This window comes from Halolactibacillus halophilus, assembly GCF_900115605.1.
GTDB classification, from domain to species: Bacteria; Bacillota; Bacilli; order Bacillales; family Amphibacillaceae; genus Halolactibacillus; species Halolactibacillus halophilus.
The window spans coordinates 1-56,881 of the sequence record NZ_FOXC01000015.1 but is presented as its reverse complement, the minus strand read 5'-3'; the positions used below and the strand labels follow the sequence as shown (position 1 = coordinate 56,881).

48 protein-coding genes are annotated in these 56,881 nt (G+C 37.8%); 9 read left to right on the top strand and 39 right to left on the bottom strand.

Features of this window, described 5'->3' with window-relative positions; genetic code table 11:
* The first annotated feature begins 458 nt into the window (after positions 1 to 458).
* A complete protein-coding gene (locus BM098_RS07015) occupies positions 459 to 1,619 on the top strand; it encodes a M20 metallopeptidase family protein (protein WP_089831804.1) in 1,161 nt (386 codons plus the stop codon).
* A 121-nt stretch (positions 1,620 to 1,740) separates the two neighbouring features.
* On the opposite strand, the gene BM098_RS07010 is transcribed toward BM098_RS07015, so the two are convergent.
* Both BM098_RS07010 and BM098_RS07005 read right to left on the bottom strand, forming a co-directional pair.
* On the bottom strand, positions 1,741 to 2,958 hold the full coding sequence (locus BM098_RS07010; protein ID WP_089831802.1) for an ABC transporter permease: 1,218 nt from the start codon (positions 2,956 to 2,958) through the stop codon (positions 1,741 to 1,743).
* Positions 2,951 to 3,700, bottom strand: a complete 750-nt coding sequence (locus BM098_RS07005; RefSeq protein WP_089831800.1) for an ABC transporter ATP-binding protein — start codon at positions 3,698 to 3,700, stop codon at positions 2,951 to 2,953. The genes BM098_RS07010 and BM098_RS07005 overlap by 8 nt, the downstream gene beginning before the upstream one ends.
* A 90-nt stretch (positions 3,701 to 3,790) precedes the next feature.
* Between BM098_RS07005 and BM098_RS07000 the strand changes: the two genes are divergently transcribed.
* The 3 genes from BM098_RS07000 to BM098_RS06990 all read left to right on the top strand — a co-directional run bounded on the left by BM098_RS07000 (position 3,791) and on the right by BM098_RS06990 (position 5,351).
* Entirely contained in the window at positions 3,791 to 4,219 is a 429-nt protein-coding gene (locus tag BM098_RS07000; protein WP_089831798.1) for an HIT family protein, read from the top strand.
* 106 nt (positions 4,220 to 4,325) lie between these two features.
* Positions 4,326 to 4,844 (top strand): tryptophan transporter, encoded by a 519-nt coding sequence (locus BM098_RS06995; protein ID WP_089831796.1) that lies wholly within the window; start codon positions 4,326 to 4,328, stop codon positions 4,842 to 4,844.
* A gap of 150 nt (positions 4,845 to 4,994) precedes the next feature.
* Entirely contained in the window at positions 4,995 to 5,351 is a 357-nt protein-coding gene (locus tag BM098_RS06990) for a YtxH domain-containing protein (protein WP_089831794.1), read from the top strand.
* Between the two features lie 196 nt (positions 5,352 to 5,547).
* Here BM098_RS06990 and BM098_RS06985 read toward each other — a convergent pair whose 3' ends face one another.
* The 3 genes from BM098_RS06985 to BM098_RS06975 all read right to left on the bottom strand — a co-directional run bounded on the left by BM098_RS06985 (position 5,548) and on the right by BM098_RS06975 (position 8,640).
* On the bottom strand, positions 5,548 to 6,462 hold the full coding sequence (locus BM098_RS06985) for a glycine betaine ABC transporter substrate-binding protein (protein WP_089831792.1): 915 nt from the start codon (positions 6,460 to 6,462) through the stop codon (positions 5,548 to 5,550).
* Between the two features lie 149 nt (positions 6,463 to 6,611).
* Positions 6,612 to 7,451: an ABC transporter permease gene (locus BM098_RS06980; RefSeq protein ID WP_089831790.1), complete on the bottom strand. Its 840-nt coding sequence runs from the start codon at positions 7,449 to 7,451 to the stop codon at positions 6,612 to 6,614.
* On the bottom strand, positions 7,444 to 8,640 hold the full coding sequence (locus tag BM098_RS06975) for a quaternary amine ABC transporter ATP-binding protein (protein WP_089831788.1): 1,197 nt from the start codon (positions 8,638 to 8,640) through the stop codon (positions 7,444 to 7,446). The genes BM098_RS06980 and BM098_RS06975 overlap by 8 nt, the downstream gene beginning before the upstream one ends.
* Before the next feature lie 344 nt (positions 8,641 to 8,984).
* On the opposite strand from BM098_RS06975, the gene BM098_RS06970 reads away from it, so the two are divergent.
* The 3 genes from BM098_RS06970 to BM098_RS06960 all read left to right on the top strand — a co-directional run bounded on the left by BM098_RS06970 (position 8,985) and on the right by BM098_RS06960 (position 12,125).
* On the top strand, positions 8,985 to 9,479 hold the full coding sequence (locus BM098_RS06970; protein WP_089831786.1) for a GbsR/MarR family transcriptional regulator: 495 nt from the start codon (positions 8,985 to 8,987) through the stop codon (positions 9,477 to 9,479).
* A 258-nt stretch (positions 9,480 to 9,737) separates the two neighbouring features.
* Positions 9,738 to 10,694, top strand: coding sequence for a peptidylprolyl isomerase (locus tag BM098_RS06965; protein WP_089831785.1), 957 nt, complete (start codon positions 9,738 to 9,740; stop codon positions 10,692 to 10,694).
* 192 nt (positions 10,695 to 10,886) lie between these two features.
* Positions 10,887 to 12,125, top strand: coding sequence for an HD domain-containing protein (locus tag BM098_RS06960; protein WP_234987435.1), 1,239 nt, complete (start codon positions 10,887 to 10,889; stop codon positions 12,123 to 12,125).
* 55 nt (positions 12,126 to 12,180) lie between these two features.
* On the opposite strand, the gene BM098_RS06955 is transcribed toward BM098_RS06960, so the two are convergent.
* From BM098_RS06955 to BM098_RS06945, 3 genes are all read right to left on the bottom strand, one after another.
* Complete coding sequence (locus BM098_RS06955) at positions 12,181 to 12,738, bottom strand: GbsR/MarR family transcriptional regulator (RefSeq protein ID WP_089831783.1); 558 nt, start codon at positions 12,736 to 12,738, stop codon at positions 12,181 to 12,183.
* 68 nt (positions 12,739 to 12,806) lie between these two features.
* Positions 12,807 to 15,662 carry an ATP-binding protein gene (locus BM098_RS06950; RefSeq protein ID WP_159430133.1) on the bottom strand — a complete coding sequence of 952 codons (2,856 nt, stop codon included), beginning with the start codon at positions 15,660 to 15,662 and terminating at the stop codon, positions 12,807 to 12,809.
* Positions 15,652 to 16,863 (bottom strand): metallophosphoesterase family protein, encoded by a 1,212-nt coding sequence (locus BM098_RS06945; protein ID WP_089831780.1) that lies wholly within the window; start codon positions 16,861 to 16,863, stop codon positions 15,652 to 15,654. Before BM098_RS06945 ends, BM098_RS06950 begins: the two co-directional genes overlap by 11 nt.
* A 334-nt stretch (positions 16,864 to 17,197) precedes the next feature.
* Here BM098_RS06945 and BM098_RS06940 point away from each other — a divergent pair, with 334 nt between their 5' ends.
* Positions 17,198 to 17,668, top strand: a complete 471-nt coding sequence (locus tag BM098_RS06940; protein ID WP_089831778.1) for a hypothetical protein — start codon at positions 17,198 to 17,200, stop codon at positions 17,666 to 17,668.
* Positions 17,669 to 17,973: 305 nt separating this feature from the next.
* Here BM098_RS06940 and BM098_RS06935 read toward each other — a convergent pair whose 3' ends face one another.
* The 21 genes from BM098_RS06935 to BM098_RS06835 all read right to left on the bottom strand — a co-directional run bounded on the left by BM098_RS06935 (position 17,974) and on the right by BM098_RS06835 (position 40,778).
* Positions 17,974 to 19,239, bottom strand: a complete 1,266-nt coding sequence (locus BM098_RS06935) for an ABC transporter permease (protein ID WP_089831776.1) — start codon at positions 19,237 to 19,239, stop codon at positions 17,974 to 17,976.
* Positions 19,232 to 20,134, bottom strand: coding sequence for an ABC transporter ATP-binding protein (locus tag BM098_RS06930; protein ID WP_089831774.1), 903 nt, complete (start codon positions 20,132 to 20,134; stop codon positions 19,232 to 19,234). Before BM098_RS06930 ends, BM098_RS06935 begins: the two co-directional genes overlap by 8 nt.
* 88 nt (positions 20,135 to 20,222) lie before the next feature.
* Positions 20,223 to 20,459, bottom strand: a complete 237-nt coding sequence (locus BM098_RS06925) for an HPr family phosphocarrier protein (RefSeq protein WP_089831773.1) — start codon at positions 20,457 to 20,459, stop codon at positions 20,223 to 20,225.
* 76 nt (positions 20,460 to 20,535) lie between these two features.
* On the bottom strand, positions 20,536 to 21,498 hold the full coding sequence (gene whiA / locus BM098_RS06920; protein WP_089831771.1) for a DNA-binding protein WhiA: 963 nt from the start codon (positions 21,496 to 21,498) through the stop codon (positions 20,536 to 20,538).
* Between the two features lie 7 nt (positions 21,499 to 21,505).
* Entirely contained in the window at positions 21,506 to 22,483 is a 978-nt protein-coding gene (locus tag BM098_RS06915) for a gluconeogenesis factor YvcK family protein (protein WP_089831769.1), read from the bottom strand.
* A 2-nt stretch (positions 22,484 to 22,485) separates the two neighbouring features.
* Positions 22,486 to 23,367, bottom strand: a complete 882-nt coding sequence (gene rapZ / locus BM098_RS06910; protein ID WP_089831767.1) for an RNase adapter RapZ — start codon at positions 23,365 to 23,367, stop codon at positions 22,486 to 22,488.
* Between the two features lie 13 nt (positions 23,368 to 23,380).
* Entirely contained in the window at positions 23,381 to 23,839 is a 459-nt protein-coding gene (locus BM098_RS06905) for an 8-oxo-dGTP diphosphatase (RefSeq protein ID WP_089831766.1), read from the bottom strand.
* A gap of 342 nt (positions 23,840 to 24,181) precedes the next feature.
* Complete coding sequence (gene trxB, locus BM098_RS06900) at positions 24,182 to 25,135, bottom strand: thioredoxin-disulfide reductase (protein ID WP_089831809.1); 954 nt, start codon at positions 25,133 to 25,135, stop codon at positions 24,182 to 24,184.
* An 81-nt stretch (positions 25,136 to 25,216) separates the two neighbouring features.
* Positions 25,217 to 25,957, bottom strand: a complete 741-nt coding sequence (locus BM098_RS06895) for a tetratricopeptide repeat protein (RefSeq protein WP_089831764.1) — start codon at positions 25,955 to 25,957, stop codon at positions 25,217 to 25,219.
* A gap of 73 nt (positions 25,958 to 26,030) precedes the next feature.
* The gene (locus BM098_RS06890) at positions 26,031 to 27,596 is read right to left on the bottom strand and encodes an FAD-dependent oxidoreductase (protein ID WP_089831762.1); all 1,566 of its coding nucleotides are present in this window, start codon (positions 27,594 to 27,596) and stop codon (positions 26,031 to 26,033) included.
* Positions 27,597 to 28,079 (bottom strand): acyltransferase, encoded by a 483-nt coding sequence (locus tag BM098_RS06885; protein ID WP_089831761.1) that lies wholly within the window; start codon positions 28,077 to 28,079, stop codon positions 27,597 to 27,599.
* Positions 28,052 to 28,720 carry a pyrophosphatase PpaX gene (ppaX, locus tag BM098_RS06880; RefSeq protein WP_089831759.1) on the bottom strand — a complete coding sequence of 223 codons (669 nt, stop codon included), beginning with the start codon at positions 28,718 to 28,720 and terminating at the stop codon, positions 28,052 to 28,054. Before ppaX ends, BM098_RS06885 begins: the two co-directional genes overlap by 28 nt.
* A gap of 8 nt (positions 28,721 to 28,728) precedes the next feature.
* The gene (locus BM098_RS06875) at positions 28,729 to 29,658 is read right to left on the bottom strand and encodes a nucleoside recognition domain-containing protein (protein ID WP_089831757.1); all 930 of its coding nucleotides are present in this window, start codon (positions 29,656 to 29,658) and stop codon (positions 28,729 to 28,731) included.
* 71 nt (positions 29,659 to 29,729) lie between these two features.
* The gene (lgt, locus tag BM098_RS06870; RefSeq protein ID WP_089831754.1) at positions 29,730 to 30,560 is read right to left on the bottom strand and encodes a prolipoprotein diacylglyceryl transferase; all 831 of its coding nucleotides are present in this window, start codon (positions 30,558 to 30,560) and stop codon (positions 29,730 to 29,732) included.
* A gap of 32 nt (positions 30,561 to 30,592) precedes the next feature.
* A complete protein-coding gene (gene hprK, locus BM098_RS06865; RefSeq protein ID WP_089831752.1) occupies positions 30,593 to 31,543 on the bottom strand; it encodes an HPr(Ser) kinase/phosphatase in 951 nt (316 codons plus the stop codon).
* A 114-nt stretch (positions 31,544 to 31,657) separates the two neighbouring features.
* The gene (gene pabB / locus BM098_RS06860; protein ID WP_089831749.1) at positions 31,658 to 33,397 is read right to left on the bottom strand and encodes an aminodeoxychorismate synthase component I; all 1,740 of its coding nucleotides are present in this window, start codon (positions 33,395 to 33,397) and stop codon (positions 31,658 to 31,660) included.
* A gap of 151 nt (positions 33,398 to 33,548) precedes the next feature.
* Positions 33,549 to 33,893, bottom strand: a complete 345-nt coding sequence (locus BM098_RS06855; RefSeq protein ID WP_089831747.1) for a phage holin family protein — start codon at positions 33,891 to 33,893, stop codon at positions 33,549 to 33,551.
* Entirely contained in the window at positions 33,893 to 34,090 is a 198-nt protein-coding gene (locus tag BM098_RS06850; RefSeq protein WP_089831745.1) for a PspC domain-containing protein, read from the bottom strand. The genes BM098_RS06855 and BM098_RS06850 overlap by 1 nt, the downstream gene beginning before the upstream one ends.
* Positions 34,091 to 34,180: 90 nt before the next feature.
* Positions 34,181 to 37,006 carry an excinuclease ABC subunit UvrA gene (uvrA, locus tag BM098_RS06845; protein WP_089831743.1) on the bottom strand — a complete coding sequence of 942 codons (2,826 nt, stop codon included), beginning with the start codon at positions 37,004 to 37,006 and terminating at the stop codon, positions 34,181 to 34,183.
* Positions 37,007 to 37,011: 5 nt separating this feature from the next.
* The gene (uvrB, locus tag BM098_RS06840; protein WP_089831741.1) at positions 37,012 to 38,988 is read right to left on the bottom strand and encodes an excinuclease ABC subunit UvrB; all 1,977 of its coding nucleotides are present in this window, start codon (positions 38,986 to 38,988) and stop codon (positions 37,012 to 37,014) included.
* Positions 38,989 to 39,194: 206 nt separating this feature from the next.
* Positions 39,195 to 40,778, bottom strand: a complete 1,584-nt coding sequence (locus BM098_RS06835; RefSeq protein WP_089831739.1) for a peptide chain release factor 3 — start codon at positions 40,776 to 40,778, stop codon at positions 39,195 to 39,197.
* Positions 40,779 to 41,058: 280 nt separating this feature from the next.
* Between BM098_RS06835 and BM098_RS06830 the strand changes: the two genes are divergently transcribed.
* The gene (locus tag BM098_RS06830; protein ID WP_089831737.1) at positions 41,059 to 44,217 is read left to right on the top strand and encodes a DEAD/DEAH box helicase; all 3,159 of its coding nucleotides are present in this window, start codon (positions 41,059 to 41,061) and stop codon (positions 44,215 to 44,217) included.
* A 96-nt stretch (positions 44,218 to 44,313) separates the two neighbouring features.
* On the opposite strand, the gene BM098_RS06825 is transcribed toward BM098_RS06830, so the two are convergent.
* The 10 genes from BM098_RS06825 to BM098_RS13430 form a co-directional block, all read right to left on the bottom strand.
* Positions 44,314 to 45,462, bottom strand: a complete 1,149-nt coding sequence (locus BM098_RS06825) for a PDZ domain-containing protein (RefSeq protein WP_089831735.1) — start codon at positions 45,460 to 45,462, stop codon at positions 44,314 to 44,316.
* A gap of 173 nt (positions 45,463 to 45,635) precedes the next feature.
* Entirely contained in the window at positions 45,636 to 47,111 is a 1,476-nt protein-coding gene (locus BM098_RS06820; protein WP_234987436.1) for a S41 family peptidase, read from the bottom strand.
* Positions 47,112 to 47,265: 154 nt separating this feature from the next.
* Positions 47,266 to 48,687: a murein hydrolase activator EnvC family protein gene (locus tag BM098_RS06815; RefSeq protein WP_089831733.1), complete on the bottom strand. Its 1,422-nt coding sequence runs from the start codon at positions 48,685 to 48,687 to the stop codon at positions 47,266 to 47,268.
* Positions 48,688 to 48,755: 68 nt separating this feature from the next.
* On the bottom strand, positions 48,756 to 49,649 hold the full coding sequence (ftsX, locus tag BM098_RS06810) for a permease-like cell division protein FtsX (protein ID WP_089831732.1): 894 nt from the start codon (positions 49,647 to 49,649) through the stop codon (positions 48,756 to 48,758).
* The gene (ftsE, locus tag BM098_RS06805) at positions 49,639 to 50,325 is read right to left on the bottom strand and encodes a cell division ATP-binding protein FtsE (protein ID WP_089831730.1); all 687 of its coding nucleotides are present in this window, start codon (positions 50,323 to 50,325) and stop codon (positions 49,639 to 49,641) included. The genes ftsX and ftsE overlap by 11 nt, the downstream gene beginning before the upstream one ends.
* Before the next feature lie 296 nt (positions 50,326 to 50,621).
* On the bottom strand, positions 50,622 to 51,488 hold the full coding sequence (locus tag BM098_RS06800; RefSeq protein WP_089831729.1) for a YitT family protein: 867 nt from the start codon (positions 51,486 to 51,488) through the stop codon (positions 50,622 to 50,624).
* 189 nt (positions 51,489 to 51,677) lie between these two features.
* The gene (locus BM098_RS06795; protein ID WP_089831727.1) at positions 51,678 to 52,193 is read right to left on the bottom strand and encodes a hypothetical protein; all 516 of its coding nucleotides are present in this window, start codon (positions 52,191 to 52,193) and stop codon (positions 51,678 to 51,680) included.
* A 192-nt stretch (positions 52,194 to 52,385) separates the two neighbouring features.
* A protein-coding gene (prfB, locus tag BM098_RS06790) for a peptide chain release factor 2 (RefSeq protein ID WP_143423384.1) occupies positions 52,386 to 53,487 on the bottom strand; the annotation gives its coding sequence in 2 pieces (ribosomal slippage) (positions 52,386 to 53,414 and positions 53,416 to 53,487; 1,101 coding nt in all).
* A 67-nt stretch (positions 53,488 to 53,554) separates the two neighbouring features.
* On the bottom strand, positions 53,555 to 56,062 hold the full coding sequence (gene secA / locus BM098_RS06785) for a preprotein translocase subunit SecA (RefSeq protein WP_089831725.1): 2,508 nt from the start codon (positions 56,060 to 56,062) through the stop codon (positions 53,555 to 53,557).
* Positions 56,063 to 56,695: 633 nt separating this feature from the next.
* The coding region (locus tag BM098_RS13430; RefSeq protein WP_159430131.1) for a hypothetical protein at positions 56,696 to 56,881 on the bottom strand (186 nt) is incomplete at its 5' end.

Here is a 56,881-nt window from a genome sequence, read left to right as displayed (position 1 = left end):
ATGTTTGGCTTGATTAAACACCCGAAGGGTGTGATCCATGGACATCACAAAATCAGGGTCGATTTTATGCTTATATAAGCGATTTGAAAAAATGGCCTTCATGCCCATGATATACACCCTCTCTTTTTTTGTGACGGTCATTGTTAATGCTCTAATTATACCATACAGAATATATGTTTGTCACTTCAAAAATATTCAAAACAAACGATTCATCACCCACCTAGTGCTGACGCACTTGAGGAAGGTGTCTTCTCGCCTTAATGCGATAAAATAATCATAAGTGCAATGACTGTTTTTAATACGTTTGACATTTCCTTCACCCATTTCTATATAAAATACCTGCTTGTTTCATTATAAATGAAACCGATACGAATGAAAAACAATACCCGATGTCGATTCATACATCGTTTTAATGTGTTATGTTATAATGGCAAAAACATATGATGAGGGTGAATATAATGGCAATGGATAATTATGTATCGAACACAGACTATAGCGAAATGATTGACATCAGACGTTACTTGCATCAACATCCTGAATTATCATTTCATGAAGCAAAAACAGCCGATTATATTTGTCACTACTATGACCAATTAGGCATCGATTATGAAAGGCATATTGGTGGTCACGGGATTGTTGCAACAATTAAAGGAACAAAGCCAGGTAAAACGATAGCCTTAAGGGCTGATTTTGATGCTTTACCGATTCAAGATCAAAAAGAAGTTCCATATAAATCAACTGTCCCCGGTGTGACGCACGCCTGTGGTCACGATGGTCACACGGCAACACTGCTTGTCACCGCAAAAATTTTATATCAACAAAAACAGAATTTATCAGGTAATGTTGTTTTGATTCATCAACCCGCTGAAGAAGTTGCACCGGGAGGTGCGGCACCTATGATTAAAAACGGGGCACTTGAAGGTGTGGATTATGTTTTTGGAACACACCTCTGGGCTAGCTTATCGGTGGGTACCATTCATACAACAACGGGGGACTTTATGGCAGGTGCTGATCGCTTTACAATTGAGGTTAATGGTGTCGGTGGACACGGGGCAATGCCACATGATACAAAAGATGCTGTTGTGATTGCGAGTGCACTCGTCAGTGAGTGCCAAACGATTGTGAGCCGCCGAATTGATCCACTAGATACCGCCGTCTTAAGCATCGGAAAGATTGAAGCTGGAGATGCGTTTAATATCATTGCTGGAAAAGCGACCTTAGAAGGGACTGTTCGAACATTTTCTAAAGAGGTTCAAACTTTAATCATTCAAGAAATGACGGCGATTATTGAATCATTTGAAGCGCGTTATGGTATTACGATTGATTTCGACTATATGAAAGGTTACCCACCGGTTGTAAATCATGAAGCTGAAGCAAAGCGAATCATAGATATCGCTAAAGAAATACCAGGAGTATCAGATGCTTCTTTCACCCGCCCTTCGATGACAGGTGAAGACTTCAGTTATTACTTATTAGAAAAACCAGGGGCTTTTTTCTTTACAGGCGCGAAAACAGATGGGCCATTTTATCCCCATCACCATCCAAAGTTTGATTTTAATGAACAAGCGATGAGAATTGCTAGCAACACATTTCTTGCACTTATCGCATCGTATAATTAGTAAAAGAAAAACCAACAATGATAGACGCGTGTGAGACGTTGATATCATTGTTGGTTTTAATTTTTCACGTCATTAATAAGGTGATCTAGGTTAGCTGATTCGTTCCATTAAAAAACTCTAATTATGAGTATCGCCTTCTATTATTCATTTTACTTTTCGCATAAACCCTTACAAAACCATAAGAGAAAACACCCGCAAGTACCAGAAACAATAGACCATCAAGTGCAGTTAAACGAAATATTAAAGTAATAGCAAACAAGAGTACAACGCTACTTAGTAAAGCCGTTAGCAGTTGAAGAAAAGCATGGGTTTTCTCTTGTCTATTGACCGGATACAACAAAAGCCATAACTTCGTATCATGATGTGAAAAAAGCGGTAGTAGTTGAAGGCCAATCAGATAAATAAACAATATCCCTACTCCAAAACTTAATAACGGTTGATTGATTGTAGTTAAAGCAATCACACCAATGACGACTAGACGACTAGACAAACCTAAGTAGTCTTCACTCCGGCTAAAGGTAAGTCGGTAAAGATACGTATAGGTCTCACTCTGTTTAAGTAGCACACGTGACGTTAACATCCGCGATAATAATCGGCGTTTTTTCACCCGCGTACTCAATTCTCTTACATCAGTAAATAGACTGGCTAAACGATAAAAGCGCTCGAGTCGATGCTGATCATTTGTAATTAATTGATCGAGTGCTAGGCTTTGAGCAAAAGCCAGATGCAATAGATAACTGAGAATGATAAACAAGCCAATAACCCCGAGAATAAACATGATTGTCCAGCTTTTTAAATAACTGTACCAGACAAACGTTTGAAAAATAAATAACCCCATTCTAGTGTACAACAGTAATGTTTGGTTACGTAACCGTAGACTAGCCCAACTCATAATAAAATGCCATAATTTAAAAATAAGAAACAAAAAAATAATAAAAAGATAGTTTCCTGATGTGAATCTAGCATGATACAAAGGACTAAGTGCAGCAAGAATCAGAATCATTAAGTAGCTTTGAAAAAAGAAACTATAGACAAGTCCGCGGTAAAAGAACCCTTTCAATGATTCAAGCGCAGGCAGTAAAAAAACTAAGTCTGCTTGTTTGGTAAACGTTTGAATCGGGTTATATAAAATCACAAGTGATAATAATATACTCATCACTAAACTAACCGGAAAGGCCTCAGGTAATTCTATTAAAAATTGTTGATAAACAACGGCAATAGCAACCACTAAAAAAATCAGTGCAATTGCAATATGACCATTTAATATATACTGCGCATACCGCATCACATGCTTTATATGCGCATTAAAGCGTTCTTTAAACAATTGTTGACTATCCATTTACACCATCCTCTTCTTTCGTCAACATGATGTAAATATCATCAAGTGTTTGATTAGGCATATTTAATTGGTTTTGTAATTCTTTTAACGTCCCTTCTGCCTTAACCTCTCCGTTATGAAGAATGATAAACCGATCACAATAGCGCTCTGCTGTTGCGAGAATATGTGTCGACATTAAAATGCCAGCGCCACGTTCTTTTTCTTTGACCATCAGTTCTAAAAAAGCTTGAATAGCGAGGGGGTCTAATCCAACAAAGGGTTCATCGACGATATAAAGATCTGGCTCCACCAAGAAAGCACAGAGAATCATCACCTTTTGTTTCATTCCTTTAGAAAAATGAATCGGAAACCAATCAATTTCACGCTCTAAGCGAAAAGCTTTTAGAAGTGGTGGCACACGCTCATTAAATAATTGCTCACCCAGCCCATAAGCCATCGCTGATAATTTCAAATGCTCTCTTAAGGTTAGTTCATCATAAAGTAACGGCATTTCAGGTATATAAGTAAAAGCTTTACGATACTTTTCTTCGTCTTCTTGTAAGCTAACATTACTAAGTACCACTTTACCTTCTCTTGCTTCCATTAAACCAATAATATGTTTAATCGTTGTACTCTTACCCGCACCGTTTAATCCAATCAATCCTACTAACTCACCCTTGTTCACTTTAAAAGACACATCATTTAAGATGTTTTTTCTCGTATAACCTCCGCTAAGATGGTCGATATGTAATAAATCAGACATATGCTTTTCCTCCCTTTCATCTGCTTCCTCTTTCTTCTTTGCTTTTCTTCAATTAATCATGATACACTAAAAAAAAAGGAGTGACAGTATATGACACATGATCCAAACTGTATTTTTTGTAAAATTATCGACGGTGAGATCCCGTCAGCAAAAGTTTATGAAGATGATGACGTTTTTGCCTTCCTAGATATTAGTCAAGTAACAAAAGGTCATACGCTTATTGTACCAAAGACACACGTAAAAAACATTTATGAAACAAAAGAAGAAGTGGCAAGCACCTTATTTGCGCGTGTACCCAAAGTCGCACGTGCAATCGAGAAAGCCTTTAATCCCGTTGGAATGAACGTTTTAAGTAACACTGGTGAATTTGCCGGCCAATCTGTCTTTCATTTACATATCCATTTGATTCCGCGTTATGATGAGTCAGACGGATATGATGCGAAGTGGGTTACCCACAGTGATGACTATACAAGTGACGAGCGCTCTGCTGTTGCTCAAGCAATTAGTGAGAATTTTTAAACTTTACAAAAGTTCAGTATATGATATAATTGATAAAACTATTCGCATTTGGTCATGAGGACACAAATGGAATACCATAGTTTAGCTTAGAAGAGGAGAGATTAGGATGAAGACAAAAGATTTAGTATTACTTGCATTATTTATGGGGATTGGGGCTGTGCTTCACATTATCACACCGCCAATATTGTTTGGGATGAAACCGGATATTATGTTACCAATGATGTTCTTAGGTATTCTTATATTCCCTAAAGCCAATTATGTACTTGTGTTAAGCATTGCGACAGGTGTTATTTCAGCTTTAACAACGACAGCTCCAGGAGGTCAAATCTCAAATTTAGTTGATAAACCCATCACAGCTTTTGTATTCTTTGGCTTATTAATGTTAGTACCTAAACAACTAAACAAAAAAATTATTGCCCCTGTATTAGTAGCACTTGGCACGATTGTAAGTGGTTCAGTATTTCTTTCAATGGCCCTTTTTGTTATCGGTCAAATGGGAGGTTCGTTCATCGCTTTATTTATAGCCGTTGTTTTACCCGCTACATTATTTAATGTCGTCTTTACGATTATTCTATATCCGATTGTTCAATCAATCTTACAACGTTCACAAATGTCATTTGCTTAATACCATAACTTTTGCACACATTGCTCCCCCTAGCATCTACTGCTAAGGGGGATTTTATTTAAGTTATTTAAAAGTTTTTTCTTATTTTAGGTTTGACTCAACCAAATTACGAGAAGATAATAAGAAGAGAAGAAAAAAGGAGTGGGATGAATGAAAGCTAAATCATTAGCATTAGGTTTTGTGGTCGGGGGTGCTGTTGGTGCGAGTGTCACGTTACTTAATGCGCCACGATCAGGAAAAGATACCCGTGAGCACTTCAAATTACAAGCAAACGAGGTAAAAGAAGCTATAAAAAAGGCGAAAGTCAACGGTAAGTTATTATCAGATCAAATCATCGCCACCTCAAAAGAAGGAGCTGAGTTGATTAAAGATTTATCAACGGATATGAAAGAATCGATTGATCAGTGGCAACAGACTATTAAACCTCATCAAGATAATATCGAGCAATACCTTAAAGAAATTGAAATGCGTTTGGAAGAACTTGAACTAGAAAGCCAACGCTCATAATCACATATCTTAACGACAGCTTTTAAACAGGCTGTCGTTTTCCTTTACTAAAATACTTTTAGTAAATTGGTACATTAGCGACAAAATATTCACAATATAGTGCAACAGTGACATATAAAAAAGGCATGCCCACATAACACTGTAGGCATACCTTTTTAGTTTACAATCGTTGATTAAAAATCAACAATACACTATATTATTCTGCTGAAGTTTCTAACCATGCATCAACTTTTTCACGGTTATTTTCAATCCAGTTTGCTGCTGCTTCTTCAGGATCAGCGCCATCAGCCATTTCTAACATAACTGTTTCCATGTCTGCTGGTTCCCAGAAGAAGTTATCAAGTACTTCGTATGCTACTGGGCTATCTGCTTCGAAACCTTCACGAACGAATGTTTCAATTGTTTCAGCCCCACCAAATGTACCTTCAGGATCTTCTAGATACTTAAGGTCATATGAAGCGAACTTCCAGTGTGGAGTCCAACCAGTCACAACAACCGCTTCTTCATTATCATATTTTTGACCTAATACAGTTGTCATTGCACCACTTGATGATGTTGCTACTGTCCAGTCAGATAAACCGTAATCTTCTAAAGATTGTTCAGCTGATTGTACAACACCAGCACCAGGCTCAATACCTGTAATTTCGCCACCGAATGCATCAGTGTAATCTGCTAAGTCAGCAATTGAATTAACATCTTCTAAATAAGTTGGTACGACAAGACCGATTTTAGCACCTTCTAAGTTTGGTCCTAAGCCAACCATATTATCTTTGTGCTCTTCAAAAAGATCACCGTGTGTACCTGGTAACCATGCCGCTACCATACCATCAGCATCGCCATTTGCTACAGCTTCCCACATAATCGCGTTATCAATACCGCGAATGTTAACATCATAACCTTTTTCTTCTAATACTTGAGCGATAACGTTTGTAGAGGCAATTTCTGAATCCCACTCTACGTATACTAATTCAATATCCTCATTACCTAAATTACCTTCACTCTCATCTGCTGAATCATCACCAGCACTATCATCTTCACCACATGCAGCAAGTACAAGGGTTAAAGCTAAAACTAACATTAAACCAATATGTTTCCATGATTTTTTAAACATTAAATCGTCCTCCTTTTAATTTTTTATCTATAACAACTTTTCAGTTACACTGAAAAAGTTATTAACTCTATTTAAGCAAAGAACATCTTTACAGATACCACTTCACTTATTCATAGCTAGGTTACCTTCAAAAAACTAAAGTCGTAACTTTATTTTTTCTTATAAATACTTTGAGTGTAACGGTCCATAATAATCGCTAAAATAACGATAGAGATACCCGCAACGAAACCAGCACCCGCTTGCGCACGTTGTAGAGCTGATACGACTGGGTTACCTAAACCAGGTGCACCGATCATTGATGCAATAACTACCATAGACAAGGCTAACATAACGGTTTGGTTAATACCAGCCATAATGGTTCCTTTTGCCATTGGAAGCTCTAATTTAAATAATTTTTGAGCGCCTGTTGAACCGAACGCTTCCGCAGCTTCCTTAAGTTCTGTTGATACTTGGCGAATACCTAAGTTCGTAAAACGAACGGTTGGTGGTGTCGCAAAGATGAGTGAAGCAAAAATACCTGGTACCATACCGATACTAAAGAATGCAACAGCTGGAATCAAGTAAACAAAGGCTGGCATTGTTTGCATAAAGTCAAGAATCGGTAAAATAATAGCTTCTGCTACTTTACTTTTAGACATTAAGATCCCAACAGGTACACCTACAATGACAGAAAGTAAACTTGCCATTAAAACAAGTGTAAATGTTGACATAAGTTCTATCCATAAACCTTGGTTTTCAATAAAAATTAAACCAACAAGTGAAAAAGCCGCTAAACCGAACTTTTTCCCCGTAATAAAGAAGGCGCCGACAACTACAAGCAACATAATAATGAATGGTGGAACAGCACCCAACATATCAGCTATCCATTCAATAAAATCACCAAATTCATTTTTTAACGGATCAAAAATAAATGCAAATGTCTCAACAATCCAATCTGTTAGATCATCGACCCAATCAGCTACTGGAATTTCTGGAATAAAATCAAACATCAGACTTCACCTCTCCTTCACCTGCAAGTGCAGCAAGGAATGACCCTCTAATAATGATACCTTTAAGTTTCTCACCATCAACGACTGCGATTGGTACAGGTGTGTCATAAATCATTTCGATAATCTCTTGCATCGGCTTATCAAGCGGTACCTTCGGTACGTCAGTACGTAAAATTTCATTAAGATCTTTAATTTCTTTCTTACGTGCATCGGATGCATCGTCAGCTGTCACATAACCTTTTAGATTCCGGTGACCGTCAACAACATAAATACTAGATAATCCTTCTTCACGCATACGCTCTAACGCCACACGTGGCCCATGCTTTTCAATGTTAACTGTTTCAGGACGATGCATAATATGTGATGCTGTTAAGACCTTCGAACGGTCAACATCCTCTACGAAACGCTCAACATACTCATCTGCTGGGTTTGTAAGAATTTCTTCTGGTGTACCGATTTGTACGATAGAACCATCTTTCATCAACGCAATACGATCACCAATACGTAACGCCTCATCTAGATCGTGCGTGATAAAGATAATTGTTTTGTGCATAGAATCTTGTAATTCTAATAACTCATCTTGCATATCTTTTCTGATTAATGGATCAAGTGCTGAAAAGGCCTCATCCATTAATAGTATTTCAGGATCATTGGCTAATGCACGCGCTAAACCTACACGTTGTTGCATACCACCTGATAATTGATTAGGATATTGCTCAACGTAACTACCCAAGCCAACCATTTCTAAGGCTTCTTTCGCTTTTTTAGCACGTTCTTCTTTTTCAATACCTTGTACTTCTAAACCATATTCCGCATTTTCTAAGATTGTGCGGAATGGAAATAATCCGAAGTTTTGGAATACCATACTAAGCTTTTCACGGCGGACACGACGAAGATTCTCTTTGTCCATTTGTGCTAGATCTTCTCCATCAACCATAACGCTTCCTTCAGTTGGTTCAATCAATCGATTAATCAAACGGATTAGTGTTGACTTACCACTTCCCGAAAGTCCCATAATAACAAATACTTCTCCCTGGTTCACTTCAAATGAGACACGGTTAACACCGACTGTATCACCTGTTGCTTGGAGAATTTCTTCTTTCTTCTTACCTTCATCCAGTAATTTTAAAGAGTCTTTTACGTTCTTACCAAAAACTTTTGATAGACCTTTAACCTCAATAACTGGCATAATCTCACCCCTCTTTTATAAATACAATACTCATGAGTCAATACTCACGTATTCACTTTTTATTTCCCGTTTAGACATTTTCTAAACAAGTTATGTGTTTTTTGACGTAATGCAGTACTCTAATAGCTTACCCTAGAAACAGTCAACACTTCAACCGCTAAAAACCGTAGTTTTCGAATATATTTTACGTACAGTTTAAACTGTACAAACGCAACAAAACTTTTACTTAGAAATGCGCTCAAATACTCTTAATTACTACCTGATATGTCATTTCCATTACCTTTGAAATTTATGTAAGCTTATATTAGGTTTAATTTATACTTATTATAGAAAGGAGCCTGAATATGCAGCCTGAACCATATTTAACTGACGATGTAATTAATGAGTTTTCAAAAACGCTCGAACTTTTTGACCTCTCACCGAGTGATTCAAGACTGTTTACAATCCTTTTTCTAAACCATCAACCAATGACTCTTGATGAAATGAGCCAAACAACAGGAAAAAGTAAAACATCCGTTAATACCGGCATTAGAAACTTATCTGATTTAAATTTAGTAAATCAAGTGTGGAAAAAAGGCGTTCGTAAAGATTTATATACGACAACTGAGGATTTATTTCAAAGATTTATGCACTACTACCTTGATAAATGGCTAAGTCACACATCTATACAAAAACAAAGTTTGTCTTCTATAGAAAATAAAATTAACGCCCGACCTCAAGGTGAACTGATTGAAACAAAAGTCAAACAAATGCTTGTCTTTCATGAACGATTAGAAAAAGCATTTATCCAGTTGAAATCAACTTGTCAACAAATTAATGATGACAGTCACATATCTTAGTATTGATGAAGTTATCTTAACGATGTTGGATAACTTCTTTTTTATGATCCCCCATGCATAATCATCATTTATGAAATAGGTGGTGAATATATTCACTTATACAAACACGTTGGTCACGTTTACATATCTATGAAAAAAATATGTAAAAATCGAGGAATTTAAGATTCCTCCTCTCTTTTGAAGTGAAAATATGATATATTAACTAAAGAAAACAAAACAAGACGTAATGTCTTATAATTCAAAGTAGGAGTGTGTTTAATGAAAAAGTTAGTTATGGTTGCAACAATTACCGCAAGTCTCATTGGACTTAGTGCTTGTTCTGGAGACGATGCTGAAGTTGTCGTTGAAACAAATGAAGGAAACATCACTAAGGATGCTTTTTATGAAGAATTAAAAGCAACAGCAGGCGAAAGCGTTCTTCAAAATATGGTATTAAAAACAATTTTAGAATCTAAATATGAAATTGATGAATCTGCCATTGAAGATCAAATGAATATGTACCGTGAACAATACGGGGACATGTTTGAAATGTTACTTCAACAACAAGGTATTGCTTCTGAAGCAGCATTTGAAGAACAATTACGTATGCAAATGCTTCAACAAAAAGCACTTTCTGATGGTGTCGAAGTAACTGATGAAGAAATCGAAGCACAATATAACCGTATGATTAATGAAGTTCAAGCTTCTCACATCTTAGTTGAAGATGAAGAATTAGCTAATGAATTATATGAACGCGCTACAAGTGGTGAAGATTTTGCTGCTTTAGCGGAAGAATACTCAACAGATTCTGGTTCTGCTGTTGAAGGCGGCTCTGTTGGTTACTTCTCACGCGGTCAAATGGTACCAGCATTTGAAGACAAAGCTTACGAATTAGAAATTGGTGACATCAGTGAACCCGTTCAATCTGAATATGGTTATCACATTATTTATGTAACTGATAAGCGCCCAGTTGAAACTGATGTAGAAGCATTAGAAGATGTACGCGATCAATTAGAATCTGAAATTGCAGCGACTAAAGTTGATTCTACGCAAGCACAAGAAAAAATCACCCAATTACTTAAGGATGCGGATATCGATGTGTTGGTCGAAGAATTTGAAGATACTTTCGTCTTTGAAGACCCTGCAGCTGACTTAGAAGAAAATGTAGATGTGGAAGAAGATGCTGACGCAGATACAGATGAGACAGACGATACAACTGACGAATCTGCAGAATAAATTTTTTTAATCAAAAACACTTACAGAGTTTACTCTCTGTAAGTGTTTTTTTGTGAGCCGGAAAAATTTTGCTTCTGATACATTACCAAACAAAACTAGCACAGAATTTAGGTGTCTATGACTGTAACTAATAGCATCCTTATCGTAATTCTGATAAGATGAATTTAACTATATATAGAAGGAAGTGAAGGTATGTCACGCACAATAGACTATTTCCATTCAAAAATCGTTTATTCAATTAATATGAATGACGAAGTAAATAAGATAATTCAATCTTTAAACTTTCCTGAAATAAAAGAATCGAATGCTACCTTTATGCTTGATCATTTTGAAGCTGGGACAAAGGTTCAAGAACGCTTACTGCTTAATGATTATGAAGTAAGACTTACTAAAACAAACAAAGAGTACCTGACACTTACATTTAGCAATCAAAACGGAATGTACCGGGCAAAAATGTGGGATAATCAAGGTGCGATTAAACAAACATTACCTTTACTAGAAAAGCACCGTGTATTCGATGTATCAGCTGTCGTTGATGAATACAATCAAAATAAATCATTAACTATTAACCATCTTGATCCGGTTCAACAAGCCATTGAACCTTTTACTTTGCTCCCTTTCCCTAAACTTGATTTAAAAGAAATCGCAGAAGAACTCATCTTTTATTTGACAACATTAAATGAACCATATAAGACACTTGCACTTGAAACGCTACGCCATTTTTGGGATGACTTTTTACTCGCTCCCGCTGCCAAAGGCTTTCATCATAACTATATCGGTGGTCTAATCAAACATACGACAGGTTTAATGCGGTTCACCTACTTTATACAACATCATGACAAAGGTCCTGTTGAAGCAATATTATACCTGATTGCCGTAGTTGAAAAAGTATACAAACACGAAGTCTATGCTGAGGCAAAAAAGGAAAAAACAGAGCGCAAACGCCCTGTTTGGAAAGATACTCTTGATCATTTATATAAAATGCTGAATCAATTTGTAAGTCTAGATCAAGAGGCAATAAACTTCGATGTTTTATATACGTCTATTCTTTATCATGACTTGGGTAAATTGTTAGAGTATGATTATGCCGGAAAGAGTTACCAAGCCTTTGATTTTCTTTATCCGTATGCAGATAAACAAGAACTGGACTCACGTGCTCAAGGCGGTATAGAAATGGATGCTCTCGGCGTTATGGTAGGTCACATCCCGTACGGCGCAATGTTGCTGCAACAGATGCTAAATCAGTTGAAGACCCCTCTATCCTTATCACATATACATGAAATCAATCATTGTATTTTGTGTCACCATGGCTTGCCTGAGTGGGGCTCTGCCGTTAGGGCACCTCAAACAGCAGAAGGTTACTTAATTCACCTTGTCGATTACTTTGACAGTCGATATGAAAATGAAGAAATGGCTTACTACCGTAAGTAGAAATTCCACTCTAACCTTTAACATCTTATTTTTTACCATTTAAAAAGAAGAACAGTCAATCTGACTGTTCTTCTCTAGGTATATAATCAAATATTTCGCCTGATTCAACTACTTGAATGAACCGCATGAGCCACTTGTAATAATTTTTCGCATAGTTAAGTCGTTCAATATCGTGTTCAATTCTTTCAATACACTCTTCATCTGTTGTTTGATTTTTTATTTTAAGTAATGTCTCAACCGCTTCATCAGCTTCTTCAATATTTGTTTCGGTAAAATGCCGCCAGCGATTACCAAATAATGTCGTGAAGGATTTATACCAGTTCTCTTCAGACTTATATAAGTCTTTCCTAACACCCTTTTTAAAAGCTGGTTCCACCATTTTCATCTCTGTTAACGCTCTAACACCTGTTGACATACTTGTTTTACTCATTTCGAGTGCCTCACGCATATCGTCCAGTGTCATTGGTGCCTCATTAAAATATATTTTCCCATACAACCGGCCAATTGAAGGGGTAATACCATAAAGACTCATATTTTTTGCGATCATTTGAATAAATTTATCAATCGTTTCTTCATAAGCTTCATGTATTTTCTGTTCATCTTTTCCTTCCATTATACTTCTCTCCCATCACGCGCTATCAATGTACCATCTTATCACGACTTTTACTTCTTGAAAAGATGCTAATTATCCTCTAAGTCAATGACTTGATAATCTGTCAGATACTCTTTAGGTGTTGTTGTAAAATAAAAACTTTGACGATCCTGTTGATTTAAATAATTAAGTAAGCATTTTTTGCGTTGTTGATCAAAGTGAACGAAACTATCATCAATAATAAAGGGAAGGTGTATAGATTGATTTAAAACAATCGCTGTGCCCAAACGAATCGCAATGACTACTTGATCTAGCGTACCTTGTGATAAATCATATAAGAACCACGTTCCTTGTCTATGAGTCACAAATAATTGCTTGGAATCCTGGTCATAATCAATTGATTGATACCGATTATTTGTAACTACTCGAAAAACCTCACTTGCTTTAGCTAAAATACCTGGCAACATTGATGTTTGAAATAATCGTTTCGTTTTAAGCAATTGTTCATAGCTGATTTTATATATTAACCATTCTTTAGCTGTTCGATTAAACGCCTCCCGCTTCATTTGAAATTGATAAGATAAATCTCGGTAGCCTGTTGATGATTCCATCTGTTGTTTTTTTGCCTTTAATGTAACTAGCTGTTCCATTGCTGTCATATGTTCATCATCAAGTTGTTGTCGCTTATTATGATAATCATCGAGATATTCCTTAAGTAAGCGCTCATTAATAAGTGGCTCAGACAATGTGCGAGTTAATTCTGTAGGTGAAAAGTATATCGCTAATTTTTGTTTCATTTCGCTTTTTTGTTGAGTCATATCTTTATAATGTGTCGCTGCTTCATGTTGCGAAATAAAACTTTCAAAATCATCTACTTGATAAGCTTGATAGACATCAGCTAACGTCTCAGTCAATGGCAATAGTGCAGCGTCTAACTGCTGTTCCTCATCTTCTAACCTGTGTAACTCTTGAGTTAGTTCAACATGACGCTCCCGGTTATGCGTCAATTCATTAAACTGTTCACGTACCACTTTTAACATTTCTTCTATTGAGATTTGCTCAGGTGTATCACAATAATCGACGATTGATTGTTTAAACTGCTGAAGCTTATCTTCAATCGATTGTAACCTTGACAGTAATGTTACTCTTTCTTCAAGTAAGCCTTTTAACTGATAAACACTCGCCAGTACCTTACTATACCCTGGTTCAGCTACATAACTAAGGAACGGGTACTGATCTTTAAATCGATTTATTTTTCCGGCTAATTGTTTTTGCTTGTCTTTTTGTTTGTTTATTTCTTTTTCTTTCACTGCTACATCACGCGTAAAAATCATCCAATCTCTCGTTAACTCCTCTCTTTTTTCTTTAGCCGTTTCATCTTCAGTTAAAACATGATAATAATGTTGCAACTGATTTTCTTCTTCTAATGTTAATTTTTTCTTATTTAACTTTATTGATTGTTGTTTTAGATGGACGAGACCAAATAAACCAATCATATACACTAACACTAATCCAATGATAATAGGTGGCTGTAAGTTATTTATCGAATATAGAATGATAAAACTTATGATTAACAAACCCGAGGCCACACTAAATCCAGGTAGTAATGATTTAGATGTCATGCTTCGTTTATTAGTATCCCTTAATAACTCAATAGCGACTTCTATATCCCGGCGTTCATAATCGTTTAGAAGTGCTTCTTCTACTTGATGCCGTTCAAAAGATAAGCCATCCCCCTCACTGAGGAGTAATTGTAGCTCAGCTTGGTTTGATGATTTTGAATCATCAAGAGATTTATATGACGATACAAGCACTTCTAGCTCTTCTACATTTTCTTTGGGCAAAGCTAATTGTAGGATTTCTTCATCATCAAGCACCAGGCCAATATTTCGCTTTTCATTCTGAATCTTGATTGCGATTTGTTCAAGCTCGCCCTTAACCTGTAATCCTGTCTGATCCTGTTTACGCCAAAATGACTCTTGTTCATGAATAGTTGATAAAAACTCATACAACGAAGTTTCTCCAAGACGTACCTGACTGGCTTTAATTTGTTCTTTTTTATGTTCAATCTGTTGTTGTTGATAAGACAACTGTTGAGCTATATCTCGTGCTCGATCAGCCCAAGTGATAACGTCCGCTTTATTGCTTTCTCGTTTTATCTCAGGCTTCTTATGTTCCTTGAGGTAACGATCCGCCAGTTGATACAGTTCTATTTTATGATACAACTGGTGATAAGTCTGATAAAAGGTCAGTTGTTTTTTTACTTCATCGCTATCAACATGCCAGTGCTCGATCGTACTTTCTGATTCTTTAATGTCTTGTTCAAGTGTATGATAACCCGTTTCTGTTTTTTTTAATTCTTTCAGTTGTTTTTCCATCGCTTCTAGTGTTTTAAGCTGTTGATTTAATGATGGGTTTGTGCCATTTTTTTTAAATAATTGATCGAGCGCTTGCTTTAATTTCTTTTCCGTTCGTTCAATCGCATCAGTTCCTGACATACTGAGTGATAATAATAATTCCCCTAAGTGTTCTGGTGAATCTGTCTGTTCTTTTTGAATCGATAACACATCAAAATGAAAAATGCGATCAAACAATTCTCGATCTACTTGTTGTATATATTGCTTAAATTCCTCTAATGGTACATCATGCTTTTGTTCATCTTGAACCTTTAACTGGTGGTTTAGTTTATCTGTTCGATATAAAGTAAAGACTCGATCATCACATTGAACTAACATTTCTCCACCGAAGATATGATTCGGTTGATTGTTAAATCGCTCTAATTCTTGTTTTTTAAGACCTACCAACATATACGTTAAAAAATATCGCACATGTGTTTTACCCGACTCGTTATTACCACTAAAAATAATTAAGTTATCCTGACTTAGCTCATATGTTTGATTGACTAATTTTCCAAACTGATAGATGTTGACTAGATTAATCTTCATCATCATTACCTCCGATCAGTTGATAGTAAAGGTAATGAAACGCATCAGTTGAAGCCAAAGTTAACTCATCTTTTGTTGGTTCGTCTAAAAAGCGTCGCGCCCGGTGATGTTGAAATAACTCATCTGCGTATGCTCCATCGCTTTCCTCTTTAAACTGCTGTGTTAGTGTTTGAAAGAAAGGATCGTGTTGATGTAACGTAACGGGAGGTTGTGCAACCGATAAATCTATGATGTAGGCTTGGGCATTATTTCCTTCATTTAACAACTGAATCACATCCATAAAACCTTGGGTATGATACAACGAGATCAATGAATCTGTTGGCTGATATATTTCAATAGCTAAGACAACATGTTTAAGTTGTTCAGCTAAAATATTTCTAAGTGTATAAATAAGGTCATCTACTGTATGAATAGATGTACCATCAACTTCTTTCGTTTCAAAACGTATACTTTGAAGTGGTTGGAAGGTAAAGGTTGTGCCCGTATCTGCCATCTCCACGAAGTAGCAACCTTTTTCACCCGTTTCTTTTTTAGAGCCACCTTGAATATTTCCAGAGTATACAATCGGTGGCATCTCACTCAGCACCTGTCTTTTATGAATATGACCAAGTGCAAAGTAGTCAAAATTAAGTGACCTTAACCAATCAAGTTGAAACGGCGCGTATGTTTCATGTTCTTTTGATGTACCAACACTTCCGTGCAGCATCCCAACTAGATAATCACATGATTGACTAACTGAAAACCCACGAGAAACATCTTCCGTCACATGACGTGCTTCATAACTAAAACCTTGAAGTTCAACCGTCGCGCCATCTGAACTTTTATATGTAAAAGAGGAGACCGTTTGATCATTAAAAACATGAACATTGTCTAAATAGTCAAACGTCATCTCAGTTGTTTGATGATAGTCATGGTTGCCAAAGGAGACATAGACATGAATCCCCTTTTGATTTAACTTTTCAAGTGCTTGCTTAAATTTTACTTCAGCATAAACAGTCGTACTGGCTTGATCAAATATATCGCCAACAATAACAACAAAATGAACGTTCTCTTTGATGGCTAGGTCAACTAATCGATCAAGTGCAAAAAAAGCACCTTTTTTAATTTTTTCTATTTGATTATATCCAAGCTTAGATAAGCCGACAAACGGTCGATCCAAATGTAAATCAGCACTATGGATAAAGCGAATCGTTTCTTTCATTCTATTCACCAACTTTCTTATTGCTTCTTTTATTTTAACAGAGAACGCACGTTTCTCCCATTCATTCCTGCCACTTATTTAGTATGTATACTATAAATATTTTCAAACAAAATTGATTGACTTAATCTAGACATCGTTTATGCATTTAACTTTACAATTCAAGAATTTAAAGTTAAACAGTCAATCTCTAAAAACTCATGAATGATAGATGCAAATATTAAATTTAACTAGATAGCTGGATATTTTTGATTCATTGAAAAACATCTCATCATTTTTTACGTATCTTTTATGATATACTATAGATAATATCATTAAGACATGGAGGGATGTAAAAATGGAAAATGAAATATTGGATATGTTAAAATCCATTCACCAGAGCAACCTGTCATTAAAAGAAGAGTTTCACTCATTAAAAGAAGAGTTTCACTCATTAAAAGAAGAGTTTCACTCATTAAAAGAGGATGTTCATTCATTGAAAGATGATGTTTATTTATTGAAAGATGATGTTCATTCATTGAAAGATGATGTTTATTTATTGAAAGATGATGTTCATTCATTGAAAGATGATGTCTGCTCATTAAAAGTCGGGCAAAGTAACATTATTAACAGATTAGATGCCATCGAAGATGGTATGACTGTTCTCGGTAAGAAAACTGATGGTATTGCTGAACAAACAGCTGATCTATTAGAATTCAGAACGGATATGGTAGACAGAGTTGATGGTATAAGAGATGATTTATCCATGGTTGAGTTTGTAACAGCTAATAATTTCAGAGATATCGCTAAGCTAAAGGCAATCAAATAAATCCTCCATTATTAAATTGAAGCATTAAACACAATATGGTTTAAGTATATCGCTTTATTATTTTTTTCGGTCATATTTAAAACGTTAACTATGACATCATTAAGTTAATCACTCCCCATAAAGTAATGCCCACAATAACGTCCCTCATGTTAGCGTAATTGTTGACCTGAATTCTCATGCTCAACTTTGCTTTCAGAAGACAGATAATATTTAGATTGACCTTAAAATGAACACATATTTCATAACATGAAAAAATAAGTGTGATCCCTTTATTGAATTAAAGAGATCGCACTTATTTGTTTTTACTATTTGCTCTTCTTACTTAAGTGCATGACTTGTTTTAAATCTTTCAGCTTAAATCCACCGCCGTACATTAATACACCACCACGGTACACTTTTGCTCCGACAAAACCAAGAATGAAAATTGTTACTAGTAAGATACCAATGCTTAACATGACTTCATAAAAAGGAATGCCGAGAAGCCCGACCCGTAAAAACATCACCAGTGGACTAAAGAACGGTATATAAGACATCACCGTAACTAACGTTGATTCCGGTGATTCTAACCCAAACATTGACACCATAAAGGCAATAATAATTAAAATAATCACTGGGAACATTAACTGACCAACGTCCTCCATTCGACTAACCAGTGAGCCAAGCATAGCTGACAATGTTGCATATAATAAGTACCCGAGTAAGAAAAAGACAAGTGCATAAACATAAACGGACACGTCAATATCACTAAAACCGAAGACTTCAAAGAAATCCCCATCAAAGTCGTTCACACGTGTTTGAATGACAAGAAAGGCGGTCACAATAAGAATTGAGATTTGTGTTAATCCAAGTAAAGCAATCCCAATGATTTTGGCGAACATCTGTGAAACTGGACTTGAACTTGAGATTAAGATTTCCATCACGCGTGATGTTTTTTCATTTGCGATATCGGTCGCGATCATTTGACCATACGTAATAACCGCAAAGTATAATAGGAATAGCATCACATAAACGAGACCACGTGCACCACTAATTTCTTCTTCTGTTTTAGATGTTGTCCCGTCTGCTTTTTCAATCGCTTCTAATTGAAAGGATACAGGTGAATAGATGGACTGTAAAATCTCACCATCAATGCCGGCTTCCTCAGTCATTACCATGACTTTCAGCTGCTGCAGATGTTCATTTACTTGATATTCAAGACGGTTATTTAAGACATCTTCTAATCGAAGTGTTGCTGTAAATGGCTGTGTCTCATCATCTGACAGGGTTAATACCCCATCAATCTCACCAGCTAAAACGGCTTCATTAAGGGATGCCTCAGTTTCCGATGACACATCGTACTGAAGAGACTGACTCTCGATATCTGTTAAATAATCTTCATACAGATTTGTCTCATCAATAACAGCGACGGTTGGAATTAACGTCTCTTCATCAGAATTAAATAACTCAATAATCCGGTCAATATTACCAATCGCTAAAATGAAAACTAAAAAGAGTGCGGTCATTATTATAAATGATTTTGATTTGAATCTAGTTAAATAAGTTTGAGATAACACGACCCAAAATTTATTCATAAGACTCACCTACTTTCTCAATAAAAATATCGTTTAATGATGGTTCAAGTAAATCAAAACGTTTAATAAAACCATCGCGCATAATCAGTTCTTTTAATATGTCTTGAGAAACAGACTCGTCATTAATCTGCAGACGACAGCCTTGTGCCGTTTCAGCATACTTGACAACACCTAACATATCTTTTAAGAAACTTAAATCCATATCTGCATGAACCAGAAGATTTTTCTTGCCAAATTGACGTTTAATGTCCTTTAACGCACCTTGGACAACTGGTTTCCCCTTCACCATAATACATAACGATTCACATAGTTCTTCCACTGTCGACATTTGATGAGAAGAGAAAACAATTGTTGTCCCTTGATCTTTCAGCTCAATGACAGCTTCCTTTAACAGTTCGACATTAACAGGATCTAGTCCTGAGAACGGTTCATCTAGAATGAGTAATTTAGGTTGATTGATAACTGCCGAAATAAATTGAATCTTCTGCTGATTCCCTTTAGACAATTCCTCTACTTTTTTATCTTTATATTCAGGAATCTTGAACCGATCTAGCCAATAATCTAGCGCTTTAATAATTGAACTTTTTTCCATTCCTCTTAACCTACCGAGATAAATCATCTGTTCTTTTACTTTCATTTTTGGATACAACCCTCGTTCTTCTGGTAAATATCCCATCGAATCTGTTACACTGTAATCGATTTTTTGATCATTCCAACGAATCTGACCTTCCGTTTCATCAATAAGTCCTAGAATCATCCTAAAGGTCGTTGTTTTACCGGCACCGTTGGCACCAAGGAAACCGAAAATTTGATTTTTATTGATGGTAATGGATAAATCATCTACTGCCGTAAATGACCCAAACCGTTTTGTGACATTGTTAATATGTAATGCCATATTATCTCCTCCTCTACTTTACATTTATTGAAAAAGCAACAGTACCTCTAGTGGTATTGTTGCTTTTAGTTTTAGGTCAATTGTCTTATTACAAAAAAATCCCGAGTGTCTGAATTGCTTCATCGCTGTCTCTATCCGTTCCACTTAAATCAATAGCTTCTCCTCTAGCAACAACTAAGCTTAACAGTCCCATAATATTTTCCGCATTCACACGACGCTCTCTTTTCGTTATATGAATTTCTGTTGAAAACCAATTTGCTAGTTGAACAAAGGTAGACGCTAGACCTATTTGAAGATTAGAGCTTAAATTGACGATACATTTCATAACCACTCACTCCTTTTAACAAAGCATAAATTTTTTTTACAATAATTTCATTATACACTAATTTATGAAATATGTGTTAGTGAGTTTCGGACTGTTTTTGTATCGGATATTCTCCGCGTAATTGATCAGCAAATTGATCGATTTTCTTTAATCGGTGATTAACACCAGACTTACTAATTGGTGAACCACTAACAAGCTCACCTAATTCCTTTAAAGATACTTCTTGATGGTCAACTCTGAGTCTTGCGATTTCTTGTAATTTATCAGGTAGAGCTTCCAGACCAACCATTTTCTCGATAAAACGGATATTTTCAACTTGTCTAAAAGCTGCGCCGATTGTTTTATTTAAGTTGGCCGTCTCACAGTTAACGAGCCGATTCACCGAATTACGCATATCACGAATAATCCGCACATCTTCAAATTTAAATAGGGCATGGTGTGCGCCAATGTAGTTTAAAAACTCGGTTATTTTTTCAGCTTCTTTAATGTAAGTGATATAACCGTTTCGGCGTTCGAGCGTTCGAGCATGCAAATCAAAACCATTCATCAGTTTTTGCAGGGCATCATTGTGTTCCTCATAACTATTAGCAATTTCTAAGTGGTAGGACGATGTTTCTGGATTGTTAATGGAGCCTCCCGCAAGAAAAGCTCCCCTTAAATAAGCGCGTTTACAACACGTTTTCTTTAAATATTGCTCAGAAATTGTTCTGACAAATACAAATGGCTCTTCTAATATAGCTAAGTCCAATAGAATATCTTTTGCGCCTTCTTCTATTCTAACAATATAAACATTGTTTTTCTTCAATTTCATTTTTTTTCGCACCAACAATTTGATTGGGTGTGGATACAATGATTTTATTAATGTGTAAATACGTCTTGCAATCGCAGCATTCTCTGTTTGTACATCAAGGACATAAGTCATTCTAGCGATAGAGACCGCACCATTCATTCGGATCAAAGCCGCAAGTTCAGCTTCTTTACAACAATCATTGTTATCAATTTGCGTCAGCTCTTTTTTTATTTCTGATGCAAAAGACATAAGACATTCACCTTTCTATTGGATCACATATACCAATAAGGCCACATAATATCTTAGCGACTTTATCTTTATCATGTCGCAGGACATGATCGTGATCGGTAATAATATTTCCTTCAACTATTTCTAAGCCAAGTGTTTCTAGTCGTTCCTTATCATACTCAACGGGTTTTGCTTGTTCTTCTAAATAAAGATTGAGAATATCTTGGCTAACGCCTTCACTATGAACAAGTATTGTATCAATCACCCCGTCACCCACATGTTCTAAAATAACCCGGGCATGGTCAAAAGCGGTGAAGCCATCTGTCTCACCATTTTGCGTCATAACATTACAAACATAGACGACTTCGGCGTCGGTTTGTCTTAAAGCATTAGCGACTTGTGGAACAATTAAATTTGGTAACGTGCTCGTGTAAAGGCTCCCTGGAGAAATAATAATAAGGTCCGAGACCAAGATCGCATCAACTGCTTCCGGTAACGGTTCGGCTGTTTCTGGTTCTAAAAAGACTCGGTGTATTGGCTTATTAGCTTTAGGGATATTTGACTCTCCCACAATAATCTCCCCGTCTTCCATCTCCGCACTAAGAAAGAGATTTTGATTAGCAACTGGATAAATTTGACCTTTAACATTAAATACTTTTTCAATCTCTTTAATTCCTAAATAAAAATCTCCGGTCACTGCCGTCATGGCAGCCAAAATCAAATTCCCCATGGAGTGGCCTTTTAAGCCCTCTTCTCCAAGGTCAAATCGGTGTTGGAGCAAAGCTTCCATCATCGGTTCAACCTCGGATAGTGCTGCAATAACATTTCTAATATCTCCAGGTGCAGGCATCGACATTTCCGTTCGTAGTCTTCCTGATGATCCCCCATCATCGGCGACGGTGACAATGGCTGACAGATCAATCGGATATTCCTTTAAGCCTCGAAGTATCACCGGCATACCCGTGCCACCACCAAGAACGGTAACTTTCTTTAGCGTTTCTTCCATACTTAGTGCCCTTTCCGTTTATCAATATCACGGTGAGAGACATGCGTGGTGTATTGATCCGAAAAATACTTAGCGACATGCTCAGCAAGCGCCACCGAACGGTGTTGGCCACCAGTACACCCAATCGCGATCACAAGTTGTGACTTGCCTTCTTTTTTATACTGAGGAAGCATAAAACTAAGTAAATCCAACCATTTATCGACAAATTTTTGTGTTTCTGCCCATTTAAATACGTAGTCCTTTACCTCTGTGTTTAGTCCGGTTTGAGGCTGGAGGTGTTCAACGTAGTGTGGATTCGGTAAAAAACGCACATCAAAAACCAAATCGGCATCAATCGGCATCCCATACTTAAAACCAAACGACATTGCGTGAACTGAAAAGATTTTTTGCTCACGATCGCCATACTTCTGAACGATTTTTTCGCGCAATTCTTTCGGTTTTAAATTTGTTGTCTCGATGAAATGCTGCGCTCGCCCGCGTAGTTCACTTAATAATTGACGTTCCTTTTTTATACCTTCTAACGGTAAGCCATTTGGTGCAAGCGGATGAGATCGTCTCGTTTCTTTATATCGTGACACTAAAGTTTGGTCTTGAGCATCTAAAAATAAAATGTGCTCATCAATCCAAGTTAAGTCAGACAAAGTATCCAAGCTTTCAAACAAAGTATCAAAAAATTCACGTCCTCGTAAATCTATAACGAGCGCAACTTTGTTAATGTTATTCGAGGCATCCTTCATTAATTCTAAGAATTTAGGTAATAGAGCGGGGGGTAAATTATCCACACAGTAGTAACCTAAATCTTCAAAACTTTGAACTGCAACCGTTTTACCGGCACCACTCATACCTGTGATAATCACAAGTGATGTTTCTTTTTGGTTTGCCATTTTTTTGCCTCCTTTAATCGTCTTGCGTTTTAAAGCTAATAAGTTGATCGTCTTCATCCAGTTCAAACTGCGCGTATAATAGACGGTCGTGTTTTAGCGCATAATCATGAATAATTCGGTCACTTGGCGCTGTTGGAATAGTTGATACGTCACGAAGATTGATCCATTCTAACTCACCCTCAGGACACGTTTCTACAAGTGCGCCTTCAAAACTATGTGCGACAAACGTAAACATCATCCAATCATCCTTTGGTGGTTTAGCTGATGGCTTATGTATGTTGGCAATACTAATGATTTTTGGGTTGGTTATTTTAAGACCTGTCTCCTCAAATACTTCCCTTATAACTGATTCTTGTACCGTTTCTCTCGGTTCCATTTTTCCACCTGGCATGGCATACCAGCCATGACGTGGCTTTTTTAATAAGAGTACTTTATCATGATCTATGATTAAACAATTGGTCACTCGTTGCATATCGTTCACTCGCTTCCTTTTTAACACTCTTATTCCATTATAGCAAAACTTACAGTGGCAATCGATTGTTTCCACTTAAAATTTTCATTCTATCACTGTCTATCACTGTCTATCATTCATACGCGTTCACAGATTATAGTTCTCTTAACTAAAAAAATACTTAAATGACTCATACCAACCCTATTTGACAAAGAACCCAAAAAAAGACGCAGCACATAAGCCAATGCTCATATACTGCGCAAATCATTTTCGTATATTAAAAAGGGGGGGTTAATTACTTATTTATAGTATACCCCACTTCTTTTGCAGTTTGATTACAGTGAGATTAAGAACAGGTAAAGTTTATTGTTCTTGTTTTTCTAACTCTTCTTCAAGCTCTTCAATGTAGTGCTGCGCATTTTGTCCAGCAATACTGCCATCGCCTGTCGCTGTGACAATTTGACGGAGTGTTTTTTCACGAATGTCTCCAACCGCAAAAATGCCTGGGATGTCTGTTTCCATTTGATCATTAGTTGGAATGTAACCTTCGTCGTTATTAATACCAAGTGATTCAAATGGCGCGCTAAGTGGTTCAAGACCGATGTAAATAAAGACACCATCCGCTGTTTTCTCTGTTACTTGGTCAGTGTGAACATTTTTCAATGTGACTGAACCGACTTTACCATCTTTTTCATTAATATCTGTCACAATTGTATCCCAAATAAAATCGACTTTTTCATTTTTAAACGCACGTTCTTGTAAAATCTTTTGAGCGCGTAACTCATCACGACGGTGAACAATGGTGACTTTCTTCGCGTAGCGTGTTAAATAAACACCCTCTTCTACGGCTGAATCACCGCCACCAATAACGATAAGCTCTTTATCTTTAAAGAAAGCTCCGTCACATACCGCACAGTAAGATACGCCACGTCCTGCTAATTCTTCTTCTCCAGGAATACCTATCTTCTTATACTTTGCACCTGTAGCGATAATGATGGTTTTGGTTTTATACTCTTTATCACCTGCTTTTACTGTCTTGCAACGATGGCCATCAATAATACTTGTGATATCACCATAAGCATATTCTGCACCGAATTTTTTAGCATGTTCAAACATTTTATTTGATAGATCTGGCCCTAGAATGCTCTCATAACCTGGATAATTCTCAACATCTTCAGTGTTGGCCATTTGTCCACCTGGAATACCACGTTCAATCATTAAAGTATCTAAATCAGCACGAGAAGCATAAACTGCTGCTGTCATTCCAGCTGGTCCTGCACCAATAATAATCACATCATAAATACGTTCTTCAGTCATATACATCGTCATTCCTTTCTTTGATTAAAATTTAAATCGTAATGATTCTGAGTTAACTTTCATATACTCATTATGGTATATTTACTTTCCTTCGTCCACTGATTTGCTCATATGTTGTTCTAACCATGGCGCTTTCTTGTTAATCAGTTGTGTATGACGCCGTTTTGCCTCTTCAAACAACGCTTCGGCTTCGGTCACTTTTCCATGTCGGTAAAGTGCTAGTGCGTAGTACTTATAGTAATCAACATGGTGTTTAACCGTCCGATGCTGCAAGCGGTTAAAACGTATGACTGCCTCATCTTCATGCCCTGCTAAGGTATAACCAATTGCTACTTTAAGCGCTTGTTCTTGGTGCATCGGATAGACGCCCTTAAAACTGGCCACAATCTCATTTAATTTTTCTTCTTCACCTAAAGCTCGATAAAAAAACATTAAATTAAAGCGCGCATAAAGCTGGTCTGGTTCTATGATAAGTGCGGTTTCTTCTTCTTTTAACATCGCTTTTTGTTCACCGTTAAAAAATCGCGCAAAACGTGATTGAAAATGAAATAAATCATATTCCGGGAACAATTCTAACGCTTCTTCTAATATTGTCACTGCTTTTAAATAATCTTCATGTTGGAGATAATAAAAAGCTGTCTCCTGGTACATTAATAAATCGTCTTCGTCTTCAAAGACATCTATTTCTTCTTTTAAGGCTAAATCAAACTTTCTCTTATAAAAGGCGTCCACGCCTTTTGTAAAGAAAAAATCTCCATCATGAATAAATGGAATAATTTTTGTAGGTAAGGTTGGGTCTGACATTTCATTTTCCACAGTCATTTAATACCCCTTTTATACATAATGTTCTTTCAACGTAAGTATAGCATAGTCAATAGTATTCGCACACCATTTATCAAAAACCTAATAGGCGACGTTCCGTCATGAATTGATTGACTTCACGCTCATAATAGGACCGCTCCTCTTTCGTCCACGCAAGACGATATTCCATAAATCTTATTATTTGTAAAATGATAGGTCCTTGTATTGAATAATCAAACACACCTAAGCGTAATCGTCGCTGAATAAAGTCCGATGCCTTATATACCCCCTCAAACTCAATCGTGTAAAGCAGTTCAATAAATAAATGCCTCGGGATGGGATAATCGTCCAATAATCTGTAAACATCACGACTTAATCGTTCAAAATGCAATTGATCGATTTGATATCTATTCATCAGCTGCAAGACTTTAGCTTCGTCCTTTGAAGGTTTTGTCCATTCTTTCAACACATCTGCCGATACAATTCTTGTTTTCGTATTTGATTGTTCATACAAAATGGCTGACTCTGATTTGAATTGTTTAGTTACTTCATCGCCAATCTTTTCGGCATATTGACGATAATTCGAAATAGAACTCCCAGTTACTGTAAGAACGTTATGACTTGATCTGTAAAAATTAAAAGGTGTTTTTTCAGCATCTGTATCAACTTCACTCGTTGTTTTAAACGTAAAAACATGATTAATGTCCAAAGTTATCTCCGGAAGTACACGTTCAATTTCCGCTTTCACTTCAAGTAAAACGGCTTTAGTAGAAAGTATAGCACCGCTAGGTCGAACCGTACTCACTAACACGCCTTGGTCTCTTGGAATGAGTGTTACTGTATAAGAATATAATCCTTGTTTAATAATGACCGGGAAATTTATGGTTAGTTCTGATTTAGGCACTAGCCACTGATATTTCTTGCGAGGTGTCAGCGTTAACGGTTTCTTTTGTATACGGTTGTGTAGTTCTGGACTATCTAAGCCAGTCGCATTCACAACTTTTTTAGTATGAATAACATTTATTTCACCTGTGACTTGGTCTTCAACAAACACACTACATAAATCATCACCTAACCGATTCACATCGGTTACCATTACGTAATTAATCGCATCGGCATTAAGAGCTACACTTGCTTTTATTAAATCAATCGTTACTCTAGCAGTATCAATAACAGGGACCGTTGTATGTATCAGCGTTCCAACAGCTTCAAATTGCTGTTTTTGCGTTAAAGATAATTTGACCGAGGCAACCGGCTTATCTATCGCACGTTTCTTAAATAACGGTCTCAACTTTTTGGTGATTTCTGATGTAACAGGAATCTCCGCCGCGATTAGTTCAATCGCCGGTAAAAACTGAAAAGCTCTACCTAGGTTTTGATTTAATTGATATAATTCTTGTTTCTTTTGTTTGGGTAACGTTTGATAGGTATTTTTATCATAAACAAGTAAATCAAAACTCTCAGATGCACCCGAAGCATAATCATTTTTTTCAATTAGTAGTGTCTTTAAACCACGCATCTGTAAATCAAATAAAATACTTGCCCCGGTTAAACCGCCACCTATCACAATCACATCATAGCTTGTCTCGAGTAGCTGTCGCATTGTCTCTTCTCGATTTGTATTTGTTAACTTCACCGCAATCCCTTCTTTACTTTCCATCTATTTTGTTTCAGTAATCATAACTGGATTTCCTTTCGCGAAGGCATAGGCGGGTATGTCTTTTGAAACAACCGTTCCCGCCGCAACTGTCGCTCCATCACCGATTCTCACACCTGGTAAAATCGTGCAATTCGCGCCAATCATCACCTCATCACCAATGGTGACGTAACCTAACCGATATTCATTGATCAAATATTCATGAGTAAGAATGGTTGTATTATAGCCAATAATACTGTTGTGTCCTACCGTAATCCGCTCAGGAAACATGAGGTCGACCATCACCATTAAGGCGAAAGACGTTTGTTTCCCCACATCCATTCTTAATAATGTACGGTATAGCCAGTTCTTCACAGGTAAGAATGGTGTGTACCTTGCAAGTTGAATCACCACAAAATTCTTCATTACCTTAAAAAATGAGACCGTTTGATATAGTTGCCATAAACTATTGGATCCCTCTATTTTAAATCGTTCTGTTTGTCGCATGAGTCCACCTCTAAAATAGCTAACAGATCTTTTAACTCTTCTAACATATAGTCCGGTTTGAAGCTTGCTAAAAAGTCTTTCCCTTTTATTGTCCAAGACACGCCCGCTGTTTTGGTCCCCGCATTTTGTCCCGCTTCAATGTCGTGTGAATTATCCCCTACCATAAGGGCATGGATCGGTGTTTCACCGAGCGCGTCTAGTGCTTTTAATACCGGTTCTGGATGTGGTTTAGCATGATCGACTTCATTTAAACCAATGATGACATCAAAATAAGGTGTAAGACCGGTAATTTCTAAACCGAGTCTAGCCGTATCCGTCATCTTCGTTGTTACAATCGCTAATTTATATCCTAACTCATGGAGACGTTTAATTGTATCGACTACTGTAGGATACGCTTTCACATACGTTTCGTGCTCACCAATATTATGTTCACGATACGTATCCATCATTGCTTCTGCTTGTGACGGGTCTATACTTGTTAAACTTTCAATTAATGGTGGTCCGATGAACGGTAAAATTTCTTCTTTTGTATAGTCTTTCTTCGTATGCTTTTTCAATGTGTGTGTAAATGATGCAATAATTAAAGCATTCGTATCAATTAATGTTCCGTCTAAATCAAATAATAATGTAGTAATCATAATACCCTCCGCTAAATAATTTGTTTATTTTTTTCAACTTCTGTCCAGATAATACTTACAATACGAGTTAGAATGATGGCTGTCAATAAGCGAATAAAAAACAGTGGCAATACGGGAATTCCAAGCGGAATAAATATCAACGTATCCTCTACGACGGCATGACAACTGACCAAAAAGATAAAACTTAAATACATATCTTTTTTCTCTACATGATCGTCCTTAATTGCCTCAACCATCACACCTGCACCAAAAGCAAGTCCAATGGTGAGTCCAGCTACTAACGTCATCGCTGCGTTACTTTTAATGCCTAGTAGCCGGGTAAATGGTGAAAGCCATTCAGTCAACGTATCGAGCCAACCTAAGTCACGAAACAGTTGCATCACAATCATCAATGGCACAACAATAATCGCTAATCCCCATACACTATCAAATGCAGTCGTTAATGCATGCATAATAATATTAATGACACCTGATACTGCTCCTTCCTGTGCTTCTTCAAATGAATACTGCGCGAGTGTTTGTTTAAATGGCACGAAGTGATGAATCACAAGAGCTGAAAGAAAAGCTAAGCTCAACCGAATCACAATCACAATGTACCATCTAACCCCAACCTTAACCGCGACCGTTGATTCGACAAATAAGTTATGTGCAAAACTCAACATCACGGCTAAAATAAATACCTGTTTCACAGTAAAGTCAAAAGAAATAATCGCCGCGATCCCGGCATATAAATTCAACGAAAATCCCAATACTAGTGGCACGCTTGCTTCTCCTGGTAAACCAATGCCACTCATAAGCGGCTCAATTAGATGAATAAAATAGGGTAGGACTGGTGTGTATCGCAGTAATGTTAGGATTAATGTAATAGGAAAAATCACTTTACTCAATGTCCACGTGACACTTAGGCCTTTATGTAAACCTCTTGTTAGAATAGTCTTCATCGTTTCCCCCAAAATGCTTATGTTCGTTATCTTAAAAGAAACCTGTTGAAACAAATCAACAGGTTAATAAATTATTTGCGTTTTTTACCATTGTAATGAACAGTAATCCAATTTTTCTTCCGATTAAGGTACATCAGAACAATCCCCACAATAATTAATACAATCGAAATAACTTGTGCTGTTCTCAAATTACCAACAACATATAAACTATCAGTTCGCATACCTTCAATAAAGAACCGGCCAACTGAATAACCCATCACATACGTTAAGAAAATATCCCCGCGTAATGGATTCACTCGACGTAAATATAGCAACAGACCAAAAATGATTAAGTTCCAAACGGACTCATATAAAAAGGTCGGATGGTATAACACACCCTCAATCGTCATTTGATTTTCAATAAACGACGGTAAGTATTGTAAAAATGTATCATAAGCCCAATCGGATACTGGACCACCATGTGCTTCTTGATTCATAAAGTTTCCCCAACGGCCAATGGCTTGACCGATAATAATACTTGGCGCGGCAATATCCGCAAGTTTATAGAAAGGTATCCCCCGCTTTTTACAGAAATAATAGGCGAAAATCACTGAACCAATAAGAGCTCCGTGAATGGCGATGCCACCTTCCCAAACCGCAAACGGTGCCCACCATTCACGGCCCGTGTAGCGGTCCCATTCAAAAATTACATAATACAGTCGAGCAGACACAATCGCAATTGGTAACGCCCAAACAATTAAGTCCGTAAATGTATCATCTTTCAAACCGAGACGCACACTTTCTTTCGTTCCAAGGATGAGTCCGATGACAACACCCGTTACGATAATGATTGCATACCAATAAATCGTAATCGGCCCAATATCTAAAAAGATTGGACTTAACGCTTGATTTAAACTAAACACATTATTTCCTCCTAACAACTAATGACACGCATTTAAAACTCTTTATTTTGTTCTAAGTTATGTTTTTCTGATTCAATCGTCTCAGCTAACCGTGCGGTAAATTCTTCTGCAGCATTTAAACCGAGGCGCTTCAAACGGAAATTCATTGCCGCAACTTCAATAATAACAGCAACGTTACGACCAGGGCGTACAGGAATTGTTGCTTTTGGTATTTCAACATCAATAATTTTTAGCGTCTCTTCTTCCATTCCGATGCGGTCATATTGCTTCTTTTCATCCCAATTTTCTAGGTTAATGACATAATCAATCTCTTTATGAGAACGCACCGCGCTTGCACCAAACAGTGTCATGACATTAATAATGCCTAGCCCTCTAATTTCAAGTAAATGTTCAATCAGTTTAGGACTTTTTCCAATTAAACGATCATAATCTTCTTGTCTAATTTCAACCGAGTCATCCGCAACGAGACGGTGCCCACGCTTTACTAGTTCAAGGGCAGTCTCACTTTTACCTACACCACTTTGACCCATAATCATCACACCAACCCCGTGAATATCAACAAGGACACCATGAATAGCAGTAAACGGAGCAAATCGCGCTTCTAAAAAGTTCGTTAAACGACTAACAACTCGGGTGGTTTTATATGGTGAACGTAACAACGGAACACCTTTTTCATTGCACGCTTCGATAATTTCTTTTGGAATATCCATCCCTCTTGTAATAACGATACAAGGTGTCACTTTTGAACATAACTTGAGTGACCGTGCTTTACGTTCCTCAGATGTTAATTCATTAAAGTATGACAACTCTGTCTTACCTAAGATCTGCAATCTTGCTTTTGGATAATATCTAAAATAACCCGTAAGTTCAATTCCTGGTCGTGAAATATCACTCATGATAAATTCACGATCAAGTCCGTCTTCTCCAGCAACAAGCTCGAGTTTAAACTCATCAAATAAATCTTTTGTTTGTACTTTAGCCATGGTGAATCCACCTTCTTTCTAAATTGTTCATTTATGCATACTTCTTATAAACCTTTTCCGTGTAATGACATGTGCGTACATACTACATTGTAGCACGAAATAGCCCGGTAAGCATTAACTAAACCCTGGCTTTAGCGATACTTCCACCATGCCTCTGACACTATTAGTGATATACACTTTTTCTGCTTGTTTTAAATCCATGAGTGTTAAAACTTTCTCCATCACTTTGTTCTCATCAAGGAGTTGTTGACGATAAATCCCTGGTAAACAACCTGAGGAAACAGGGGGTGTATATAATAGACCATTTAGTTGAACAACGACGTTTCCAATCGTAAACTCAGTTAACTCACTGGTTTCATTATATAATAACGTTGAAAAGTTATCAGGTGCTTTCACTTCACAAGCTTGATAGTGGCTGCGATAAGTGGTTTTATAACGGCTAAACAAATGATGCCTGGCAATAGGTTGTTTGGCCACATAACAGACAACTGGCTCCACCATTTTTTTAGTTTCAATCACATCTACAGATAACTGTCCTATCTTATCAATAAGCCACCTTACTTTATATTGCCCTGCTGGATGATTCGTCTCAAGCTGTTCTTTTGCCGCTTTCATTTGTTGTAAATCAAGTGGATAGCCAAAAGTTTCTGCTGATTGCATTAAGCGACGTAAGTGTTGATCAAATCTTTCGATAACCCCGTCCTTTAAAGAAAATGATTCTAACAAGTAAAACTCAGGTATATCAATATCTAACACGTTTGCCTTTGTTTGCACTTCCTCGTATTCTGCGGTGTCAGTTGAGTCCCACGTAATGCCACCACCTACACCATAGGTTGCCTCATGTGTGAGATCGTCAATGGTAACGGTTCGAATCGGCACATTAAATACCGCTTCTTTATTAGGTGTAAGGTAACCGATGGCACCACAATAAACACCACGAGGGGATGATTCTAATGCTGCAATGTAGGCCATCGTTTTAATTTTCGGTGCACCCGTGATTGAGCCACAAGGAAACAGTGCTTTGAACCAGTCAATCAGACCATGCGTTTCATCCAACGTTGCTTCTACCGTCGATGTCATTTGATGCACAGTTGGGTATGTTTCAACCGATAACAACCGAGAAGCAGTTACCGAGCCTTTGGTTGCGAGTCTGCCCAAGTCATTTCTTAATAGATCTACAATCATCATATTTTCTGCGCGTTCTTTGTCTGATGAGGTTAAATGTTGTTTGTTTTGTCTATCTTCATCGAGTGTCTTCCCCCGTTTACTCGTGCCTTTCATTGGTTTTGTCGTGATACGTGACTGCTTGACGTCGAAAAATAACTCCGGTGATAATGATAAGATATGCTGCGTATCATATTGTAAATAAGCGCTATAATTTCCTTGTTGCTTCTCTTTCAACATTAAATAATAACCATAAGGATCACCAAAGAATTTAGTCAGTAACCGAACGGTATAATTGACCTGATATGTATCCCCTTGTCTAATCGCTTCTTTTATTTGATGTATGTTATCTTGATACGTTATTTCATCCTCATTAATCTGCCACGGATGAACATAAAAAGGTAACCCTTCACCTTTTCTTTCAACAGCTGGCGCATCAAAACTCGCAAATAACAGTAAGGGCTGACTTGTATCTTGCACGTCATAATGATCATCAAAAGCAGGGGCTGCTTCATAGGCAAGATAACCAGCTACATAAAGGCCGTCACGGTGAGCCTGCTCTACTTCTTCTAAGGTCGGTATAACATCCTCTATTACGGACGTTTGCCACACCTGTTTAGGCTCGGTAAAGACAAGCGATTCATTACCCTTATTTGGTTCATTAAAATCAAACTGAAAATAAAGAGACATACCACTCCTGCTTTCTATCCTAAACTAGTCATTTCTAACATACGTCTTATCATATCAAATCTCTAACCGACATGCGATAAAGTCAACTCGAAAAAATATTTATGAGAAAAACAAGTCAGACACCAGTGGCATCTGACTTATTGACGGCTTATTATTTATCATTTAAGCCCTTTTGTAATACCATATTAATGAATGAGATGACGATTGAAGCCAGGATTGCTAATCCGAAGCTCTCGATTACAAAACCACTACCAATAATAGCTTGAGCAAGCATCAACGTAATGGCATTAATTATAAACATAAATAACCCAAGCGTTAGAATCGTAATTGGTAAGGTAAGGATGACTAAAATCGGTTTAATAATCGCATTCAGCAGGGTTAAGATGACGGCAGCGAGGATTGCAATCCAAAACGATTCAATATAAAAACCATCAAATAAGTAGCCTGCAGTAATAATCGCCAGTGCTTGTAATGTTAATGAAAGTATCCAACGCATCAGTTATACACGTCACTTTTTGGGATAATAATCGCTGCGGCGATATAGAAAATGCTTGGCATACCTGCGGTGAACAATAGAATCCCAACAAAAGCTAGTCTGACCCAGGTAGGATCGACGTTAAAGTACTCTGCTAATCCACCTAAGACACCTGCCAACATCACATCTTGGTTGGATCGATATAATTTTTTACTCATCTGTCATTCCTCCATTCAATACAATTCATATGACTAATCAGTCGTTTATTTATTCCTTTTTTTATGACTATTTAAACATAACGTGTAAATCTAAGCTTTAGTTAATAGCGGAGCTAAATATTTCCCTGTGTAAGACGCCTTATGTTCACTGATAAATTCAGGTGTACCTGTCGCCACGATGGTACCACCACGGTCGCCCCCTTCAGGGCCTAAATCAATTAAATAATCACAGGTTTTAATGACATCTAAATTGTGCTCAATAATTAAAACTGTGTCACCATTTTCAACAAGACGATTTAATACTTCTAATAACCGGGAAATATCATCGACATGTAACCCCGTTGTCGGTTCATCCAAGATATAGAGTGTTTTACCGTTAGAGCGTTTGTGTAATTCACTCGCCAGTTTCACCCGCTGTGCTTCCCCGCCAGAGAGGGTTGTGGCTGGCTGACCTAGTCTCACATAACCAAGGCCTACATCATAGATTGTTTGGAGCTTACGTTTAATTTTAGGAATATTTTTAAAGAAATCAAGCGCTTCTTCAATTGTCATCTCTAACACATCCGCAATATTTTTTCCCTTATATTTTACTTCTAATGTTTCACGATTATACCTTCTACCATCACATACTTCACAAGGAACATAGACATCGGGTAAGAAGTGCATTTCTATTTTAATAATCCCATCACCCCGACATGCTTCACAACGCCCACCTTTCACATTAAAACTAAAGCGGCCCTTTTTATAGCCTCTTACTTTCGCTTCGTTTGTTTGGGCGAAGACATCACGAATATCATCAAACACTCCCGTGTAGGTCGCTGGATTTGACCGTGGTGTTCGACCAATTGGTGATTGGTCGATGTCAATCACTTTTTCTAGATATTCATACCCTTCTAACTTTTCATGCTTGCCCGGTCGTTGTTTCGACCGATTGAGCAACTGAGCTAGTCTTTTATGAACAATTTGATTAATTAATGAGCTTTTACCGGAACCAGACACGCCGGTGACACCTGTCATTAACCCAATGGGTATATCAACATCGACATGCTTTAAATTATTCTCATATGCGCCCTTAACACTCAAGCAGCGCTCATCCGGGATACGTCGTTCTTTCGGTACGTGGATTTGTTTTTTTCCGGACAGATATTGACCGGTTAGTGACTTTTTATTAGCCATTACTTGTTTAGGCGTCCCCTGGGCAACAATTTCTCCCCCGTGTTCACCCGCACCAGGACCAATATCAATGAGGTGATCAGCCGCAAGCATCGTATCTTCATCATGCTCCACAACAATAAGGGTATTACCTAAATCACGCATGTTTTTTAACGTCCCAATTAACCGGTCATTATCTCGTTGATGTAAACCAATCGATGGCTCATCCAGCACATATAAGACACCGGTCAGTGCCGAACCGATTTGCGTTGCTAGACGAATTCGCTGTGCTTCACCACCTGAAAGTGTCCCGGCTTTTCTGGACAGTGTTAAATAATCAAGTCCAACATTAATGAGAAAACTTAAGCGTTCATCTAATTCTTTTAAAATGAGCTTCGCAATTTGTTGTTCTTGTTCAGTTAAGGTTAATGTTTGAAAGAAATCACGGGCTTCTGTCACCGGCAAGTTAGTAATCTCACCAATATGGCGGTCATTAATCAACACTGCACGGGCTTCATCATTTAAACGATACCCGCTACACGTTGGGCAGTCAGACTCGGCCATGTATTTCTCCATTTGTTCACGAATATAGTCAGACGATGTCTCTTTAAACCGGCGTTCAATGTTATTTAATACGCCTTCAAATTCAATTTTTGTATCACGCGTCATGCCGTAATCATTTTCGTATTTAAAGCGAATTTTCGTTTTACCACTACCATGTAAAATCTTATTCATATGTTTTTTCGGTAAATCTTTAACTGGCGTATCCATATCTATACCGTAATGGTCACAGACGCTTTTAAGTAATTGAGGGTAGTACTGAGAGCTCGTTGGTTGCCAAGCCACAATAGCCCCTTCATTCAGTGTTAATGTTTTGTCCGGAACCACTAAATCAAGATCTACTTCTTTTTTATGTCCCAAGCCATCACATGTTGGACAAGCACCGTAGGGTGCATTAAAGGAGAAAAGACGCGGTTCGAGCTCCGAGATAGAAAAACCACAAATTGGGCACGCATGTCGTTCGCTAAACGGCAGCTCTTCTTGTCCAATGACATCAACAATTAATTGACCTTCACCAAGTTTAAGAGCCGTCTCAACAGAATCACTCAAACGAGTTTTAATACCTTCTTTAATGACAATTCGGTCAACAACAACTTCAATGGTGTGCTTTTTCGTTTTTTCTAACTGAATATCGTCGGTGATTTCCACCATCTCACCGTCAATCCGAAGCCGGACATACCCCTCTTTTTGTAAGTTTTCTAATACTTTGATATGTTCCCCTTTACGGCCCGATATAACCGGGGCGAGTAGCTGGAGTTTTGAGCGTTCCTCTAGCGCCAGAATTTTATCAACGATTTCTTCAACCGATTGTGATGCTATTTCAGCACCATGAATCGGACACGTTGGGTGACCAATTCTTGCCCATAACAGTCGCATGTAATCATAAATTTCTGTTACCGTCGCAACTGTTGAACGTGGGTTATTACTCGTTGTTTTCTGATCAATGGAAATCGCTGGCGATAACCCTTCAATGGTATCAACATCTGGCTTATCCATCTGACCTAAAAACTGTCTCGCATAAGCTGATAATGACTCAACATAACGGCGTTGTCCTTCAGCGTAAATCGTATCAAAGGCAAGTGAAGATTTACCTGAACCTGATAAGCCCGTTAAGACAACAAGCTTATCTTTGGGAATATCAATATCGATGTTTTTCAAGTTGTGCACACGCGCACCCTTAATTGATATCTGTTTTTTTACCAATACACTCATCCTTCCGCTTTCAATTCAAAGACTAAGTCACGCAATTCTGCCGCTTTTTCAAAGTTTAAGTCTTTGGCAGCTTGCTTCATTTCTACTTCCATTTGTTCGATAAAGACGGCACGTTCTTTCTTTGTCATCTCATCAATATTTATTTTCGGTAACGTATCATCATCCATCGCTTCAACGGTTGCGCGAATCACATCACGTACTTCTTTATTAATCGTTTTCGGTGTAATACCGTGTATTTCATTGTAAGTCATCTGCTTTTCACGACGGCGTTCAGTTTCATCAATCGCCCGGCGCATCGAATCAGTCACACGATTGGCATACATGATGACCTGACCATTCTCATTACGTGCTGCGCGCCCCATTGTTTGAATAAGCGCACGATCTGAACGTAAGAAACCTTCTTTGTCGGCATCTAAAATTGCGACAAGCGATACTTCTGGGATATCTATCCCTTCTCGTAATAAGTTAATCCCAATTAAAACGTCATATTTACCAACTCGTAAATCCCGAATAATTTCAATCCGTTCTAACGTTTTAATTTCCGAGTGCAAGTAAGCGACTTTTATCCCGATTTCTTTTAAATAATCCGTTAAATCTTCAGACATTTTTTTCGTCAAGGTTGTGATTAACACCCGTTCATTCTGTTTTGCTCGGAGGTTAATTTCATGAATCAAGTCATCAATCTGTCCTTCAATCGGTCTGACATCAACCGAAGGATCAAGCAGTCCGGTCGGTCTAATAATCTGTTCAACCATTTCCGGTGTATGCTCTAACTCATAAGGACCAGGTGTAGCTGAGACGAAAATAAGTTGATTAGCTTTTTCTTCAAACTCCGTAAACGTCAATGGACGGTTATCTAAGGCTGACGGTAGTCTAAATCCGTGATCAACAAGGACTTGTTTACGCGCCTTATCACCATTAAACATGCCGCGTATCTGTGGTAAGGTTACGTGTGACTCATCAACAACAATTAAGAAGTCATCTGGAAAGTAGTCAATCAATGTATAAGGTGTTGAACCTGCTTCACGCAACGTTAAGTGGCGCGAATAATTTTCAATCCCGGAACAAAAACCCATCTCCTCCATCATTTCTAAGTCATAGCGGGTGCGTTGTTCAATGCGTTGGGCTTCAATTAATTTATCATGTTCTTTAAAGTGTTTTACTTGTTCTTTCATTTCAGCTTCAATATTTTTCATCGCAATTTTTAATTTATCTTCACCAGTCACAAAGTGAGAAGCTGGGAAAATCGCGATATGTTCACGATCACCTAAAATCTCCCCTGTTAAAGCATCAACTTCTCTAATTCGATCAATTTCATCCCCGAAAAATTCAATTCTCACACAATGTTCTTCTCTCGAGGCTGGAATGATTTCCACCGAATCACCTCTCACTCTAAATGTACCCCGCTGAAAATCAATATCATTGCGTGCATATTGAATATCAACCAATTCTCGCAACAATTGGTCACGGTCTTTATCCATACCGACTCGAAGACTCAAGACTTGTGAACGGTATTCTTCTGGTGAACCTAAACCGTAAATACACGATACACTTGCGACGATCAATACATCCTCTCGTTCAAATAATGATGACGTTGCTGAGTGGCGTAATTTGTCAATTTCATCATTAATCGACGCATCTTTTTCGATAAACGTGTCTGTTGAGGGAACGTATGCCTCTGGTTGATAGTAATCATAGTAACTAACAAAATATTCAACCGCATTATTCGGGAAAAATTCTTTAAATTCACTGTATAGTTGACCTGCGAGGGTCTTATTATGTGCAATCACGAGCGTGGGCTTTTTCACTTCGGTTACGAGATTAGATACCGTAAAAGTTTTACCCGTCCCTGTTGCTCCAAGTAACGTTTGCATCCGTTTATTTTCGTTAACACCCTTAACAAGGGCATCAATCGCCTTTGGTTGGTCACCTGCGGGCTGATAATGTGAGGTAAGCTCAAAAGATTGAGACATTTTCTTTCCTCCGTTCTTTTCACTTATATTGTTTACCTTTCGACACTTCGTGTAAACCTATTATACACAATTATCAATTAAAAAGCGAACAAACATTCTTTAATATCATCAACGCTAGTCTTGCTTTTAGTGCTCTTCTTATTGAAGCATGATTTATACTAGAAACCAAATCAAAAGGCTTAGGAGAGTTACTCCTAAGCCTTTTATTATCCTTGATTATATTGATTGACTTCAAATAAATCGATTAATTCAATATCTTTGTGCTTATCGGTGAACCAACGTAAGGCGAAATCATTTTTAAATAAAACTAAAAACTCCCCTTCACGATCTTTTACGAGTAAGTTACGGTCATCAAACAGTGCCGTATCGACTTGGTTATCCGTTAACCAACGCGGAATACGCTCACCAATCGATTCAAACATCACGTCAACATTGTATTCATGTTTCATACGATGTTCAAATACTTGATACTGCAATTCCCCTACAGCACCGATAATATAATTTTCCATCGGGTAAGTCTTAAACAGTTGAATAGCACCTTCTTGAACGAGCTGTTCCAAGCCTTTTTTAAACTGTTTTGATTTCATGACGTTCTTCGCTGTCACGCGCTTAAATAATTCTGGCGGGAATTGTGGTAATTCGTCATATTCAAAGGTTTGTTTACCTTCAAGTAGCGTATCACCAATCCGGTAGACACCTGGGTCATAGATCCCAATAATATCTCCTGGATAAGCTTCATCTACTGTCCCTCGACTTGAGGCGACGAATTGTTGCGTTTGATTTAATTTAAATGCCTTGCCTGTCCGGGGCAAGGTGACGGACATCCCGCGCTCAAACTTTCCAGAACACACACGTAAGAAGGCGACCCGATCACGGTGAGCAGGGTTCATATTGGCTTGAATTTTAAAGATAAAGCCTGAGAATTGTTCCTGTTCAGGCTCTACTAACCCCTCTGTTGTCTTACGCGCTTGAGGCGTTGGCGCTAAATCGATGAACGTGTCAAAGAACGTCTCAACACCAAATGGTGCGAGCGCACTTCCGAAAAATACCGGCGTTTGATCACCTTTTATTACTTTGTCTAAATCAAACTGATCACCCGCTTCATCCAACAACAGCATTTCTTCTTCCGTTTCTTTAAACGTTGGGTCTTCGGTAATGTCTTTATAATCACCACTGTGTAAAGTATCAAACGGAATTAAACTTTCACGCTCACTTCCATTAAACTTAACAAATTGATCATTATACCGATCTAAAATCCCAAGGAATCGTTTCCCCATCCCAACGGGCCAGTTCATCGGATAGGTTTCAATGTCTAAGACTTCCTCAATTTGATCGAGTAGATCAAACGGTTCACGTCCCTCGCGGTCCAATTTATTAATAAACGTAAAAATTGGAATACCACGCATTTTACAGACTTTAAATAATTTAATCGTTTGTGCTTCAATCCCTTTAGTCGCATCAATAATCATAACAACACTATCCACCGCCGTTAGTGTCCGGTAAGTATCTTCACTAAAGTCTTCGTGTCCCGGGGTATCAAGAATATTAACTTTATAGTCTTTATATGGGAAATTCATCACACTTGAGGTAACTGAGATTCCACGTTGTTTCTCAATTTCCATCCAGTCACTCGTCGCAAATTTGCCTGATTTTTTCCCTTTCACCGTTCCAGCTTCTCTAATTAAGTTACCAAACATTAACAATTTTTCGGTCATTGTTGTTTTACCTGCATCCGGGTGGGAAATAATCGCAAACGTTTTTCGCATATCTTTTTCTATTTTTATACTCATTTCTTTTCCTTCTCTCTTTACATTCTAGTCATTTTTAGCGACCACTTATCTTGTATTATTCTAGAAACAATACTCCGACCGTCTTTTATGTCATGCGTTTATATCAAGTCAATCGTATTTACATGTTTTAACCCCTCACACGCTCGATTTTCTTATTACTCTGTTAATGAAAGTAGCACAAAACATGAAAAAAAGTCAATGACTATCGTCGTAAGTTCTGCTCATTACGTGTAATCTTTGTTATAATGGTTAGATAGCATTTTTTTAAAGGGGTTTTTTTATGCCACGGATAATTTTTGAACCAAAAGAAATTATGAAATTAACAGGCCAACGGTTTTATCGTCGAGGTTTGGACTACTATAAAAAAGGGCGCGTCAATCATTTAAGTTACAATCAGGCAATTAATATGTGGAAAGCCGATGTCAGGGGCAGTGAAACTTTCCATGTTAATATTTTTGTCTATGACGATGATGATTTAGAAACGCGTTGTACGTGTCCAGCATTTCATACACATGGGACTTGTAAACACATTGCTGCCGTGTTACTTGCCATTAGTAAGCATCAACAACCACACCTTGAAACAAACGTGCCAGAAGCTAAAAAGAGCGACCCGTTTTCCTTACGATTATTAGATACCTTTAAGGAACCCGTTTTACCTAAAGAAAAACAAACGTTACGCATCCATTATCTATTAAACGAAGTGAGCCCGTCTTTTACTGATGACAAACGTTTTGTGATTGGATTATATGTTGGAGAAACAAAACCGTTTATTGTCAAGGATTTGCGTGAGTTTATCGACGCGGTTTATTATCAACAACCTTATCAGGTGACTGACAAATTTTCATATACGCCTAACCAACACCAATTTGGTACAATCGACCAACAAATATTAAACTTGTTAAAATACGCACTTACAAATGAGCGCGCCTATAAAGACTTATACGCTGAACAGCAACAGCGCTTAATGATTGTGCCACCTTATGTATTTGAGCAGTTATTCACTTTACTCACGGCACAACCATTGACGTATAAATCAGATACCCAAAAAGAATATAGTGAGTTAGCGCTTATGCCGCTAGAGAACCATATTAATTTCACGATTGATACGGCGGCAGAAAACCAAGTTATTCACTTCGGTGATTTCTTAAGTTATCGTTACTCACCGTATTATCAAGTCTTCATTAAACAATCTAATATTTATACTTTGTCAGCTGATCAAAAAATAATTGTCAATAAAATTATGAAAGAGATGCCAAGACATTTATCCGAACAGCTCACTATCTCACCGAGTGACTTTCAAAGCTTTTTAACTTATGTTAAACCAATGCTTGAAGCAATCGGTACGATAACAATCACAGAGAATGTGAAGCAAAAGCTATACGAAGCAACACTTGTCGTTCATATTTACTTAGAATTTATTGGGGAATCACTTGGGGTCACCGTTGATTATCAATATGGTGATTACCGGTTCTCATTCAATCAGCCAATCAAAGATACCGACCGTATTGTCGTTCGTGAGGTTAAAGCAGAGGAGAAAGTGATAGAACAATTAAGACAATGGGGATTTCAGTATATTAATCAACGTTTCCAACTCTTTCACGTTGATAAAATCTATGACTTTCTTTTAGATATTGTCCCTGAATTAAAGGAGATTTATAACATCTACTTATCTGATCAATTAAAAGCAATGATTAATGAGGAAACCATTCAATTTGATCCCTCGATTCGATTTGATGACCGCTTAAATGTCTTATCAATTGATTTTGACATTAACGGCATTGATGACCAAGAGATTCATGAACTAATGAAAGCCTTGATTGAAAAGAAACGCTATTATCGTCCAAACCAAGGACCGCTTGTAGACTTAGAGAGTGAAGCGTTTGAACAATTTAAAGCCTTTGCTGCCTCACTAAAATTGAAAAAGAACGATGTAAAAAAAGATGGCCTACACTTAAGTCCTGTTCATGCGACGGTTGTTGATGATTATTTTAGAGATACGACGGCTTATGAAGCCACTTTTGACACATTAATAAAAGATTTGGACATAGCAAAAAATACTGCTTACCCATTACCTCAGATCGAGGCTGAGTTACGTGACTATCAACACGTCGGTTACCAGTGGTTTAAAACTCTGAGCGCCTATCATTTAGGAGGGATTTTAGCCGATGAAATGGGGTTAGGTAAGACACTGCAAACGATCACCTATATCTTAAGTGATTATGAAAAAAGTAAGGACACAAAAAGTTTAATCGTGGCACCGTCATCACTCATCTATAACTGGAAGAAAGAATTCGAACGCTTTGCGCCTTCTTTAACAATTCAAGTCGTCAGTGGCAATCAACTAGAGCGGAAACAACAAATCAAACAACCAAGTGATGTGTGGATTACTTCCTATCCGCTCCTCCGACAAGATCGTGAATTATATCAATCGATGTTGTTTACTCACTTTATTTTAGACGAGGCCCAAGCGATTAAAAATCATTTAACCCAAACAGCAAAAGCGGCTAGAGCTATCAATGCCACGCATCGATTCGCCCTTAGTGGGACACCGATTGAAAACCGTCTAGAAGAACTTTGGTCCATTTTTCAAACCCTATCACCGGGTTTCTTAGGAACAAAGAAATATTTTCTTTCTTTAGACACAATGGCAATTAAACAAATGGTGCGTCCCTTTATTTTACGTCGCTTAAAGACCGATGTACTGACTGACTTACCGGAAAAATTTGAATATGAAAAATACACTGACTTAACACTTGATCAAAAACAGGTGTATCTATCTTATGTTAATAAAATAAAAGATACCATAAATAATGCACCATTCAATGAAAATAAGCTTGATATCTTATCAGGCTTGACCCGGTTGAGACAAATTTGTTGTCATCCGAGCTTATTTTTAGAAAACTATACCGGTGATTCAGGCAAGCTTGACTTATTAAAAACCTTATTGAGCCAACTTAAAGAGGAAAACCGACGCGTCTTGTTATTTTCACAGTTCCCCAGCATGTTAAAAATCATCGCCCGTGAGCTTGAAGAACTTGGATTAACTCATTTTTATCTTGACGGGCAAACACCATCAATGGAACGATTAGAAAAAGTTGACCAGTTCAACGACGGTGAAAAAGATCTGTTTCTTATTTCATTAAAAGCAGGTGGAACAGGTCTAAACCTCACTGGTGCTGATACCGTCATCTTGTTTGACTTATGGTGGAATCCTGCCGTTGAACAACAAGCGGCTGGACGCGCACATCGGATTGGACAAACAAAAAAAGTTGAGGTCATTCGCCTCATTACAGAAGGGACGATTGAAGAAAAAATCTTCAACTTACAACAGAAAAAACGTGCGTTAGTTAATGAAGTTATTGAACCAGGTGAAACATTACTATCTTCATTATCTAAAGATGATATTCTTTCGCTATTATCTGTTGAATCTGAATTGTAATCGTTTATTCACATCAATTACAACCGTTCTTTCGTCATTAAACAAAAAACAGCCACTCTCGGCTGTTTTTTTGTTTAAACTATTATTCATCTTATTTTAAATATAATCTTCTACAAATACTAATCCCAATTGATGATGATCACCTTCATAATACGCACGTTGAGTAAAACGAATTTCACCCTCAAGGTTATAAATATCGATCTTACAAAAAGCTAAATTAGATTGTAACGCTTCATAAAATTCATCCCCGTTAGAGACCTTATGACCGTTCACTTTCGTAATCACTTCTCCAATTTCAATCCCCATCTCACTTGCAGGTGAAAAAGGATGTACACCAAGCACCTTTAACCCCTCCTTAGAAGGACCGTATAATGTTGGATGATTTGCTTCATGTTGCCGCGTGTTAAAGAGTAGAATTTCTCGACCAATAAGGCCTACAATGATACTTAACAGAATTAAAGGCGCATAAAGAAAGCCTGTAAGACTAAGTATGATCACGCTCATACCTAATAAGGTTAACCGCTTCAGTAGCCACTGGCTAAATACCTTTGGTCGTCGTGTACGTATGACATGTTCAAGGCCAAGTAATAGCGGAAAGAAAATCAACCCATAACTCTCTCCTTGATAGTCAAAGACTGGCCAGTATTGGAAAAACACATCAAGGTCACCGATTGGCCAAATAAATAGTACTGGTAGTAGTGCTAATTTTTTAATCCGGTGCTGTCCAACTTGCTTCCCACGTGCCCCGACAAAACGTTCCGGGAATGTTTGATCATCGCGTGTCCGCGTTAATAAAAATGCTTCTGCCAGAATAAATATCCCCATTAAACTAGTGAAAATAATCCAATGATCAAGCGTTAAGGATACTTTCAACACGTCAGGTAAGTAGCTTTCATAATAAGGATAAAATAATAAAGTCAAGCTGCTTGCCCCAAAAATATATACGCTATTAAGCCAACTAAACTTGCCAGTAAGTGAAAAAAGTAGAGAATAACTGATAAGTAACACAATAAACAGTGGCGGTAAAAAGATGCCTAAACCAATAAATATAATTGATAATATTAGACTTAAAATTAAACCAATACGTTTTAAACCATACCATTCATCAAGCGTTGGGAATACTTTATATCCGAATGTTAACCTTTCTTTCTCTACTCGTTTCGTTGAGGATATGTATATTAGAATAAAAAACCAATAGAATAACGGGTTAATGAAAAACCATCCAATTGCCTTTAATATTGCCATTATAACTTCCACTTAAGTCTCTCACTCCTTTACAGTAAAAACCTATCACATTTTGTAAGACTTCACTTTCCATGTTCCTACTATATCATATTTTTTATCTACATATGAAACCTGTGAAAAATAATGCCAAAAAATGAGTCCCTGTCAATTAGGCAGGGACTCTTCATTACGTTCTAGTCATTTAATTGTGCTTGTTGCACTGTTACATTAATTGCTTCTGTTTTTTGTTGGTCGCCTTTCCCATCGCGAATTCGTTGGATGATTTCACTTTGAAGACGCTCAGCTGTTTCTTGATTAAGCTCTCCTGTCACGGATAAACCTTGCTCATTTTGAAATGCTTCTAATGTAATAGCTGTTTCATTTGAAAAATAGCCGTCTGTACGATTGATATCATACCCTAAACCTTTTAACATCTCTTGCATAAACCTCACTTGTGTAGAGACAGAATCAACTTTTACTGTCTCCTCAAGAACAATTGGTGATGAGTAATAATAGTCGGGTTGCTTAACTTCAATGGTTGGCTCTACGCCAACTTCATGAATGGATGTACCTTCTGCAGATAACCAATTTAGTATTGTAAGTTTAAGTGAACTACCATCACCCATATCTAATGTCGTTTGAACGGTACCTTTACCGAAACTTGTTTGTCCAACCACATTCGCATCAATTGTTTCTTGTAACGATACGGCGAGAATTTCTGAAGCTGAGGCACTCCCTTCATCAATTAGCACTGTTACTGGATAGGACTTTGCCGTTTCCGTATTTGAAAAGAACCGCTCTTTTTCACCGTTACCATCTTCTACTTGCATGTAAGGACGATCACTCGGGATAAATTCACGTAAAATTTCTTGTACAACGTCTAATAAACCACCAGGATTACCACGGACATCAATAACCAAGCCGTCGATTCCCTCTGCTTCAAACGTCGTTAACGCTTCTTTAAAGTCTACCGCTGTGGTTTCTGAAAAGTTCGTAATTTCAATGTAACCAATCATTTCATCATTTTGTTCAACTCCTGCACTGTACACCGTCTCTAGTGGAATTGTATCACGTGTGATGGTAAAAGGAATCAACTGTTCTGAATTTTGTCGTCTAACTTCAATATTAACATCGGTTCCTTTTTCTCCCCGAATTTTTGCAACGGCTTCAAGTAAATCCAATCCTTCCGTCGGCTCACCTTTAATTGTTATTACCTGATCATTTGGTCGTAAACCTGCTTTTTCAGCTGGAGAACCTTTTAATGGTGAGACAATTGTCACAACACCATCGATCATACTGACTTCCGCTCCAATACCTTCAAATGATGCTTCGATTTGTTCATTAAAAGCTTCCATCGTTTCCACATCTAAATATTCACTGTAAGGATCGCCCAAACTGCTTAGCATACCACTAATGGCTCCTTCGACTAAATCTTGATCGGACACCTCTTCTATATAATTGGATTGAATTTGATTAAAAGCTTGAACAACTTTCGGTAGTTGAACAGAATCCGATAATTCATTCAACATCTCTTCATAACGCTCTTCGGTCATATTTGAGGTTGTTGGCTGACTCTCATCAACTAACACCCATTCTGTTACTGCATAACTTATACCGCCACCTAAAACTAAAGCAGCAATTAACAACATGATAAGTACACTCTTTTTCATCCGCAACACTAACCACTCCACATCCTTGACATTTGTTTAATACCTGTTTTTATTAAGTTTAACATAATTTTTATAAGAACGGTACGAAAAGGGCACCACGCTCGTCGCGTGATGCCTCTAATAATCACTCATCTATTTTTTAAAATTGACTTGTTTAGTACAAGTAAGTGGCTGGGTTAACGGCATTCGCATGTGCCCAACCCCCGAAGTGAACTTCAAAGTGTAAGTGTTGACCTGTTCCAACACCGGTATTTCCCATAAGTGCAATTGTGTCACCTCGTGAGACAGATTGACCTGAGCTTACACGTGTTGAACCTGAACGTAAGTGCGCATACAATGTCGATACTTGTTCTTTCGTACCATCACCATTTAGATCCATGTAGTGCGTTAATAGAATCGCATCACCATAGCCATTCATACGTCCATCATATTGAGTATATGTCGCAACAACAACCCCATCTGCTGCGGCATAAATTTGTTGGGTACCTGGTGAAGCAATATCCATTCCGCGGTGTGGTCTAACAACACCTGTAATAGGGTGGACCCGGTTCGGGTTGAAAGAAGATGTCACTCGACGTGTTGACGCCGGCCAAAAGAGGACCCCGCCAGATGAACCTGAACCAGCACTGGCTGAATCGCCACTTTCTTGACCTAACTGTTCTTCACTTTTGTTCGCTTCTGCTTCAGCATTTTTAATCGCTTGCTGAAGGGCAGCGGCTTCCTTACGTTTAATCTCTTGTTGGTCAGCCAGTGTCACTTTATATTCTTCTAATTCAGCATGTTCTTCTTCTAGTTGAACCATTAAATCAGATTGATTAGCACGCTGAATATTTAACTGTTCCTGAATACGGGCAAGGTCTTGCTTTTGTGCAACAAGGTTTGCTTTTTTCGATTCTAACTCTTCTTTTGCTGCAGTTAGTTCAGCACGTTTTGTTTCTAAGTCAGCTTTTTTTGTTTCAACTTCAACACGTTTTTCTTCTAAATCTAATTTATCTTGTTTTTGAATTTCCATAATATTTTTATCGGAATCTAGAATTTTAGAAACAGCTGTTAAGCGGGAGATAAAGTCACTAAAACTTTGCGCACTAAACACAAGTTCTAAATATGATGCATTACCACCGGTACGTTGCATCGAACGAAGACGCGAACTAATTAATTCTTGGCGCTCATCAATACGTTCCATTAAGTCTTCAATTTCTTCGTTTAATAGCACAATTTCTGCTTCTGTTTCAGTAATCTCATTTTCAGTTGTAGCAATATTACTTTGAATCGTTGTAATATCATTTTCAGTCACATTAATTTCATTTTGTTTCGTTTCAAGTTGATCCGCTGTGACAGCTAAATCTTCATCTAATTCAGCAATTTTTGCTTTCACTTCTTGTTGACGCGCTTCATTTTCTTCAATCTGCTCCTCAGCGTCACTTGCATTGCTGTTAATATTTTGACGCTCTTCTTCTAATGCTTCGAGCTCCTGTTTTAATTCGTCAATCGACTGGGCCACTACAGGCTGTGACAGAGGAACAACCATATTCACCATGAAAACAGAAATAAATATGTATGCTAATATTTTTTTCATTTTGCCAACTCCTTATTTCTTGTTTTTATAGAAAGACGGTACTAAATTAGCACCGTCAATATGTCACTTTAAATTTTTAAAAACTTACGTACACTCATGACACTACCCCAGACACCAATGACAACACCAATTAAAATAATGACACCTGATATTTGCCAAACAAAAGGTGAGAATGGAAGAAGCGTAATAAAATCAAATTGTTGAACGGCGCTCATATTTTGATCTAAATAATAATAGCCACCAATTAAAGCCCCAATGGGAATGACACTACCCAGTACGCCAAGTAACATGCCTTCTACAAAGAATGGCCAACGAATAAACCATTTTGTTGCCCCCACAAGCTGCATAATTTCAATTTCTTTACGTCTTGCGAAGATTGTAATCTTGATTGTATTTGAAATAAGGAAAATCGCGGTAAAAAGTAAGGCTACAATTAGGATTAAACCAATATTTCTTGCATACGCATTAAAGTCAAACAGATTTTGAACAAAATTTTCACCATAGTTGACATCTTCAACATAATCGAAGGTTACAATTTCTTGTGCCATTGTGACCGTTTCCGTCGGGTCGTCTAACTTGATAATATAAGCATCATTTAATGGATTCTCCTGATCTTGTAGGCCAAAGATATCACCTTCATCGCCTAGACCTGACACTAGCCGTTCGAGCTCTTCTTCCCGCGTTGAAAAAGTAACACTTTTTACATTATCGAGTCGTTCGAGTTCATCTCCAACCGAAGCCGTTTCTGTTTCACTTGCTGTTAGATCGACGAGAACTTTAATTTCGACATCTTCTTCTAGATTTTCAGCAATATGATTAATATTTAATAGGAGCACTAAGAACGCGCCTACTAAGATTAATGTCGTCGTTACAGCCCCAACCGAAGCTAGCGTCATCCAACTGTTACGCCAAGTATTTTTAAGACCTTCTCTAATATGCCGTTTAAATGTTCTAGCTTTCATAGCCGTAGTCACCTCGATGCTGGTCACGTACAATCATACCGCCTTCAATAGCGATAACACGTCGTTTAATTGTATTAACAATTTCTTTGCTGTGGGTCGCCATAATTACAGTCGTCCCTGCTCCATTAATTTCTTCTAATATTCTCATAATTTCCCATGAGGTGTCTGGGTCCAAGTTACCGGTTGGCTCATCGGCAATGAGTAATTTGGGATAGTTCGCAATCGCTCTTGCGATAGCAACCCGCTGCTGTTCCCCACCAGAGAGTTCATCTGGAATAAATCTCGCTTTATTTTTCAGTCCAACTTGATCGAGTACTTCCATCACCCGTTTTCGAATATTCTTTGGCGTTTCTTCGACTACTTCTAATGCAAACGCCACATTTTCATAGACAGTCATTGTTGGTAAGAGTTTAAAATCTTGAAAAACGACACCAATATCACGTCGTAAATAAGGCACTTCTTTACGTTTCATATTGACAACATCATGTCCAGCCACTTGTACATCACCTGATGTGGCTTTTTCATCACCAAAAATGATTTTAATGAATGTTGATTTTCCGGCGCCACTTTGTCCAACTAAATAAACAAATTCACCGAGGTCGATATCTATTGTTATGCCATTTAAGGCTTGTACACCGTTTGGATATGTTTTTCGAATGTCTTTCATTTTTATCATAATTATCCAATCACCTTTACTAAGTTTGATTAAGCAAATACTTCAAGCACTTTTACGCTACATTTGCTTATGCTATACCATTATAACATTTCATCCGCCATTTTTTTACCTTTAGAATGTTACAGTTTGATTTCATTTACTTCAATATATTTCCGAATGACCAATCAATGGAGGGAAAACGTGTATCATTTGCTTAAAACTTTTATCGTTTTAGAATGAGAAGACACCTTCCTCAAACATTCGTGAGAATTTTAGATGGGGGTAGTTCAATGTAAGCATTTTATCCACTCTCTTGATTAGTGTCTTGTGAATCCTTCACCAATCACTTCACTCGCATTCATCACCACAATAAAGGCATTTGGATCAATTAATTTGATGATTTGTGATGTTCGACTAAACTCATTTTGATTCACCACACACATAATCATTCGGCGTTCTTCTTTGGTATAGCCGCCTTCTGCTTGCCACACAGTCACCCCGCGGTCTACTTGATTAAGTAAGGCTTCTCTTACTGGTTCGACATGATCGGTAATAATCATTAAATTTTTTGAACTGTTTAGTCCGACTTGGACTAAATCAATCGTTCGACTAGTCACAAATAACCCAATCAAAGCATACAAACCTTGTTCTACTGAAAAGACGAAGGTTGCGGTTAAGACGATTACCCCATCAAAAAGGGCCACACAGATTCCAAACGGAAGTGGAACGTATTTATGTAAGATTTGCGCCGCTAAATCGATACCGCCCGTCGAACCTTTCCCACGAAAAACAATACCAATCCCGACACCACAAGCCATACCGCCGAAAATCGCACCAAGTAATGGGTCTGGTGTTGCTGCTGGCCAATCGCTACTGACCCCAACAAAAAACGGGACAGCAATCGTACCAACGAAGGTTTTCATCCCGAAGTTCTTACCTAAAATAAAAATACCTACTACAAATAGCGGAAGGTTAATCGCCCACTGGATAATATCTGGACTAAAACCAAATACACTATTGATTATCGTGCTAATACCAGCAACGCCACCTGAGGCGACTTGATTTGGTAGTAAAAATAAGTTAAATCCAATTGCTATCATAAAAGAACCAAGTAAAACTAAACTGTACTCAAAAGTTAATACAAAAGGTCTTGGCATTGGTTCACGTCTATATTTTTGTATCATTACATCCACCCCTTAACAATTTGTCACAACCTAAAGGAGTATATCAGATAATGAAACAGGAAACAACTGGTTTTGACCTGTTAACACACTGTCTCATCATCAGAGTAAAGGATTAAAATGACATAAAAAAGAGACATTCAGCTATAACTGAACGCCTCATTTGTCTATTTTCAAGAACATCATCATTATTTAATTAAAATGCTCCCTAGCTTGATTTGTTGCTTCTTCTACAATGGTATTGAATGCTTCCGGGGTGAGACTCGGATCCTCTTGGTTATGTTCTTCTGAATACATGGCTTCTTTAATATGCGTTAACAGCTCTTGTACGCGGTTAACATACGCTTCTTCTCCGTAATCTTCAACGCTTGTATAGGCAGCTATCCTTGCAAAATCACTATTTGGGAAGTCAGTATCATCAACAGTAAGTTCAGCAAACTCTAATAGCGTTGTGATGTTAGTCAGTCTCACTTCTAAATTAATAAACAGGCGTTCAACATACGCATCATCTGCCGTACTATTTTCTGATATAAGTGACAGCGTATGCAAAGTATTATCCACTTCCATATATACACGATTTAATAGACTTTGAAAAGCACGTTTATCCGCCTCATGTTCCTGATAAAGCAACACACTTGTCCCAATTAAAAACATCACTAACACGACAATAACCCAAATAATACTTTGATTCCTCATTTGTTTTCGCATAAGCCTCTCCTTTATATCAGTATATACAGTGGTAATCCAAATTCTCTATTTCCATCCTAACATATTTACAAAAAAAGTAAAAGGTAGTTTTTTATATTTATTCATAAAAATCCCCTTAGAGTGGATACATCATTCACTTTAAAGGGGATGCTTCTTCTGGCTATAGTTATGTTTCTTTTCTTTTAAAATAGCTTATCGCATTTGTTGGCGCAAGTAACCGTCAATAAATGGATCGATATCTCCGTCCATCACACCTTGGACATTACCGACTTCGATGTTAGTCCGATGATCTTTAATCATCGTATATGGCTGGAAGACATAAGAACGGATTTGACTGCCCCAACCGATTTCTTTTTGTTCACCACGTAACGCATCAACTTCGGCTTGTTGCTTCTCAATTTCTAATTGATAGAGCTTTGCTTTTAACATTTTCATCGCCTGATCGCGGTTTTTAATTTGTGACCGCTCTGATTGACACGTTACAATTGAATTCGTTGGTAAGTGTGTAATCCGAACAGCTGAATCGGTTGTATTAACATGCTGTCCACCGGCACCTGAGGCACGGTATGTATCAATCTTTAAATCCTCTGTTCTAATGTCAATATCAACATCATCTGATAATTCTGGCATCACATCACATGACACAAACGATGTGTGACGTCTGTTTTGTGAATCGAAGGGAGAAATTCTCACCAACCTATGGACGCCTTTTTCGGCCTTTAAGTAACCGTATGCATTGTGCCCTTTAATCAGTAAGGTGACACTTTTAACACCAGCCTCATCACCTGGCAAATAATCAAGTGTCTCAACTTTAAAACCTTTTTTCTCAGCCCAACGGGTATACATTCTAAGAAGCATGCTGCCCCAGTCTTGAGATTCTGTTCCACCCGCACCTGGGTGCAGCTCTAATATTGCGTTATTCTTATCATAAGGCTCACTTAATAACATCAATAGTTCAAAGGCATTTAAATCTTCCTGCAGCTGAGCTAATTCTTCCTCTAATTCGAGTCTGAGATCTTCATCCGCTTCTTCTTTAACGAGTTCATAACTCACTTCTAAGTTTTCTAACGTTTCAACGTGCGCATCAAAGCGATTGACAACATCTTTATAACTATTCACTTCATCAATAACTTTTTGCGCATTTTTTTGGTCATCCCAAAAATCAGGTGCTGTCATTTCATGTTCTAATTCCGCAATCTTTGTACGTTTTTCATCTAAGTCAAAGAGACCCCCTAAAATCCGCTAAGCGGCTCGTCATCTTCTCTAACTCTTGTTTAATTTCTACTAATTCCATTACCCTTCACCTCATCTTTTTCTTACAATCAAACGGACATCCTAACGCTTAGGATGTCCCCTTATTATTATTTACCGTGACAATGTTTGTATTTCTTCCCACTGCCACACGGACATGGGTCGTTTCGTCCAATGGTATCAGACTTCACAAACGGTTGTTTTTTCTTAGTTTTTTTACCATCATCACCCGAGACAGCTGTCGCATTTTTCGCAACTTCTTGACGTTGTAAGTTCTCACGTACTTGTGCTTTCATCACATAACGCGCGACATCTTCATTAATAGACTGAACCATCGATTCAAACATATTGAAGCCTTCCATCCGGTACTCATTCAGTGGATTATTTTGTGCATAAGCACGTAGATGAATCCCCTGACGGAGTTGGTCCATTTGATCAATATGGTCCATCCATTTCGTATCAACGACACGTAAGAGTATAACTTTCTCAAACTCACGCATCCGTTCTTCACCCATGTCCTGTTCTTTCACATCATATTTCTCTTTAACTTTAGCCATAATCAGTGAGATAAGCTCTTCTGGTGACTGATCTGATAAATCACTTCGAGTAAGGTATTCTGACTCAACAAGATTCGCATGAATATATTCTGTCAGTCCATCAAGTTCCCATTTTGCATTATCTTCCTCTTGTGTATGGAGTTCGACTTGATTCTCAACGACAGTCTCAATCATATTCAACACGATATCTTTTAAGTTTTCTGAATCAATCACGTCATATCGTTGTTGATAAATAATTTCACGTTGTTCACGTAACACATCGTCATAACTTAGGACATTCTTACGCGCATCAAAGTTGTTACCTTCCACGCGTTTTTGCGCTGATTCAACCGCTTTTGAAACCATTTTGCTTTCAATCGGCTGAGCATCATCCATCTTAAACCGGTCCATGACGGCTTTCATGTTATCGGAGCCAAAGCGACGCATTAAATCGTCTTCCATCGATAGATAGAATTGTGTCACACCAGGATCTCCTTGACGACCTGAACGTCCACGTAACTGATTGTCAATCCGGCGCGATTCATGGCGTTCAGTACCAATAACGGCTAAACCACCGAGGGCTTTAACGCCATTACCTAGTTTAATATCTGTCCCACGTCCGGCCATATTGGTCGCAATCGTAACGGCCTTTGGCTCCCCGGCATTTTCAATAATATCTGCTTCACGGTAGTGATTTTTTGCATTTAACACGTTGTGCGGGACCCCACGTTTTTTCAGTAACGCTGAAATCACTTCTGACGTTTCAACAGCCACAGTACCAACAAGGACTGGTTGACCTGCTTCATGACGAGATTTAATATCTTCAATTACTGCTTTAAACTTTCCGTCCATTGTCTTAAAGATAAGATCTGGACGGTCGTCACGGATAATCGGTTTGTTGGTCGGAATAGCCACAACATCCATATTATAAATGTTACGGAACTCTTCCTCTTCTGTTTTCGCTGTCCCCGTCATCCCAGATAATTTATTATACATTCTAAAGAAGTTTTGGAACGTAATTGAGGCAAGCGTCATTGACTCGTTCTGAATCTGCAAACCTTCTTTTGCCTCAATTGCTTGATGTAAGCCATCACTGTAGCGACGACCTTTCATTAAACGACCAGTAAATTGGTCAACAATCACGACTTGTTCTTCCTCAATCACATAATCTGTATCACGATGCATCGACGCATGTGCTTTTAAAGCTTGATTAATATGATGCGTTAACGTCACGTGTTTTAAATCAAATAAGTTGTCAATATTAAAGAAGCTTTCTGCCTTTGTGATTCCTTCTTCGGTTAACTGAACGCCTTTTGTTTTTTCGTCATAGCTAAAGTCTTGTTCTCGTTTTAGTCCTCTGACAAAGCTATTTGCTTGTTGATACAGTGATGCTGACTTACGCGCACTGCCTGAAATAATTAAAGGTGTTCTCGCCTCATCAATTAAAATCGAATCGACCTCATCAATAATCGCGAAGTTTAATGGTCGCTGGACCATCTGTTCTTTATAAAGCACCATATTGTCACGCAAATAATCAAATCCAAACTCATTATTTGTACCATACGTAATATCTGCTTCATATGCTTTACGCTTTTCTTCCTTGGTCAACCCACTAACATTTAAACCGACAGTCATACCAAGAAATTCAAATAACTCACTCATATCTTTCGCATCACGGTCCGCTAAGTATTCATTGACCGTGATAATGTGGACACCGCTACCTGAAAGGGCATTTAAATAGGCTGGTAAGGTTGAAGCGAGGGTTTTCCCTTCACCTGTTTTCATTTCAGCTATGTTTCCACCATGAAGAACAATCGCTCCCATTAACTGTACCGGAAATGGACGCATATTTAGCACACGTTTTGAAGCTTCTCTTACAACTGCATAAGCTTCAACCATGACATCGTCTAGTGTTTCACCATTCTCTACACGTTGTTTTAATTCGGTTGTTTTATTTTTTAAATCAACATCTGACAAACTTTCAAAGTCTTTCTCGAACGTCTCAATTTGATCAACTGTTGGTCGCAGTTCTTTTAATTGACGTTCATTACCATCAAAAATCTTTTTTAGTATTCCACGCATAAATGTACGCTCCTCTAATAGATACTGACGTTTTGTTTCATAAACGTCTACATTTTATAATAACACTTGGGGTTTTTAATGACAAGAAACATCCTTGTGAAAGAGCGAAAACACGACATATCCGAAGACACATCGTGTTGTCATTTTAGTTCATTAACATTCTTTCTCTCACACGTGTGAATTAACCTAAATTATAGATACTGCTTGTCGCCAATTTACGTTGCCGTTCTGACTCGTTACTTAATTTCTATTCGCCACTTCCACCACAAAGAAGCATTCTGCGAATGACATGGGTTTACAATAGATTTCTTAACTTCCATTCGTGTGTAGAGCTTAAGAAGAATGTACGTAATCAATGCAACAAATAGTTGATTGAACATAGCATTTTCCGTCATGATAATTAAAACCAATACATTTCACTCCTATTTCCACCACCGAAAAACAACTCGATGTCCCATAGAGATTTATACATACCGGCCAATTTCTCGGCCATCACGTTCATCAAACTCATAACGACACTTTTAACTTGCCTTCATTCGCGGCAGATTGAACTACCCCCACCTAACATTCTCACGAATGTTTGAGGAAGGAGATTCCGTAAGGACACCTTAAAGGCGACCCATGCTCGTTCAACTAAGCATAGGTTTTTCTACTTTCCAACCGCCGCAAACCTATTTTCTCAACATCTGTTAAAGCATGTTGGGGAAATAGTGCGCTCCAGGAACACAACTTGCTTGGGTCGAATCGTTCTGTCTGATAGAACGTATAGGTTCTGACAAAAGACAGGGTACGCGTCAAATACGCCCAGTGCGCCCAATG

Bases quoted from the DNA above. Each gene is read 5' to 3' on its own strand.
- BM098_RS07015 (WP_089831804.1), top strand. From the start codon at position 459: ATGGCAATGGATAATTATGTATCGAACACAGACTATAGCGAAATGATT.
- BM098_RS07010 (WP_089831802.1), bottom strand. From the start codon at position 2,958: ATGGATAGTCAACAATTGTTTAAAGAACGCTTTAATGCGCATATAAAG.
- BM098_RS07005 (WP_089831800.1), bottom strand. From the start codon at position 3,700: ATGTCTGATTTATTACATATCGACCATCTTAGCGGAGGTTATACGAGA.
- BM098_RS07000 (WP_089831798.1), top strand. From the start codon at position 3,791: ATGACACATGATCCAAACTGTATTTTTTGTAAAATTATCGACGGTGAG.
- BM098_RS06995 (WP_089831796.1), top strand. From the start codon at position 4,326: ATGAAGACAAAAGATTTAGTATTACTTGCATTATTTATGGGGATTGGG.
- BM098_RS06990 (WP_089831794.1), top strand. From the start codon at position 4,995: ATGAAAGCTAAATCATTAGCATTAGGTTTTGTGGTCGGGGGTGCTGTT.
- BM098_RS06985 (WP_089831792.1), bottom strand. From the start codon at position 6,462: ATGTTTAAAAAATCATGGAAACATATTGGTTTAATGTTAGTTTTAGCT.
- BM098_RS06980 (WP_089831790.1), bottom strand. From the start codon at position 7,451: ATGTTTGATTTTATTCCAGAAATTCCAGTAGCTGATTGGGTCGATGAT.
- BM098_RS06975 (WP_089831788.1), bottom strand. From the start codon at position 8,640: ATGCCAGTTATTGAGGTTAAAGGTCTATCAAAAGTTTTTGGTAAGAAC.
- BM098_RS06970 (WP_089831786.1), top strand. From the start codon at position 8,985: ATGCAGCCTGAACCATATTTAACTGACGATGTAATTAATGAGTTTTCA.
- BM098_RS06965 (WP_089831785.1), top strand. From the start codon at position 9,738: ATGAAAAAGTTAGTTATGGTTGCAACAATTACCGCAAGTCTCATTGGA.
- BM098_RS06960 (WP_234987435.1), top strand. From the start codon at position 10,887: ATGTCACGCACAATAGACTATTTCCATTCAAAAATCGTTTATTCAATT.
- BM098_RS06955 (WP_089831783.1), bottom strand. From the start codon at position 12,738: ATGGAAGGAAAAGATGAACAGAAAATACATGAAGCTTATGAAGAAACG.
- BM098_RS06950 (WP_159430133.1), bottom strand. From the start codon at position 15,662: ATGAAGATTAATCTAGTCAACATCTATCAGTTTGGAAAATTAGTCAAT.
- BM098_RS06945 (WP_089831780.1), bottom strand. From the start codon at position 16,863: ATGAAAGAAACGATTCGCTTTATCCATAGTGCTGATTTACATTTGGAT.
- BM098_RS06940 (WP_089831778.1), top strand. From the start codon at position 17,198: ATGGAAAATGAAATATTGGATATGTTAAAATCCATTCACCAGAGCAAC.
- BM098_RS06935 (WP_089831776.1), bottom strand. From the start codon at position 19,239: ATGAATAAATTTTGGGTCGTGTTATCTCAAACTTATTTAACTAGATTC.
- BM098_RS06930 (WP_089831774.1), bottom strand. From the start codon at position 20,134: ATGGCATTACATATTAACAATGTCACAAAACGGTTTGGGTCATTTACG.
- BM098_RS06925 (WP_089831773.1), bottom strand. From the start codon at position 20,459: ATGAAATGTATCGTCAATTTAAGCTCTAATCTTCAAATAGGTCTAGCG.
- whiA (WP_089831771.1), bottom strand. From the start codon at position 21,498: ATGTCTTTTGCATCAGAAATAAAAAAAGAGCTGACGCAAATTGATAAC.
- BM098_RS06915 (WP_089831769.1), bottom strand. From the start codon at position 22,483: ATGGAAGAAACGCTAAAGAAAGTTACCGTTCTTGGTGGTGGCACGGGT.
- rapZ (WP_089831767.1), bottom strand. From the start codon at position 23,367: ATGGCAAACCAAAAAGAAACATCACTTGTGATTATCACAGGTATGAGT.
- BM098_RS06905 (WP_089831766.1), bottom strand. From the start codon at position 23,839: ATGCAACGAGTGACCAATTGTTTAATCATAGATCATGATAAAGTACTC.
- trxB (WP_089831809.1), bottom strand. From the start codon at position 25,135: ATGACTGAAGAACGTATTTATGATGTGATTATTATTGGTGCAGGACCA.
- BM098_RS06895 (WP_089831764.1), bottom strand. From the start codon at position 25,957: ATGACTGTGGAAAATGAAATGTCAGACCCAACCTTACCTACAAAAATT.
- BM098_RS06890 (WP_089831762.1), bottom strand. From the start codon at position 27,596: ATGGAAAGTAAAGAAGGGATTGCGGTGAAGTTAACAAATACAAATCGA.
- BM098_RS06885 (WP_089831761.1), bottom strand. From the start codon at position 28,079: ATGCGACAAACAGAACGATTTAAAATAGAGGGATCCAATAGTTTATGG.
- BM098_RS06875 (WP_089831757.1), bottom strand. From the start codon at position 29,658: ATGAAGACTATTCTAACAAGAGGTTTACATAAAGGCCTAAGTGTCACG.
- hprK (WP_089831752.1), bottom strand. From the start codon at position 31,543: ATGGCTAAAGTACAAACAAAAGATTTATTTGATGAGTTTAAACTCGAG.
- pabB (WP_089831749.1), bottom strand. From the start codon at position 33,397: ATGTCTCTTTATTTTCAGTTTGATTTTAATGAACCAAATAAGGGTAAT.
- BM098_RS06855 (WP_089831747.1), bottom strand. From the start codon at position 33,893: ATGCGTTGGATACTTTCATTAACATTACAAGCACTGGCGATTATTACT.
- BM098_RS06850 (WP_089831745.1), bottom strand. From the start codon at position 34,090: ATGAGTAAAAAATTATATCGATCCAACCAAGATGTGATGTTGGCAGGT.
- uvrB (WP_089831741.1), bottom strand. From the start codon at position 38,988: ATGTCTCAATCTTTTGAGCTTACCTCACATTATCAGCCCGCAGGTGAC.
- BM098_RS06835 (WP_089831739.1), bottom strand. From the start codon at position 40,778: ATGAGTATAAAAATAGAAAAAGATATGCGAAAAACGTTTGCGATTATT.
- BM098_RS06830 (WP_089831737.1), top strand. From the start codon at position 41,059: ATGCCACGGATAATTTTTGAACCAAAAGAAATTATGAAATTAACAGGC.
- BM098_RS06825 (WP_089831735.1), bottom strand. From the start codon at position 45,462: ATGGCAATATTAAAGGCAATTGGATGGTTTTTCATTAACCCGTTATTC.
- BM098_RS06820 (WP_234987436.1), bottom strand. From the start codon at position 47,111: ATGAAAAAGAGTGTACTTATCATGTTGTTAATTGCTGCTTTAGTTTTA.
- BM098_RS06815 (WP_089831733.1), bottom strand. From the start codon at position 48,687: ATGAAAAAAATATTAGCATACATATTTATTTCTGTTTTCATGGTGAAT.
- ftsX (WP_089831732.1), bottom strand. From the start codon at position 49,649: ATGAAAGCTAGAACATTTAAACGGCATATTAGAGAAGGTCTTAAAAAT.
- ftsE (WP_089831730.1), bottom strand. From the start codon at position 50,325: ATGATAAAAATGAAAGACATTCGAAAAACATATCCAAACGGTGTACAA.
- BM098_RS06800 (WP_089831729.1), bottom strand. From the start codon at position 51,488: ATGATACAAAAATATAGACGTGAACCAATGCCAAGACCTTTTGTATTA.
- BM098_RS06795 (WP_089831727.1), bottom strand. From the start codon at position 52,193: ATGCGAAAACAAATGAGGAATCAAAGTATTATTTGGGTTATTGTCGTG.
- secA (WP_089831725.1), bottom strand. From the start codon at position 56,062: ATGCGTGGAATACTAAAAAAGATTTTTGATGGTAATGAACGTCAATTA.